The organism is Sinomicrobium soli (assembly GCF_003285545.1).
Lineage (GTDB): Bacteria > Bacteroidota > Bacteroidia > Flavobacteriales > Flavobacteriaceae > Sinomicrobium.
This window is the reverse complement of the sequence record NZ_QLNV01000018.1, coordinates 1-57671: the sequence shown is the minus strand read 5'-3', so window position 1 is coordinate 57671 and position 57671 is coordinate 1. Positions and strand designations below refer to the sequence as shown.

Annotated in this window: 50 protein-coding genes (1 of these 50 running past the window's edge); 24 read left to right on the top strand and 26 right to left on the bottom strand. The window is 42.5% G+C overall.

The features are described from left to right. The 8 genes from DN748_RS16925 to DN748_RS16890 all read right to left on the bottom strand — a co-directional run. Positions 1 to 1401 carry the 5' portion of a SusC/RagA family TonB-linked outer membrane protein gene (locus DN748_RS16925; protein WP_112373021.1) on the bottom strand. 1719 nt of this gene lie to the left of the window's left edge, so the window shows 1401 of its 3120 coding nt (coding positions 1-1401); it begins with the start codon at positions 1399 to 1401; its stop codon lies off the left edge, out of view. Positions 1402 to 1456: 55 nt separating this feature from the next. Next, the gene (locus DN748_RS16920; protein ID WP_112373020.1) at positions 1457 to 3400 is read right to left on the bottom strand and encodes a beta-L-arabinofuranosidase domain-containing protein; all 1944 of its coding nucleotides are present in this window, start codon (positions 3398 to 3400) and stop codon (positions 1457 to 1459) included. A 59-nt stretch (positions 3401 to 3459) separates the two neighbouring features. Beyond that, positions 3460 to 4905, bottom strand: a complete 1446-nt coding sequence (locus DN748_RS16915) for a cellulase family glycosylhydrolase (protein ID WP_161554594.1) — start codon at positions 4903 to 4905, stop codon at positions 3460 to 3462. A 99-nt stretch (positions 4906 to 5004) separates the two neighbouring features. Beyond that, positions 5005 to 6765: a right-handed parallel beta-helix repeat-containing protein gene (locus DN748_RS16910; protein WP_112373018.1), complete on the bottom strand. Its 1761-nt coding sequence runs from the start codon at positions 6763 to 6765 to the stop codon at positions 5005 to 5007. 50 nt (positions 6766 to 6815) lie between these two features. Further along, positions 6816 to 8630 (bottom strand): arylsulfatase, encoded by a 1815-nt coding sequence (locus DN748_RS16905; RefSeq protein ID WP_161554593.1) that lies wholly within the window; start codon positions 8628 to 8630, stop codon positions 6816 to 6818. Positions 8631 to 8706: 76 nt separating this feature from the next. After that, on the bottom strand, positions 8707 to 9711 hold the full coding sequence (locus tag DN748_RS16900) for a GRP family sugar transporter (protein ID WP_112373016.1): 1005 nt from the start codon (positions 9709 to 9711) through the stop codon (positions 8707 to 8709). Positions 9712 to 9723: 12 nt separating this feature from the next. Further along, on the bottom strand, positions 9724 to 10656 hold the full coding sequence (gene rbsK / locus DN748_RS16895; RefSeq protein WP_112373015.1) for a ribokinase: 933 nt from the start codon (positions 10654 to 10656) through the stop codon (positions 9724 to 9726). Positions 10657 to 10758: 102 nt separating this feature from the next. Continuing rightward, positions 10759 to 11814, bottom strand: coding sequence for a nucleoside hydrolase (locus tag DN748_RS16890; protein WP_112373014.1), 1056 nt, complete (start codon positions 11812 to 11814; stop codon positions 10759 to 10761). 493 nt (positions 11815 to 12307) lie between these two features. Between DN748_RS16890 and DN748_RS16885 the strand changes: the two genes are divergently transcribed. Then, the gene (locus DN748_RS16885; RefSeq protein ID WP_112373013.1) at positions 12308 to 13315 is read left to right on the top strand and encodes a LacI family DNA-binding transcriptional regulator; all 1008 of its coding nucleotides are present in this window, start codon (positions 12308 to 12310) and stop codon (positions 13313 to 13315) included. A gap of 114 nt (positions 13316 to 13429) precedes the next feature. Here DN748_RS16885 and DN748_RS16880 read toward each other — a convergent pair whose 3' ends face one another. The 5 genes from DN748_RS16880 to DN748_RS16860 all read right to left on the bottom strand — a co-directional run bounded on the left by DN748_RS16880 (position 13430) and on the right by DN748_RS16860 (position 21473). Further along, on the bottom strand, positions 13430 to 15157 hold the full coding sequence (locus DN748_RS16880; protein WP_112373012.1) for an FAD-dependent oxidoreductase: 1728 nt from the start codon (positions 15155 to 15157) through the stop codon (positions 13430 to 13432). Positions 15158 to 15184: 27 nt separating this feature from the next. Continuing rightward, positions 15185 to 16702 carry a sulfatase family protein gene (locus tag DN748_RS16875; RefSeq protein ID WP_112373011.1) on the bottom strand — a complete coding sequence of 506 codons (1518 nt, stop codon included), beginning with the start codon at positions 16700 to 16702 and terminating at the stop codon, positions 15185 to 15187. Continuing rightward, complete coding sequence (locus DN748_RS16870; RefSeq protein ID WP_112373010.1) at positions 16699 to 18168, bottom strand: sulfatase; 1470 nt, start codon at positions 18166 to 18168, stop codon at positions 16699 to 16701. The genes DN748_RS16875 and DN748_RS16870 overlap by 4 nt, the downstream gene beginning before the upstream one ends. A 109-nt stretch (positions 18169 to 18277) precedes the next feature. After that, a complete protein-coding gene (locus DN748_RS16865; protein ID WP_112373009.1) occupies positions 18278 to 19777 on the bottom strand; it encodes a sulfatase family protein in 1500 nt (499 codons plus the stop codon). A gap of 67 nt (positions 19778 to 19844) precedes the next feature. Continuing rightward, complete coding sequence (locus DN748_RS16860; protein WP_112373008.1) at positions 19845 to 21473, bottom strand: sulfatase family protein; 1629 nt, start codon at positions 21471 to 21473, stop codon at positions 19845 to 19847. A gap of 144 nt (positions 21474 to 21617) precedes the next feature. On the opposite strand from DN748_RS16860, the gene DN748_RS16855 reads away from it, so the two are divergent. Then, positions 21618 to 22478, top strand: a complete 861-nt coding sequence (locus DN748_RS16855) for an alpha/beta hydrolase (protein ID WP_317047438.1) — start codon at positions 21618 to 21620, stop codon at positions 22476 to 22478. A 364-nt stretch (positions 22479 to 22842) separates the two neighbouring features. On the opposite strand, the gene DN748_RS16850 is transcribed toward DN748_RS16855, so the two are convergent. The 6 genes from DN748_RS16850 to DN748_RS16825 form a co-directional block, all read right to left on the bottom strand. Continuing rightward, entirely contained in the window at positions 22843 to 24840 is a 1998-nt protein-coding gene (locus tag DN748_RS16850) for a DUF5689 domain-containing protein (RefSeq protein ID WP_112373007.1), read from the bottom strand. 10 nt (positions 24841 to 24850) lie between these two features. Then, positions 24851 to 26020 carry an endonuclease/exonuclease/phosphatase family protein gene (locus tag DN748_RS16845; protein WP_112373006.1) on the bottom strand — a complete coding sequence of 390 codons (1170 nt, stop codon included), beginning with the start codon at positions 26018 to 26020 and terminating at the stop codon, positions 24851 to 24853. A gap of 9 nt (positions 26021 to 26029) precedes the next feature. Then, positions 26030 to 27775: a RagB/SusD family nutrient uptake outer membrane protein gene (locus DN748_RS16840; protein WP_201741510.1), complete on the bottom strand. Its 1746-nt coding sequence runs from the start codon at positions 27773 to 27775 to the stop codon at positions 26030 to 26032. 27 nt (positions 27776 to 27802) lie between these two features. Further along, a complete protein-coding gene (locus tag DN748_RS16835) occupies positions 27803 to 31348 on the bottom strand; it encodes a SusC/RagA family TonB-linked outer membrane protein (protein WP_112373004.1) in 3546 nt (1181 codons plus the stop codon). A 141-nt stretch (positions 31349 to 31489) separates the two neighbouring features. Further along, the gene (locus DN748_RS16830) at positions 31490 to 32416 is read right to left on the bottom strand and encodes a FecR family protein (protein WP_161554592.1); all 927 of its coding nucleotides are present in this window, start codon (positions 32414 to 32416) and stop codon (positions 31490 to 31492) included. Between the two features lie 137 nt (positions 32417 to 32553). Then, on the bottom strand, positions 32554 to 33117 hold the full coding sequence (locus DN748_RS16825) for an RNA polymerase sigma-70 factor (protein ID WP_112373002.1): 564 nt from the start codon (positions 33115 to 33117) through the stop codon (positions 32554 to 32556). A 324-nt stretch (positions 33118 to 33441) separates the two neighbouring features. Here DN748_RS16825 and DN748_RS16820 point away from each other — a divergent pair, with 324 nt between their 5' ends. From DN748_RS16820 to DN748_RS16805, 4 genes are all read left to right on the top strand, one after another. Then, entirely contained in the window at positions 33442 to 34284 is an 843-nt protein-coding gene (locus DN748_RS16820; protein WP_112373001.1) for a methylated-DNA--[protein]-cysteine S-methyltransferase, read from the top strand. 111 nt (positions 34285 to 34395) lie between these two features. After that, complete coding sequence (locus DN748_RS16815) at positions 34396 to 35109, top strand: 2OG-Fe(II) oxygenase (RefSeq protein WP_112373000.1); 714 nt, start codon at positions 34396 to 34398, stop codon at positions 35107 to 35109. 3 nt (positions 35110 to 35112) lie between these two features. Continuing rightward, positions 35113 to 35358: an Ada metal-binding domain-containing protein gene (locus DN748_RS16810; RefSeq protein WP_112372999.1), complete on the top strand. Its 246-nt coding sequence runs from the start codon at positions 35113 to 35115 to the stop codon at positions 35356 to 35358. Continuing rightward, positions 35345 to 35968 (top strand): alpha-ketoglutarate-dependent dioxygenase AlkB family protein, encoded by a 624-nt coding sequence (locus tag DN748_RS16805; RefSeq protein WP_112372998.1) that lies wholly within the window; start codon positions 35345 to 35347, stop codon positions 35966 to 35968. The genes DN748_RS16810 and DN748_RS16805 overlap by 14 nt, the downstream gene beginning before the upstream one ends. A 227-nt stretch (positions 35969 to 36195) precedes the next feature. Here the strand turns inward: DN748_RS16805 and DN748_RS16795 are convergent, their stop codons facing one another. The 4 genes from DN748_RS16795 to DN748_RS16780 all read right to left on the bottom strand — a co-directional run bounded on the left by DN748_RS16795 (position 36196) and on the right by DN748_RS16780 (position 38878). Continuing rightward, positions 36196 to 36333 (bottom strand): helix-turn-helix domain-containing protein, encoded by a 138-nt coding sequence (locus tag DN748_RS16795; RefSeq protein ID WP_236636910.1) that lies wholly within the window; start codon positions 36331 to 36333, stop codon positions 36196 to 36198. 13 nt (positions 36334 to 36346) lie between these two features. After that, the gene (locus tag DN748_RS16790; RefSeq protein WP_112372996.1) at positions 36347 to 36691 is read right to left on the bottom strand and encodes an SDR family NAD(P)-dependent oxidoreductase; all 345 of its coding nucleotides are present in this window, start codon (positions 36689 to 36691) and stop codon (positions 36347 to 36349) included. A 119-nt stretch (positions 36692 to 36810) separates the two neighbouring features. Then, positions 36811 to 37716, bottom strand: a complete 906-nt coding sequence (locus DN748_RS16785; protein WP_112372995.1) for a helix-turn-helix domain-containing protein — start codon at positions 37714 to 37716, stop codon at positions 36811 to 36813. A gap of 124 nt (positions 37717 to 37840) precedes the next feature. After that, the gene (locus tag DN748_RS16780; RefSeq protein ID WP_112372994.1) at positions 37841 to 38878 is read right to left on the bottom strand and encodes an NAD(P)-dependent alcohol dehydrogenase; all 1038 of its coding nucleotides are present in this window, start codon (positions 38876 to 38878) and stop codon (positions 37841 to 37843) included. A 365-nt stretch (positions 38879 to 39243) separates the two neighbouring features. Here DN748_RS16780 and DN748_RS16775 point away from each other — a divergent pair, with 365 nt between their 5' ends. Next, positions 39244 to 40002 carry an SDR family oxidoreductase gene (locus DN748_RS16775; protein WP_112372993.1) on the top strand — a complete coding sequence of 253 codons (759 nt, stop codon included), beginning with the start codon at positions 39244 to 39246 and terminating at the stop codon, positions 40000 to 40002. A 72-nt stretch (positions 40003 to 40074) separates the two neighbouring features. Then, entirely contained in the window at positions 40075 to 40995 is a 921-nt protein-coding gene (locus tag DN748_RS16770; RefSeq protein WP_112372992.1) for a helix-turn-helix domain-containing protein, read from the top strand. A 646-nt stretch (positions 40996 to 41641) separates the two neighbouring features. On the opposite strand, the gene DN748_RS16765 is transcribed toward DN748_RS16770, so the two are convergent. Continuing rightward, the gene (locus DN748_RS16765; protein ID WP_112372991.1) at positions 41642 to 42064 is read right to left on the bottom strand and encodes a winged helix-turn-helix transcriptional regulator; all 423 of its coding nucleotides are present in this window, start codon (positions 42062 to 42064) and stop codon (positions 41642 to 41644) included. Between the two features lie 92 nt (positions 42065 to 42156). Here DN748_RS16765 and DN748_RS16760 point away from each other — a divergent pair, with 92 nt between their 5' ends. The 4 genes from DN748_RS16760 (at position 42157) to DN748_RS16745 (ending at position 45702) form a co-directional block, all read left to right on the top strand. Then, the gene (locus DN748_RS16760; protein ID WP_112372990.1) at positions 42157 to 43158 is read left to right on the top strand and encodes a zinc-binding alcohol dehydrogenase family protein; all 1002 of its coding nucleotides are present in this window, start codon (positions 42157 to 42159) and stop codon (positions 43156 to 43158) included. A gap of 387 nt (positions 43159 to 43545) precedes the next feature. Next, positions 43546 to 44127 carry a Crp/Fnr family transcriptional regulator gene (locus DN748_RS16755; RefSeq protein WP_112372989.1) on the top strand — a complete coding sequence of 194 codons (582 nt, stop codon included), beginning with the start codon at positions 43546 to 43548 and terminating at the stop codon, positions 44125 to 44127. A 63-nt stretch (positions 44128 to 44190) separates the two neighbouring features. Continuing rightward, on the top strand, positions 44191 to 44979 hold the full coding sequence (locus DN748_RS16750) for an SDR family NAD(P)-dependent oxidoreductase (RefSeq protein WP_112372988.1): 789 nt from the start codon (positions 44191 to 44193) through the stop codon (positions 44977 to 44979). Between the two features lie 132 nt (positions 44980 to 45111). Beyond that, complete coding sequence (locus tag DN748_RS16745; protein WP_112372987.1) at positions 45112 to 45702, top strand: HD domain-containing protein; 591 nt, start codon at positions 45112 to 45114, stop codon at positions 45700 to 45702. 41 nt (positions 45703 to 45743) lie between these two features. On the opposite strand, the gene DN748_RS16740 is transcribed toward DN748_RS16745, so the two are convergent. Beyond that, on the bottom strand, positions 45744 to 46358 hold the full coding sequence (locus DN748_RS16740) for a LysE family translocator (protein ID WP_112372986.1): 615 nt from the start codon (positions 46356 to 46358) through the stop codon (positions 45744 to 45746). Beyond that, complete coding sequence (locus DN748_RS16735; RefSeq protein ID WP_112372985.1) at positions 46355 to 46843, bottom strand: MarR family winged helix-turn-helix transcriptional regulator; 489 nt, start codon at positions 46841 to 46843, stop codon at positions 46355 to 46357. The genes DN748_RS16740 and DN748_RS16735 overlap by 4 nt, the downstream gene beginning before the upstream one ends. A 204-nt stretch (positions 46844 to 47047) precedes the next feature. On the opposite strand from DN748_RS16735, the gene DN748_RS16730 reads away from it, so the two are divergent. The 12 genes from DN748_RS16730 (at position 47048) to DN748_RS16675 (ending at position 57139) form a co-directional block, all read left to right on the top strand. Continuing rightward, entirely contained in the window at positions 47048 to 47464 is a 417-nt protein-coding gene (locus DN748_RS16730; protein WP_112372984.1) for an OsmC family peroxiredoxin, read from the top strand. 129 nt (positions 47465 to 47593) lie between these two features. Next, complete coding sequence (locus DN748_RS16725; RefSeq protein ID WP_112372983.1) at positions 47594 to 48442, top strand: helix-turn-helix domain-containing protein; 849 nt, start codon at positions 47594 to 47596, stop codon at positions 48440 to 48442. 116 nt (positions 48443 to 48558) lie between these two features. Beyond that, positions 48559 to 48963 carry a hypothetical protein gene (locus DN748_RS16720; RefSeq protein WP_112372982.1) on the top strand — a complete coding sequence of 135 codons (405 nt, stop codon included), beginning with the start codon at positions 48559 to 48561 and terminating at the stop codon, positions 48961 to 48963. A 76-nt stretch (positions 48964 to 49039) separates the two neighbouring features. Beyond that, a complete protein-coding gene (locus DN748_RS16715; RefSeq protein ID WP_236636909.1) occupies positions 49040 to 50977 on the top strand; it encodes a protein-disulfide reductase DsbD family protein in 1938 nt (645 codons plus the stop codon). 118 nt (positions 50978 to 51095) lie between these two features. Further along, positions 51096 to 51551 carry a thioredoxin family protein gene (locus DN748_RS16710; RefSeq protein ID WP_112372980.1) on the top strand — a complete coding sequence of 152 codons (456 nt, stop codon included), beginning with the start codon at positions 51096 to 51098 and terminating at the stop codon, positions 51549 to 51551. A 54-nt stretch (positions 51552 to 51605) separates the two neighbouring features. Beyond that, positions 51606 to 52220 carry a peptide-methionine (S)-S-oxide reductase MsrA gene (gene msrA / locus DN748_RS16705; protein WP_112372979.1) on the top strand — a complete coding sequence of 205 codons (615 nt, stop codon included), beginning with the start codon at positions 51606 to 51608 and terminating at the stop codon, positions 52218 to 52220. Between the two features lie 7 nt (positions 52221 to 52227). Next, positions 52228 to 52740 (top strand): peptide-methionine (R)-S-oxide reductase MsrB, encoded by a 513-nt coding sequence (gene msrB, locus DN748_RS16700; protein WP_112372978.1) that lies wholly within the window; start codon positions 52228 to 52230, stop codon positions 52738 to 52740. A 149-nt stretch (positions 52741 to 52889) separates the two neighbouring features. After that, the gene (locus tag DN748_RS16695) at positions 52890 to 53819 is read left to right on the top strand and encodes a hypothetical protein (RefSeq protein WP_146746636.1); all 930 of its coding nucleotides are present in this window, start codon (positions 52890 to 52892) and stop codon (positions 53817 to 53819) included. A gap of 119 nt (positions 53820 to 53938) precedes the next feature. Beyond that, positions 53939 to 54424, top strand: coding sequence for a hypothetical protein (locus DN748_RS16690; protein ID WP_112372976.1), 486 nt, complete (start codon positions 53939 to 53941; stop codon positions 54422 to 54424). Between the two features lie 136 nt (positions 54425 to 54560). After that, positions 54561 to 55460, top strand: a complete 900-nt coding sequence (locus tag DN748_RS16685; protein WP_112372975.1) for a helix-turn-helix domain-containing protein — start codon at positions 54561 to 54563, stop codon at positions 55458 to 55460. A gap of 79 nt (positions 55461 to 55539) precedes the next feature. Continuing rightward, positions 55540 to 56376 (top strand): SDR family NAD(P)-dependent oxidoreductase, encoded by an 837-nt coding sequence (locus DN748_RS16680; protein ID WP_112372974.1) that lies wholly within the window; start codon positions 55540 to 55542, stop codon positions 56374 to 56376. A gap of 196 nt (positions 56377 to 56572) precedes the next feature. Continuing rightward, on the top strand, positions 56573 to 57139 hold the full coding sequence (locus tag DN748_RS16675) for an SDR family NAD(P)-dependent oxidoreductase (protein WP_236636908.1): 567 nt from the start codon (positions 56573 to 56575) through the stop codon (positions 57137 to 57139). Positions 57140 to 57671 lie beyond the last annotated feature (532 nt).

The following is a 57671-nucleotide window of genomic DNA, read 5'->3' as shown; positions in this document are numbered from 1 at the left end:
GTCATAAATCGCATGAATATTCATCAGCAGATTTTCGTCGCTGGTCTCATTTGTTTGCTCTCTCAGCAACGACAAGGGATTCTGAAACTGCGGATTCTCATCATCGATCTCAGACAATTCCCCGTCTTTCGCAGCAGGATTTGCTTTATAGGCGTTAAAGATAGCCCCGGGCGTGGTTATGTAGCCACTCCCTTCGTTCGACCTGTTGCTCAGTGATCTTGCATAATTTATATTAGTGTTCAGGGTGAGTTTATCGCTCAGGGTATTATTGAGGTTTACCCTGATGTTCCCCCTGTTGAAATCGGTGTATTTCATGACCCCTTCTACCTTGGTGTAATTGGTGGATATAAAATACCTGGACGCCTTGGTCCCGCCTGATATTCCCAGCTGATAACGATGGGAAGCTCCTGTTCTGAGTATCTGTGAGATCCAGTCTGTTGTAGGAAGATCTGTCCAATGCGGGCGGCCGTCGAGGCCGTCATATTTAGGCTGGTTTCCGTTTGCGACCCTTTCTTCATCCTTCAGCCTTCCGAAATCCGGCCCGTTCAGTAATTCAGGAAAATCCGGAACACTGGACATAGTCAGCTCAGATGTAAAGGTTATCCTTGTTTTCCCTACTTTACCTCCTTTAGTAGTGATCATGACCACCCCATTGGCACCCCGGGCCCCGTATATGGCTGTTGCGGAAGCATCTTTAAGCACCTCTATGGATTCAATTTCATCGGGGTTGAGGAATGACAACGGGTTTCCTCCCTGTCCCGTATGACTGTCCCCGTCTGCTTCTCCCGATTCCGCCAGCGGGTATCCGTCGAGTACGATAAGCGGTTCGTTATTCCCCGAGATCGAATTAGATCCCCTGATCCGGATAGAAGCTCCGCCTCCGGGTTCAGCCGAAGTACTGGTGATATGTACTCCTGCGGCCCTGCCCTGCAATGCCTGGTCCATAGTCAGTGCAGGAGCTTTCTCGATATCACTGGCCGTTACCGAAGAGACCGAGCCTGTAAGATCGGATTTCCGCTGGGTACCGTATCCCACTACTACCACTTCGTCCAGGGCCTGTGCATCTTCTTTCATGGTAATATTAATCTCTTCCCTGCCTTCCACGGTTATTTTCTGTGTCTCATATCCCATATAGGAAACGATCAGGACCGCACCTTCCTTTACCCCGGAAAGCGTAAATTTCCCGTCAAAATCGGTAAGGGCACCGTTATTGGTCCCTTCCACCCTGATACTTGTGCCTATCAACGGTATTCCTCCTGTATCTACTACCGTACCACTGACAACTATTTCCTGCTCATCTCCGGTTCCTGTAAAAACCGAAGCCTGCATGCCGTACGTGCCCGTTCCCAGAATAAAGAACAGACACCATATTACCTTTTGATAGGTGATAAACTTCCTCATAATTTTGGTCTTATTATTGATTGATTCTGTTTTTGTGATATGTGTTACTTACTGTTTATGGTGCGATGGGGAAGGCCACCCGCCGCATTACGGTATTGCCCATGGGAACCAGGGATGCATTGACCTTATTTCCGTGCATATCTTCAAACCGGGTCCTGATCTTTAAAACCGGTTGATCGAACGGGAATTCCACATCCCTCGGGTGCTCCTTTCCGGCGAATCCGAAAGAGGCGTTTCGCGGCAACCGGTAATTCCAGCCTTCCCGGTCGGTGCTCGTTACTTTCCATTGATAGAAACCACTGTCGCCATGCTCCTTTAACTTCTGCCTGGTATAGGGAAAAGCAAGGGCATACAGCAACGGGCCCCGTTGTATGAAATATTGCTGATTCCCGGTTTCATCCACATCTGCGACCTGCTCTATGTCAAAATCGAACCGTACCCTGACCTTATCTCCCGTTTTCCAGACTTTCGTCAATGTAACGGTCTGCCCGGTAGTGTCTATCCTTGCATCCCCGGCACCACTGATATCTGCCGCGGCACCGAACGGTTTCCTGAATGTGAAGGTGAATGCCGTGGGGCGTTCTACGGTAAAGACAAAATCGATCTCGTCTTCAAAGGGGTAGGCGGTCTGTTCTTCTATATTCACCTTCGTCCCCTTCACGGTGGCAGCATATGACGAAGGGCCGAACATTACGGCGGCAACTCCTGTTCCATCGGCTTTATCCATCCACATTCCCTGAATATAATAAGGCATAACCCTGCCCGAATTAAGTGCACAGCAGGAAGCTGCATAGTGATTGCTGTCGAAAGTATACCTGCCCAGCTTTTTTTTGGGCTCAATAGCTATACGGTTGTCTTTGGTCAGGTAGCTTATAGCCGACAGGTCGGCAAAACGTGCTCCCTGGGCAGCGTTGAAAACCGCTCGTTCGGTCCGGTCGGCCAGTTTCATATCTCCCGAAAAACCGATCATGCTGTTAAACGGGCTGATAAGTTCCGTAATTCCACAGTATTCATAGGCTTCACCGGCAGTACCTTTTCGTTCCTCCACATCCTCATCGGCTCGCATCGCACCGCTTGGCGTGGTGGCATAATTGAGCTTATACATGGCATTGCGGGTATATTGCTCATATTCCGGAGAAGGGTATAATGCCTGCAACCAGAAAGGAGCCATAAACCCCTCGGCAATATGAGCCCCGTGATCGGAAAAATAAGGTTTTTCGGCCTTGAGGCGTTTTGGTGCGAGGTCTTCGATATTCGTCTCCGCCCGGTCGAGATCGGCATACAGCTTTTTTGCAAATTCAGCATATGCCTTGTCTCCCGTGGTGCGGTACAGCCATTCCAGTATTTCGAAATATCCTACACCGTGGCCTGTACCTCCGTCTGTTCCCGTGGCAAAAGGGTTTTTGTTACGGTATTTTTCCATGGTAAGGCGTACTGCTTTTTTTAAATGATCGAGTACACGCTCTTCACCCGTAAATTCATAATAGGCCGCAAGTGCGACCATAATCCGGCTCTGTGTCCACAACTCCCCGTTGGGCCCGGTAAAATTGTAACGGGTATGCGGGGTGTTACCTTGCTGGTAAATACCGATATACCCGGATGCATCGGTATTGTTTATGATCTCATTCACCCAGGTGCGTGCACTGTCTGTATACTGCTCGTTTCCTGTAAGGTAGGCCATCCTGATTATGGCATCTTTCCAGTATCCTTCGTGTTCGCCGCTCCACCATTCCTTCCTGTCGTCATATGTACGGTCGTTACGCCTGTTCTTATGGACAAACAGGTTATAGGTTACGGTATTGCTGATCCGGCCGAAACTACTGATAAGCCCTTCTTCCAGGTCCCTGCCTACCTGGTTTTTTATCCAGCCCATCGGTTTTATGGCCCCGGCCTTTGCCAGCTGGTAGGTGTATGCATCTTTTTCCTGTGCCACGATATCCGGGAACACCCCTATCAATAATCCGAATAAGGTGACTATGTGTATTCTCTTTTTCATCATTTGGTATTCTTTTGCTTTACCCTGCGGGGTTACAGCATTTTTGTGATCTGTATTTTCTTTTAATACTGTAAAACTCCCGGATATATATCCAGCACGTAATCTACATGGTCCCGGGGCAGGTTTTTTATGACGATCTTTTGCAGGTCATCGTCCCAGGTGATCCCGGGACTACCGGTTTCTTCTTCTGATGCTGCCTGAAAAAGCCGGTCTTTTTGTAACGGGTCATAGACAAATTTCCATGTGCCGTTATTCACAGACAGTGTAAAACCGTCGGGATAGTGGCGGTTGGCTCCGACAAAGACTTCCGTGTTTCCCTTTTCTTTTTCATAGGAAAATTTCACTTTAAGGTGCCGCCCGGCAAATCCGTAATTAAAATGTTTCAGCCTCCCCGCGACTTTTGAGGGAAACGGCCTTGCTATGATGTCTGTTATATATTTCCGTTCTGCGGTTCCCACGGCCACACTGTCCTGAAATATGGCCCATGTAAATTTTCCGACAGGGTTGCTCCCTTTCCACCGCGATCCCAGGAACCAGGCTTTTATCGTAGCCATTCCCAGAGAATCCGTGATCCGGGCTGTCTCCCTGTAGGCATCGCCATACTTTTGCTGTTCGCTGATATCCCGATCGGTAAGATCGTAGGTTGCAGAGCCCCATTCTCCGAGGAACAGGGGAGCACCGGACAGCTCTGCTTCTTTTTGATACCGGTGAAGGGTTGGCCGTATGGCCGGAAGGTTTAACTGGTACATATGCGGTGCAAACATGATCTTCGGCCGCCGGATGTTTTCCTTTGTTTCCCAGAACGGTATTTTCTGTTTTGCGCGGTCAGGATTTTTTTCCATAAGGATCGGCTGGTAAAGCGCCCATTTTGTGGTATCGACTGCCCGGAGACTATCGATCATCCGCCGGTACAACGGGACCAGGTATTTCTCCTGGACCTCATCATAGGAACCTTCAACATCCCCTTTATGAGGTTCGTTGAGCAGGTCGTAGCTATATACATAGGGTTCTTCCTTGTATCGCTTCCACAAATGTTTCCATCCCCGTATCACCACATCCTGTGTATTGTCTTTATTCTGCCAGAGCCGGCTCCATATTCCCTTTTCATCAGATTTTCTTACCCTGTAAACCGTCATCTTAAACCCGGTATACATCCCGAAGGTTTTGCCGAGGGAAACCATCCTGTCGAGTTCTTTGAGATATGTACTGTCGAGGGTATACCCGGGCCATGCGCCCAGCCGGGCCATGTCGAGCCTGATGACCTGGAAGTTGGCGCCCATGCGGGCTGCTCTCTGATAGTCTTTTTTCGTATACCTTATCGTTCCCAGAAGGTCTTCGGTATTCATCACAAATCCCCTCGGAATAAACTGCCGTCCTTCACCCGGTTCAAAATAAGAGTACCGGTAAGTATGCGACTGTTGTTGCCCGTAACCGCTTGCGGCCGGAAAGAATACAGCAAGGAGAATTCCGGAAATAAGGCTCAGGTTTATTTTTAATGATCTGTACATAAGCATACGGTACTATAATTGATCTGATTTCGTATATTCATAAAAGGCGCCGGACATCCGGAACAGTATCCGGATACCGGGCTTTAAAAGGTATTGTGACTATGGTGCAACCTCTATATGATCTATATCCAGGGTTCCCGACCCGCTTGACATATCGGGCCAGACCAGTTTTACCTTATCTACGGTCCCCGTCCATGCGGTATTCGTTCCCAGGTCAAGAACATAATTGGAATATTCGCCGGCATTGCCTATAATATTCAGTTCTTCGCTAAGGGGTTCCGAATAGGCATCTTCTAACTGGTTTGCCCAATACACCTTTAATTTGCGCGCCGGTGTGTTGTTCCTGATGGTCAGGTATATTTTCGGGTTTGATGAGGCATCGATATTCAAACCGGTATCCAACCCCTTATGATGAGTATCGTCCAGCGCAAATGCGGGAGGGCCATCGTCCTGGGCTGCATCGAGCTCCAGTTGTACATAAGTCCCGAAACGGGTCATGCCTGCCAGGTCGTTATGAGAGCCTTCGGCCGGTATTCCCGAGGTACTTCCGTCAAATTTCCATTCATACGGACCTGCATCGGTCACTTCGGTATTATTACTGAAGGTGATGTTGGGAGTTACATTGGGGCGGACGAGATAGAAACTTACTCCCGGCACCCGGGTATAGGTATTTCCGCTTATCTCGGTAGGTCCGTTGGAATCTACCAGGGGGTCTGATATCCATATCTCACAATCTTCGGGATGGTGTGCGGACTGGTTATTGTGGTGAAAGGTATTATTCAGCACGTAGTTCCGTTTGTTGTATTTTACGGGCCCGTTCTGATTCAGGGTATAAAAGAACATCATTGCCGGGCCGTCACAATGGTGCAGGTAACAGTTGGAAACCGTACATTCTACCACATGCCCTTCAAAATCGATAGCTTCACCATCCGGCCCATTGGGAGCTTTTCGGTGTACATAACCAATTTCGGTGTTTTTAACTTCAAAATCGCGGGTCCTTCTCAAAAGTACCGCACACGATCCGTTCTCGGCTTCTCCGGTATAAATGTCCAGCATGGTACAGTTGTCTATATACCCGCCTTTGGTCCAGCGGGGAAGTATGGCTGTCTTGACAGTGGAGGTGATGTCACAATCGGCTATTTTCAGGTCCCATATCGGATAGGTCTCAAAATCGATCTGTGTCAGGTTGGAAAAGTATTCACAGTTCAAAAAGACTTCGCTGCCTACCGAGGTACAATCTTCGACCAGGATATCCTTAATATTATATTCGAATGCCGTGGTTACATCTTTCTGGTAATCGCCTGTGATCCGCACACAGGTTCCTCCCCCGTTAAAATCACAATCCCGTATCCGTACATATTCCCTCCCGTTCCTGAAAGGATATATGAGCGTAATTCCGGTAGTATTATCATCAATCTGTAATCCTTCAATAACATACCCTGAAGAGTTGGCAATAAAAATTGCCGCATTCGTATTGTCACTGATCACGGGTTTTGGTCCGGACCCGTATGCCGTAATGGTCACCGGGTTTTCCGGAGTTCCCTGTTTACCCGATAGCTGTATACGCTCTCCCGACCATTGATCGCCGCGCTTTAAAAGTATGGAATCTCCGGCTCCGGTGATCATACCGGCCGCCTTGGACAAGGTCTTAAAAGGAGTGGCCGCACTGAGCCCGTCGTTGGCATCCGATCCGCTGGTACTTACATAATAAGCTGTTGCAGGGCCTCCTGACAAACCTGAAACAAGTTGTTCTTCATGAGTTATCTGTTCGTCGGTTTCAAAAACCTTTTCATCCGTACACCCCCATTGAAAAAGGATCAGCATAAACAGAAGATGGATCTTATTTTTTTTTGGTTTCATAATGTATTGGGTTTTGGTTATTGGTTTCTAATAATAATTGGCCATTATGCTTATTTTCTTGTCACATACACATAATATGCTCCTGACAAACTGTTGTTATTCTCATCGTCGAACCACGTGTGCAGTGCTACCGGACCTTTTTCCAGGTCGACGGTAAACGTGCAGCCCTGATCGTCCTGTCCTACTTTTTTCCTGCGCATAAATTCACCTGCTTCTCCTTTCAGAAATATTTTTGCGTATGCTATGGGGAAGGATTTACCCGAATCAATACTCTGTCGAAGTGCAGCTCCTGTTTCCTCAGGCCATCTTCGCAATTCGAAGGTATATCTCCCCGCCTCGGCCACATCGAGAAGCCAGTAGCTGTTCTTGTTATCTCCCCGGGCCACCTGCAACTGCCTGTCCAGAAAAACGTCCATCCATTCGCAGGAAGTAAGCAGGGAAGGGTTTTCCTCGGGCGCACCGATGATAACCCGCTGTGGTTTATTCACCACGTCTTTTGCTCCTTCCCAGAACTTATCGAGATATGTTTCCATCTGCCTTACTATTTCCGGGTGCTGTTTAATAACATTATTCTGCTGAAGCGGGTCTTCGGCAAGATTGTATAGTTCACGCCGGTTTAACAGCCGCCATTTTTTCCAGAGAATGGCCGCATCTGATTTTTCGATGATTGATCTTGCATAGGGCGACGGGTAATCCCCGAAAGGCATCCGGCTGAAATTGATCCAGAGTACCCTTTCCGGGTCAACATCTTCTTTCCCTCTCAACACCGGGGCCAGGCTAATCCCGTCGAAAGCCGCGTCCTTTTCCCTGGTGATCTTACAGAGATCCAGAAGCGTGGGAAGGATATCCTGGGCCTGGGTTAGTCCTTCTACATCACGAGGCGTCCCCAGCCTGCCTTCCGGCCACTTGATAAAGAACGGTACGCGGTGGCCTCCTTCGTACAACTGAACTTTCTTGCCCCGCATTCCCGCATTGTAATATTCCGGGCCGAAGGTACTGCCGTTGTCTGTTAAAAAGATCAGGATGGTATTTTTGTCGAGTTTGTTTTTTCTGAGGAATTTCTGAAGCCCTCCTACATTCTCGTCTACATTCCGGATCATGGCCAGATAACGGATAAGCTTGGTTTTGATATCCTCCTCCAGTGAAGCAAATTCCGAGTTTTCGATAACCTCTTCCATTTCCCTGACATCTTCCGGCTTGGCATAGAAGGGCTGGTGGGGGGTATTGGTGGGCAGGTAAACAAAAAACGGCTTTTTGTCTTCTGCTGACTTTTTCATGAAGTTCATGGCACGGTCAAAGAAAACATCGGTGCAATACCCTTTATATGCTTCTCTTTTTCCATTGTGTATGTAAACATCATCGAAATAATCGTTCCCCCAATAATCAGGTACCGAACTGATATGTGAGGAAGGAAACCACAAGGCTTCTTCAAACCCCCTGTCTTCGGGACGATAGGGATAATTATCCCCCAGGTGCCATTTACCGAATATTCCAGTGTTGTAATTGCTCTCCCTGAAGTAATCGGCCATGGTTTTAAGGTCTTTTCTCAGGAGTGTTCTTCCGCTGCTGACATTGGATGCCCCGTTTTTTACCGCATCGATCCCGGTCATCAGCTGGCTCCTGGTAGGTGTACACATGGGGGCAGCATGGAAATCGGTAAACCTCACACTTTCTCCGTGCAGCTTGTCGAGCTGCGGGGTCTTCAGCACGGGATTACCGTGTACGGAGAGTTCTCCATACCCCTGATCATCTGTCATGATCACGATGACATTCGGCCTTTGACCGGCCTGGGCAAAACAGGTTACCTTTGTAGCGACGAGGAGTAATCCTGTTATCAGCAAAGTATTTATGTGATATCTTATCATATGTCTTTTATTTGCATGCATCATATTTACACAATAGTTACCCGGCATCATACAGAGATGTGCAGGTAATGAATGATCAGGAACCTCCCGAATAAATGATCAGCCCCAGCCCGATAATAAAGCAGCAGAACATTGCAGTGATCAGTCCGTTTACCGGCTTCGGGCTGTTCCGGAATTCCTTCCAGATCACTACACCCCAGAATGCGGCGACCAGGGTGGCTCCCTGTCCCAGTCCGTAAGAAATGGCCGGCCCGGCCTTACCGGCGGCAATAAGGTTAAGCACATTACCGAGTGCCCATATACACCCTCCGAGAATCCCGATATTGTGCCATCTTATCTTTCCCTTAAAGTACTGCCTGTAAGATATCGGCTTTCCTTCCAATGGCCTTTTCAGCAAAATACTATTAAAGACCACATTGCTGAGCAATATGCCCACGGAAAAAACAACCACTGCGGTATAAGGGGTCATCATACCTGTCATGGGCTCCCTGAAGTTTTCCAGGTCCATGCCGGATGCCACAAAGCGATAGAACAGTGACATCAGGACACCTGCAATGACCGATACGACAATCCATTTTGAGCCGGAAGCCTCCCGGTTTGGTGAAGACCGGCGATAGGCCACGGCATTGATGATAATGGCCAGCATGACGAAAAACACCCCTGCGAACAAAAGAACGGGATCTCCCTTTTCGACCAGGAAATAATTGAGTACCACACCCAGCACCAGGGCTATCCCGATACCTATGGGAAAGGCTACGGCCATTCCTGCCCCGGCTATGGCGGCAGTGAGCAGTATGTTGGCCAGGTTAAACACTACCCCTCCCGTAATGGCACTGAGTATCTTGGAGGTGTCTGCCTGTTTCAGGTCTTCGATAAAGGGCCTTCCTTCGGTGCCGAAACTCCCCAGTGTCAGGGCTGCTGCCAGCGAAAAGAGAAAAATGCCGATCACATAGTCCCAGTAAAACAGTTCGAACCTCCAGGTTTTCTGAACCAGTTTTTGCGTATTGGCCCAGGAGCCCCAGCACAGCATGGTGATAAAGCAAAAAATAACGGCCGTAAGATAGTTTTCAACAATGAACATGGTATACAGTGATTATGAATTTTCTATCAAAGTGTTTTTAGCGATGAAAGCTTCCACCTGGTGCCTGTCCGGAATAGAGGGCTGGGCTCCCATCCTGGTAACGGATATGGCTGCTGCTGCCATAGAATACCTCAGGGCCTCCTCCCATTCCATTTTCCGGCTCAGCGCGGCAGCCAGTGCGCCGCAAAACGTATCTCCTGCTGCCGTGGAATCTACCGGGTTTACCTTATAGGCCGGCAGGTGCACTGTTTCCCCGGCCCCTGTTCCGTACAGCAGTCCGTTTTCTCCCAGGGTGAGAATGACCTGTTCTACTCCCTTTCCCTGCAAATGCCGGATCACCCGTTCGGGAGACTTGCCGACTTTCATGCCACTGATCGTCTCGGCCTCGGTTTCATTGACTATTAAAATATCTACCAGTTCCAGCAATTCCCTGGGTATGGCCATGGCAGGGGCGGCATTCAGCACTACTTTTTTATTGTTGTCCCTTGCCTTCCGGCTTATTTCCAGATTGGTCAGGACAGGGGTCTCCATCTGCATCAGCAAAATATCTGCCTGTGCTATGGTCTCGTCCAGCGTAGTCAGGTTTTCCGGCAACAGGTCTTCATTGGCACCGGCAATGGTTACGATATTATTCTCCCCGTTGCGGTCTACGGTAATCAGGGCCACGCCTGTAGGTTTATCTTCAGAAAGCAGCATGTAAGACACATCGAGCCCTTCGGACTGATAGTTTTTCTTTATGGCCATTCCGTTCTCATCTTCCCCGATACAGGAAATAAACAACACGTCTGCCCCGGCCCTTTTTGCCGCTATGGCCTGGTTACCTCCTTTTCCGCCCATCATCTGTAAAAACGAATTCCCCATCACTGTTTCCCCGGGCCGGGGAAAATCATCCACGGTAACAATAAGGTCGCGGTTTGAGCTTCCTATAACTAATACTTTCTTCATTTATATTTGTTTGATTGGTATACGACAAAATTCTTCCGGACAGCCTAAAACCGGGGTCTCAACAAGCTATCCTGAAAAGTCGCTTTGCCGTGCATAACAGGTTTATTTAAGTTCATTTTTTTCCGGTTTGTGCATCATCAGGGTCTCGATCTCTCTGGTGAGGGCCTCCAACTCCATTTCCCTGACCAGGCGGATATGCGGACCTTCCGGGTCGTCTTGCCAGCTGCTTATGCCCTCTTCGGTTGCGGTAAATTTTCCCCGTCTTGCTGAGAAATACGGCTCAAAGCCTCTCGCAGCAGCCAGTACAGCCGTCTGATCCCAGCTGGGCCTGCCCTTTTTATCTATACGCCGCACTGACATGCCTTCCCTGTAAGGAATGGTTACCGGGGTCTGTTCTCCTGACTTGATCAGCCTCTTCCCCGTAACCACATCTTTTCCTATTTCAAACCCGCTGAAAACTACAGGGGTCGGCCAGTGACTGATCGCATAGTGCGATGCCTCCTGGTCTTTCCTTACATTAGCTTCTTTCCCAGTCTCAAAATTCCCGGCCATAGCCACCCATTTTTTTACTTTTTTCGTCACCAGCTCTTTTCCGTCCAGGCCCGAAATTGAATCAGGGGGTGACTGCAGCAAATTCTTCATGTTCGTCAGATAGCCAACGGTAACAATAGTAACCGACGTATCGGGCTGGCTGCTGAGCAGGGAACGATATACCTGTACAGCCCCGGGCACATCATTGTTGCTCTTTATGGTGTGAGGGAACCTGGCTACCAGGGTATCCGGCCAGCGCAGGTTCCTGGAATCCTGGCTTGTACCGGATATCTTCGGGGCACCTATGGGCAGGCCGGGCCTGCCGAAATAGGTATTGAGAACTTCAATGGTGGGTGCTACCAGCGGACTTTGGTTGGAAGCCACGGTTCCGAGAATCCGCACTTCTCCCCTGTCGGCCAGCGCATGCAGTACGGCCATGGCTCCTACATCGTCATAATCCCCGCTGATATCCGTATCCATGATAAGGGTAACAGGCGCTTTCCCGGTACCGGAGTCCGGCTCCTGCCCCTTTTCGGCCTTTTTTGCATCCGACTGACAGGAACAGCTCCCCAAGCCTACCATACCGGCCGATAAGAAAGACAACAGGATTGAAACATTTTTTTTCATTTTCTCTATCCATTTAGATTTAAACAGGCAGGTGATCTTCCGTCACTGCATTGAAAACAGGTGTATTTTGATTTATCAGAACAAAAAGAACAACTTTATTAGCACAAATATTAATTTTTGTGCTAAAAATATAAAGAACATGTTTTTAACAAAAGCAACATCTTTTTAAAACAAAAAAGAACAAATACACATTAATACAAGCTACATTTAAGTATTAATTCAATTTTTTCAACTTATTTTAATCATTTAATCAAAATATACCTTTATTTTTCGCTAATATATATCAAAGATTTTTCATGAACAAACGTTTGTTCATATTTTACTATAATAACACCTAAAAGTTAATAATCAAACAGGAATATAATTTATTGGTTTTATGTCAATTATAGTAAATAACCCATTTCCATCCCTTTATAAAGAAAAAAATAGAACAAATTTTGCGCAAAAATAGGTCATGATTTAGTATCTTTGATGTTGTAAATAAATTTCCGTTATGAAAAGAACAAGTATCACGGATATTGCCAAGGCAACAAATCTTTCCATATCCACGGTGTCGCGGGTTATCAACGGAAAGGCCGAGGAATACCGCATCGGGAAGAAATCTCAGAAACTGGTACTGGAAACTGCCAAAAGACTTAATTACAAACCCAATCACGCAGCTGCTCATCTGCGCTCCGGAAAGAGCCGTACTATTGCATTGCTGATCCCTACGCTGGACAATCCTTTTTTTGCAAGCCTTGCCAGCAAGATCAATAATGACCTCAGGGAAGAGGGGTATACCACTATTCTAAGCGAAAGCGGTGAAAACCTGGAACGTGAAAAAGAGATTTTGAGAAACCTGTTGTCCAGAAATATAGAAGGATTGATCATGGTGCCCTGCGGACAGGAGTTTAGCCATATCCTGGAATTGAAAAACAAGGAATTGCCCATTGTGTGTATGGACCGGTATATTGATGAACTGGACCTGCCATATGTTTCGACCGACAATTATTTCGGGGCTTTTGAAGCCACAAAATTGCTGATTAACTCGGGGCACAGGAATATCCTGGGGATTCAGGGCGAATTACAATCTATCCCTAACCAGCAGAGGGCACTGGGTTTTACAGCTGCCCTTAAAGAGGCAAACATAGACCAGGTGAACCTGAAAGGTGACAGCTTCAGTGTTCAGAACGGTTACCTGGAAACAAAACTGGCATTGCAGAATGCCGATATTCCTACAGCTATCTTTGCTTTTAGCAATACCATAGCCCTCGGCTGCCTGAAAGCGCTGAAAGAGGACCGTTTGAGCATACCGGGGGATGTGTCTTTAATATGTTTTGACGATCATCCCTTTCTTGAATTTCTGTCTGCACCGATAACCAGTGTGGCCCAACCGGTGAGTGATATTGCCAGGCTCTCTACGCGGTTCCTGTTTTCACTGATCGGCAAGGATCCGCTGGAATCACAGAAAATGCTGTTTAAACCCCAGATCATAATACGCAATTCCATAAAGAAGATATAGCATTGCCGGGATCTCGCAATGAATGCCGGACATCTTCGGGCGTTTCAAGTTTTCTGTATGGTCAAAATACAGGCTGTTGAAAGTGACTTTACCTGTAATATTCGGGGAAACTACCTATCTTTTTCCGGGGGCCAGCCTTTGTCCGTCCTTAAGCAATTGTTCTTTTAACGCGTCATACGGTACATCCTGAACTGCCTTGTCCATATCAACTGCCAGTACTGCCGCAGTTGCAGCCGATTGTCCCAGGACCATGAATACGGGTTCCATCCGGATCGATCCGAACGCAATATGTGACGCACTTAAACAGACAGGGACCAGCAGGTTTTCACATTCTTCTTTTCCCGGCACTAAGGAACGATAGCTTATGGGGTAGGGCTTGAAACCATGAGCTTCGACATTACCTTCATTCTGCACATACCCGTTGGCATCTACATACCGTTGTACATGATGAGAATCCATGCCATAGGCTGCCAGTCCGACGGGATCTTCTGCAACTTTTAATCCTTCACAGTGGTGCTGGGTCATCACATAGTCACTGACCATCCGCCTTGCTTCCCTGATATAAAGCTGTTGCTGCCATCCGTCGGCACTTTCAAACTCGTCTTTTGCCGTACCCCACCGGGAGACTTCCTTGCGAACTGCTTCCGGAATCCGGGGATGGTTGGCAAGCGTCCACATCAATCCCATCGTATAGTGTTTATGGTCTTCCACTATTTTTTTCCGTTCTTCATAAGAGGCCTCCGGGTAGTGATAGTTCATCCCGATATAGTCGGTAGAGAAACCAAACCTGTTGTTCGTATCGGTTTTCCGGTTCGGCATCCGTGAATTTATCCAGGGGATGATTCCGTTCCCATAGCTGTACATATCTTTCAAGGCCCCCTTCCGGGCTTCGAAATTCCTGAACAACAATTCGTAATCTTTCTCGTCGTAACCGGGGGGTTTCTGAAAAGGAATACGGTTTTCCGGATGATCGGTAAGGCACATCCTAAAGCAGTAGGCCTGTATTTTATCATCTCCCTCACCGTTGAGTCCCGGCTTTTGATTAATATTGGGCAATAAACCACTGGCAGGGTCTCCCTTGATCACATAGGGGTCTACCCCCGGGATCAGGTTGTGTTTGGAGGCATTATGGGAAATCAGGCCGGTAAGGGACTTGTTGATTTTGTCCAGCTGCACCCCGTTCAGCGACTCTCCGTACATAGCATTGCTCTCACGCCCTATGGTATAGCTTATCCCCGCAGCGGCCATCAGGTCGCCCTCATAGGTCGCATCGATAAAGACAGTGCCCGTAAATACTTTTCCGCTTTCCATGGTTACGGAGCGTATTTTCCCGTCAACTTTCTCTACCCCGGTCTCCCTGTTCAGTTTTTCGTTATACACCAACCCGATGTTCTCCTTCGCTAACATTTCCCTGTAAATGGCAAGCGCTGCCGAAGGCTCGAAAGTCCACATGCTGTTCTCTTCTTTTCCCGTCCTGGTCTGCCCGCCGTCGGAATACTCCGATTTTTTCTGCCATTTCCAGTGTTCCGGATTGTCGTAATATTTTCTTACGTTTTCGTAAAATTCCCTTGAAATTCCGCCTATAGCCTGTTTATTACCTATATCCGTCTGCCCCAATCCGCCGGTGGTGAGCCCGCCTATCCTGTTGGTCGGTTCGATAAGAACAACTGATTTTCCCATTCTGCTGCATTGAATGGCAGCAGCGACTCCTGCCGAGGTACCCCCGTAGACGATGACTTCTGCCGTTACCCGGTTAAGTGCCTGCTGTTGGGATTTACAGCTTGTCGTGGTAATAATGGTAAATAATAACAGGGCGACATGTTTAAAATGATATGTATTCATGCTTTGGTTTTTAGTAGTATAAAAAATTTAGTGTGTTGTTGAATTTCCCTCTAATATTTTGTGCAATTCGTTTTTCATTTTCCTTACCCTGCCGGGATATTCTGCTGTAAGATTATGACTTTCGGAGGGGTCATTCTGAAGGTTATAAAGCTCGTAACGGGTACTCCCTCCTTTTTCCGGGAATTGTATGAGCTTCCATTGCCCCTCCCTGAGCCCATAGGCATCGCTACTGGATTGTACCACTATGGAGGTCCTTTTGTGTTCGCTTTTTCCTTGAAAGGCCTCCAGGAGATTAAACCCGTCCGTCGTTGTTCCGTTCTCAAGTTCATACCCCGCTACAGGCGCCAGTGTAGCCATGACATCATTAAGGCCGAATAACTGGTCGCTCTTTATTCCAGGGGGGAAATGTCCCGGCCAGGCAGCGATAAGGGGGGTCCGTACGCCTCCTTCATAGGCGGTCCACTTGCCTCCCCGCAAAGGGAAGTTGGGCCTGTGCTGAGTGCTATCTACTACGGTACCTCCGGGCACCTTATCACCGGGATTCCCGGTCACGAACTGGGAGCCGTTATCGCTGGCAAACAGTACAATTGTATTTTCCCTGAGCCCTGATCTTTCCAGTTCGTCCAAAAGCCGCCCTACATAATGGTCCAGCTCATGTACATAATCGGCATAAGCCCCGGCTCCGGTTGTACCGATAAAATCCGGATGCACGGCAAGCGGGATATGGGGTACATAGGGACTGAAATAGAGAAAAAAGGGTTTGCCGTCTCGCTTTTTCGAATACTGCCTCAGGTAGTCTATACTTTTTCCGGTAATAAAAGGCAGGTAATCTTCCAACGGGATCTTTTCCAGATCTTCCGTACCGGAAGCGGCATCGATCGTATATTTGTTGTGAACAACCGATCCCATAATCCTGTTACCGTCGAGAATCCAGCATTCGCTGGGACTACTGAATCCCAGCCAGTGGTCGAAACCCCGGTCTGCAGGTCCATCGCTTACTTCCTGGCTGACATCAATATTTGCTCCATTATCCCTGGTATAAAATGCTCCGTATCCCGCAGGTTTTTTACCATCGGTCGTTGGAAATAAAGTTCCGAGATGCCATTTTCCGAAACCTGCTGTTTCATATCCTGCCTTTTTGAGCATCTGTGGTAAGGTAAGCTGGCCGGGAGCTATCATGGACCGCTCATAATTTTTCATCGCCCCGGATTTGTTCCAGCTTCTCCACGGGTAGGTGCCTGTCATAAGGGCATAACGTGAGGGGGAGCACACGGCAACCGGGCAATACGCTTCCGTAAACATGATTCCCTGGGATGCCAGCCTGTCTATATTGGGCGTAGGTACTTTGGAATGCTCGTTATAGGCACGGAGGTCTCCATATCCCATATCATCTGCAAGGATAACCAGTATATTGGGCCTTTCGGGGCCTTTTTCGGAAGTGTGCCCGCAGAAAAGTACCAGGGGAAGTACCACAATCCCGATACCGTATTTTATCCGGGAAGAAAGCATTGACCGGAACCCCGGACTCTTTTTTAATAGTTTCATTTGTTAGTCTTTATACCCTTGTTATCTTTTAAAATGCTATTCTCCTCAACACGCTGTTGCAGCGTTTTACTTAAACGGCGAATGGTATCCCGATAGGTTTCGTTTTTGGCCAGATTGTCAAATTCCCCCGGGTCACTGATCTTATCATATAGTTCTACGCCCTTTTTCCCCTTATCCCATTCCGTATAGCGCCATCCGGGAGTGCGGAGGCTCCGCCCTCTCAACTGCCACCCTGCTCCCGGGGTCCCTTTTTCCACCCGGCGTTGAACAGCCGTACCGGCCATTCCGCCAAAATCTGCTTCGGGATCGTCCAGTAACACCTTAAAACTCCTGCCCTGCAAATAGGAGGGAGCTTTTAATCCGGCTACATCGGCAATCGTAGGATAGATATCCGTAAACTCTATTATCCTTGTCGTCCGCTTGGATGCGCCCTCCATTCCGGGTACGGAAATGATCACGGGGGCATTAGTGGCTTCTTCAAAAAGGTTACGCTTCTGCCACATGCCGTGTTGCCCGAGACTGTAACCATGATCGCTCATAAAGATCACTATGGTGTTCTCTTTTAATCCCAATTCTTCCAGTGCACGCATTACCTTACCGACCTGTTCGTCCATAAAAGAGATACTGGCGTAATAGGCCCGGATAATTTCACGCTGCTGTTGTCGGGTCATTCCCATATCTTCTTTATATACCCGGCGGGCGAGCCCTGGAATATCATCCCTGTCGCCGGGAGGATTATACGGGAGGTTTATTTCATCGGGTGGGTATAGGTCAAAAAACCTGAGAGGGGCAATATAAGGGCAATGCGGACGAAAGAAACCGGCAGCGATAAAAAACGGCTTATCCTTGTGTTCTTTAAGGAGTTGTATCGTTTCGGCTGCAACAAGTTCGTCGGTATGAAGTGCGGCAGTATCAGGAACTGCCAGATATGCGGCAGCCGACCCCAAACCCATCTCCGGAGTGAAATTGACCACCTTGTTTTCCAGTGCAACATCCACCCCTTTCGGATTTACCACCGTATTCCAGGAACGGGGGTCGTCCAGGCCGCTGGTCCCGATATCTCCCGGCACCCCCATATGAAAAATTTTACCTACCCGTCCGGAAAAGTATCCGTGCTGTTTGAACAGCTGTGGCATGGTTACCGCGTCGGGAACTTCATCGCGGAAATATTCCTTATTGCCCGGGGTTTTGGTCACGTCCGGGCTCAATCCCGTAAGAATGGCCACCCGGCTCGGGCCGCACAAAGGTACCGTACAGTAGGCATTTTGCAATAGCAGCCCGTCTTGGGCCAGAGCGTCTATATTCGGGGATTTTACCTGGTTATTTCCGAAAGTATTCAGATCTATGCTCAGGTCGTCTGCCATGATGAGCAGTACATTATAGTTTTTCCCGGACTCCTTCTTTTCCTGGGCATATGACACCAGTGTAATTCCCAGAAGAATGCATTTTAACAGGTTGGTTTTCATATATATAAATATTCATCAAAGCTGTGGTGAACGGGATTGATTTTTTGGTTAATAATTCCTTTTAAGGAGCCCTGCTTACATCAGTTGCTCACCTGTGAAGCATGCTTAGCTAAAACGCTCCCTTCTTGTTCTGGTGATCGGCATTTTCTCCTGATCCCGGCATCTCCCCGCGTTTCCCTGCATTCTCATATATCTTTTCGCCTGTGTCCCGGGTATACCAGTCTTTGGTGAGCTGTTCCGACACGTTATCGCCGGTCTCTTCCATCCATTCCGTCAACACACGTCTGAGTTGACTAAGCACCAGTTTATTATGAACATCGGATTTCTTCTCCTTATAGGGTTTATGGTCGAGGAGATTGTCTGTTTGAAGAGGATCATCCTTTAGCAGGAATAATTCTTCATCGGGTCTTGGAAACAGAAAAATATCTGATTGGGCCGAAGTCAGACGCCCGGCTTCTTTGGCCCCTGCCAAAGCGTGGAAAGAAGGACTTTTTACAATATCCAGAGGTCCCTGATTGGGAAGTTTCGGACGGAAATTACGAATGTACAGATGATCTTTTGTCCTGACCATTCGTTCGTGAGCTTCATAATCGTGCCAGTTATGTTCGGCAAAGGCATAAGTCCTGAAGTCTCTGTCTGGATGTTTCAACAATTCCTTAAAACTCCTTCCCTGGAAAGATTCGGGCGACTTAACTCCGCAAATATCCAGGATGGTAGGAGCGATATCGATACTGCTCACCAGGCTGTTGCTCACTATTCCTCTGTTTATATACTCCGGCCAATGGATGATCAAGGGGGTTTTTATCCCCGAATCGTACATCCTGGTCTTGTCTCGCGGAAAAGGGCGGCCGTTATCAGACATAATTATGATCACCGTATTTTCATAAACTTCCTGGCGCTTTAACTCCTTTACCACTTCTCCTATATAAAAATCAAACCGACGGATCTCATCGTAATACCTCGCAAGATCGGCTCTTGTGGTATCATCGTCTACCAGGGTAAGCGGCACTTCTATATCTTCGGGATCATGAGTGCCGGTAAATTCATTTTCACCCCAGTCTCTGTGGGCGTCTATAGAGGCGAACCAAAAGAAGAAAGGTTTATCCCTCTCTCTTTCTTTAAGTGATGGAATCCATTTGGCCTCCCCTCCGTCTCCATTTTCTCTGCCATTGGCATATATCTTATCAAAACCTCGCCTCAATAGTTTTCCCATGTGCCACTTTCCGGCCTGCCCGGTGTAATAGCCTTTTGTTTTAAGCCTGGAAGCCACAGATTCGAAATCAACCACGGGCTGTGTATGCAGTTCTGCCGCACCTGTATTATGAGGGTATCTGCTCGTCAAGATGCTTATACGGCTGGGACTACAGGAACTGGTCGTTAAAATGGCATCATTAAACCTGATTCCTCCCCCGGCCAATGCATCGATGTTCGGGGTTTTTACCACCTGATTGCCATAGGCCCCGAGATCGTCAGCGCTCACATCATCGGCTATAAAAATGATGATATTGGGAGTATGGGGAAGCGCTTCCTGCCCTGTGATATAACAGCTGTAAAGACTCCATATCAAGAAACAGAAAAGCGATTTGTTTTTTAAAGTTTTAATTGTCATAATACCTTTTTTAAGCATTCCGCGAGCACCGGTCAACAGGCAGGGACATATATTATGCCTGCGGTTTTTATTTTTTCTTTTGCCGGGACTGATGTTGCAGGTATGTCTTTAAGTAACGGTTCTGCAGTTTGTCGGAATCTCCGTATTGCCGGCGGAGTTCTTTTAACTTCTCATGGAGTTCTTCCCTTACTGTGGCATATCGGGGATCGTTATAAATATTGTGCATCTCTTCCGGGTCCTCTTCCAGGTCATACATTTCCCATTCATCGATATCGTAATAAAAATGCATGAGTTTATACCGTTTGGTAGCTACCCCGTAATGACGTTTTACCATGTGTACCGACGGGTATTCGTAATAGGTGTAATAAATAGCATCACGCCACTCACCGGTTTTACCGCCGGCCAGTTTCCGGAAAGATTCACCCTGCATGTCTCCGGGTGCTTCCACATCGGCATAATCCAGCAATGTAGGTGCAAAATCCAGGTTTTGTACCAGTTCGTCAATTACCGTTCCCGGGGCAATCTCCTTCGGATACCTCATCAACAACGGGGTACGCAGTGATTGTTCATACATAAAACGCTTGTCGAACCAGCCGTGTTCGCCAAGATAGAATCCCTGATCGGAAGTATATATGACAATAGTATTATCGGCGAGGTCATTTTCTTCGAGGTAATCGAGCAGCTCCCCTACTCCGTCGTCTACAGATTTTATCGTCCGCAGGTAATCCTTGATATAACGATTGTATTTCCACAGTGCTATTTCCCTATCCCGGGCTTTGTCATCACCGAAACGCTCCTTATCCGTAAAATACTTTTCTATGAAAGCCTTGTTTTTAGGCCCGTATGCCGCTTCCCATTGCGATCGCTGCTGTGTATTGAACCGCTTTAACTCCCGGTCAAAACCGGTCTTTTTACCCTCCGGACTGGTCAGGAACTTGAAATCGTGCCCCCATTGGGCGTGACGGGCAACTTCCATCTCCTGCGTCCGGGCAGCAGTACCGCGCCCTTTATACCCGGTTTCCGGATCAAAGAAGTTATCGGGGGGCGTAAAGTTTACCTCATCGTACAGGTGAAGGTATTCGGGGGCCGGTTTCCAGTTACGGTGAGGTGCTTTCTGATTGTAGATCAGGAGGAAGGGTTTTTCCTTATCCCGTTTTTCCTTCAGCCATTCCAGGGCGTATTCGGTAGTAATATCGGTCACATAACCTTCAAAACGCTTTTTTTCGCCGTTAACGATAAAATCGGGATTGTAATAATGGCCCTGGCCGGGTAAGACCATCGAAAAATCAAAGCCCTGGGGAAGTCCGTGAAGGTGGATCTTGCCGATCATTGCAGTAGCATAGCCCGCCTTTTGCAATGCCTTGGGGAAATTGTCCTGATCCCAGTCAAAGGGCTGTACGTTATCTACTTTACCGTTGATAAAACTGTGTTTCCCGGTAAGGATAACCGCCCTGCTGGGGGCACAGATGGAATTGGTTACTGTTGCCCTGGTAAAAATGGCACCTTCATCGGCAAGCCTGTCGATATTCGGGGTCTCATTCAAACCATGTCCGTAGGCACTGACCGCCTGATAAGCATGGTCGTCACTGACCATCAGGATAATATTCGGCCTTTTATGCTTCTCCTGTCCGTTCAGGACAGAAAAACACATACACACCATAAGGCATGACAGACATAGAACGGAATTTAACTTCATTACTGATAAATTTTTCATGGGCAATTTAATAATGTTTATACTAAGGGCTGTACTGTACTGTACTGCCCGATATGAATTCTATAATTTCCCGGCCCGGTACAGTGCAGGACAGATAAAATAAGGAATGGAAATATATTTGTGAAAATGTATAAATTTATCTGTATGTCTACAAAAAAAACAAGAATAATCTGCCTGAATATCTCCATTCTTTTCCTGGTCCTTTTTTATCAAAAAAGTACTGCTCAGGAAAATATAATTTATAAAAAAACGGATACGACCACCTTAACAATGGATATTTATTATCCGGAACCACTGATTAAGGGAAAAAAGTATCCGGTTATGGTTTTCTTTTTCGGCGGGGGATGGGTTACGGGTAGCAGAGTAGCATTTAAACACCACGCAAAATACTTTTCAAAAAGGGGCGTCATTGGTGTATTGGCAGATTACCGGACCAGATCACGCTACAAGACATCTCCTTTTGAATCTTTGAAAGATGCCAAGTCTGCTATCCGCTTTTTACGTTCCAATGCAGAAAAATTTCACATTGATCCGGACAAAATTATAGCTTCAGGTGGGTCTGCCGGGGGGCACCTGGCTGCGGCAACGGCTACTATCGACAAATACAACGATCCGGGAGACGACTTGAACATCAGTCCAAAAGCCAATGCCCTGGTTCTTTTTAATCCAGTAATAGATAACGGACCGGGGGGATATGGCTTTGAGCGCATAGGTGATCAATATCACGATTTTTCTCCGCTCCACAATCTCCATAAGGGAGCTCCTCCCACTATCATATTTCTGGGGACCAAGGATCACCTGATACCGGTAGAGACAGCACAGTACTATAAAAAGGTCATGGAAAAAGTAGGAAGCCGTTGCGATCTGTATCTCTATGAAGGACAGCCACACGGTTTTTTCAATTACAAATACAGGAAATACTACAACAAGACCATAGCCCGAACAGAACAGTTTCTTGTGTCACTGGGACTTATAAAAAAACAGTAAATTACCCAAAACTACATTCCTCATCAACAGGTATTTACCTCACATCTTACGCTCTCAGGTAGAGATTCCGTATACAGAACATGGAAATCAAATATTTTCTTGACTGTCCGGAATTGGTGCTCTCCTGTCTTTTCAAAGTCATTTCAGGAATAGCACCGAATCGCTCTCTATGGCCTTTAATACGGATAATCACAAACAGTTTTTATAGGATTGCTCCCGGGTGATACCTATCAGATTTGCCGGGTCAAAGTAGAAAACAGGCAAACAGACCGGATATAAAAAAGACCGCCTAAAACTTTTTAGACGGCCTCTGTTCCTGTTTACACAGTTTATGAAATCCTGCTGCGATGGGCAGTACCCGGGATTACTTATGGTATTTTATTGAAAAGTACCCCAATCTGCTTGTTCCGCCCGGAATAGCTGTACTGCCACCGTTTACCGATGTACTGTTGATATTCATCAACCTGATTTTGATGTTTGGTTTATTTAATAACACGTCAGGTAATTTATACGTATACATCTTATACCCGGCAACAACATGTTCCGATTGATTTGGCGCAATCTGTCCTGTAAGCTGGTAAGACGCTATCTGGTTCCAGTTTTCACCGTCGAGTGAATATTCGACGATAAAATCCCTGGGGCCGTTACCGGTACTGCTGTTAGCTTCGAACTGCAGGGAAAGTGACGAAGTAATTCCCGTGGTAGAAACATTATCCATTACCCAGTACCGTCCTGATCCCCAGGAGTTCACATTATAGGAGGACCTGCTGATAATGGTATTGCTACCTGGTTTGTCTCCCCTGTACTTATCAATCAGGAATACGCCATTGGCAGGAGCGCTACTGAAGTGGAAACCGGCACTGTTGTCCTTTTGCAGCGTAGCTGTTGATGGTCCTGTTGTGGGGGGCAGGTTATCAACACCGTCTGCAAACTCTCCAGACACCCAGGCTTTCTCCCATTCTACCAGTATTTCCGAAAACCCGTTTGCCGGGTCAGTATCGATAGCAATATCCGGTTCTTCAAGGTGACGGATGGAAAATTCTCCCAGATTACCGTATGCACTATTCGTTATCTTCACTACGACACCCGTAATTGTTCCCGATCCCCCTGGTACTGAATTTCGTCGATATTCTACCTCTCTGTTGGTGATAAGGTACATGTCGTTCCCCTCTATGTCCCGTATCGGGGCGGGGTAGTGTTTCGTCGCATAATCAGCGTAAGACTGCGTTACATAATATTCATGGAAATTGGTATATCCGCCATGTGGCACAGCAAATTCCACATCTTGTAGTGTTACAACGGCCAGGAGATGATCCTCCGTCAAATCACCTATGTGCACAGGCTGCGGCGCAAAGCCCGCATCGGCTTCCTGTGCCAGTATACTGGCCGTACTTATACCCCTTATAATTCTATATTCGGTACCGCAATCTTCAAATGTGCCTATTTCGCTGCCATCCAGGAGCAATTGTACCTTATCGTATTTATCGAAGATAAGGTTGTCGGCAGATTCAAATGCTATCGCCCTGCTATTTTCATCCTGAATAATATAGGTGTTATTCCGGAAATTACCGGAACTGCCTGTGGAAACGATATTTCCCTCCACAGCTATATTTTCATCTATTCCACCCAAAGGTAGCCCCTTGACATAATCAAAATCTTTCATTTCCGGCGGGCCGTCGTTTCCTGCAGCCATTTGTGTCACTGTTATTTTATCCCATACTTCCGTATCTTCACTTTCCGTATCTTCGTATGACAGGATAATATTCGCAACCCTCTCCTCGTCTGTCGTATTCAGTGCTGTCTGGAATTTAAATGTTCCAGCTTCCACACTAATACCAACTACCCAATCGCTACTTTCTTCTTTTTCGTATACGATTTCTACAGTTATGGCTTCTGCCGGGATATTGCTGTTCAGCTTAATTTCATGATTTCTGGGCCTTGATCCTGCTTCTATTTCATTTTCTTCCAATGTAATAAAAGGATCACTCGACAATTGTGTGAGTTTTACTTTATGATATACTCCGTCTTTAACCGTTACGACGAAGAATTCTGTTGCCCTGGCCTGGACAGCCTCATTCTCATCACATGACAAAAGTATTTGTCCATCGCCTGTTCCTGCCGTGTTTTCTACCGTCAGCCAATCGGCCTCAATGGTTCCCACTTTCCACGTTGTATTGGAGGAAACATCGACAGATACCGAACTTCCGTCTGCCTTGACAACAGGGTTCAGATTACTGACTTCCAGTGTTTCGGGAGCTTCTATGTCTTCTTTGTCACACCCTGTAACTACAGCGAGAAAAAGAAGCAGGGGTACTGCCCACAGGACAGAGGACAATACCTGTTTGTAGTATTTTTTCTTCATGATGATCGTTTTATTTTTTTATTTCGATATATGTAGGGTAATGATCGGAAAACGTATCGGTATATATCGACTGAATAATATCGGAATAAACTACTTTGTTTTCCGTGTTATCACTTACGAAAATATAGTCTAACCTGGCACCTTCATTAGGTCCGTTCGACGCCACATTATCTACTGGCCACGAAGGCTTAAACGTATTGTTTAGCAAGGGATATGTATCGTGAAAATCGTAGGTATTCAGTGTATTGGTAACCGTGTGGTCTCTATCGGCATAACGGTATCCGGCCCCGTAACTGTCCCGGTCAAATTCATTGTGATCGTTGAAGTCCCCTCCGATTACCACCGGAGCACCTGTATACCCTGCAGCATCATCCATGATAATTTTAATTTCGTCTTTACGGGCAATGTTATGGATGTTCCGTTCATTGTCCAGTTCATACGGGCAAAGATGAACGGAAAACACTCTTATACCTGAGGTTTCACCGGTTACATAGCCGTGATGCAGGACTCCGGTTTGAACTACTTTCCGTATATCTTTAATTTCTTCCCTGGAAGTAATGCCTGTCGGAATGCCCGTCGTTTTTGTCAAAACAGCATGGTCATGCCCATAGGTTCTGGCGAATGCTGCAAAGGAGGCATCGGTAAAGTGCATCATCTCCTGAAGTAAAATAATATCAGGGTCATACTGCTTCACCCAGTTGGCAAATTCCTGTCTTGACCGGGCATCATTTTTAAAGCCTTCCTGTATGTTATAACTCATCACCTTTAGCACATCCTGCTCACCGAGGGTAACAGGGATATTATTATCCTGCTTCTCTTCGAGGTCAAGCGCTATTTTCTTGGAGTTGTATCCCGGGGCAACAACAGTTGCATACCCGGTTGTAGTATGGCTCGCATCTTCAATTTGTATTTTCCCTTCTTCATTGGTAAACCCTTCGCCCACCCGGAGATGTTTTGGTGCCAGGCTTCGGTAAGACACTACATAGGCACTATCGATGGGGGTACCTTCCCCGTCGGTCACATGGAAAGTGAGTACTGTTTTTTCTTCATCGTCTCCCTGCGCAAAGGGGCCCGGGTCAAACGCTGCGTTGCCTTCGCACCCTACAATTGCCATCAATACAAAAAAGGTAAATGGCATTATATGCTGTATTTTCATTTTCTCGTTTCTTGTGTTCATCATCCTGTCTTCTTATTCAGCCCAGCCCGGATTTTGGGTCAGGTTTTGATTCAACAATAATTCATCGAGTGGTATCGGGTACAGATAATCCTTATCCTCATCCCACGTTTTCGTAATATCCGGCAAATTGACAATACGCCCTCCATTCAGACCGTGCTCCAATACCAGTTCTCCAAGACGCTGATACTGTCTGCCCGGCACGGGAGCAGGAGCACTACCCTCATAGAGCACCAGGTCAATGGTACCATTCTGGTCCAGGTCATACGCTCCTGCACCGGGAAAATACATCCCATAAAACGGCTCTGCAAGTCGTTGTCCTTCCTTCCATCGCATAAGGTCGCGGTAACGATGTCCTTCCCTGACAAGTTCGATCCGGCGTTCCCGCCGGATCTCCAGGATAACCCCCTTGTCTGCTCCGGTGCTTACATTCGGATATTCGGAAACGAGGTAGGTATCGGGATCGGCATTGGCCGCATTTACATCGAGGTTAGGCATGTCTACACGATCGCGCAACAGTTTAATGCTGCGATCAATATCTGTCTGGGTGAGTGCTCCCAGTTCGGCCTTCGCTTCGGCATAGTTCAGCAATACCTCCGCATAGCGGAATATCGGCATATCGTTGGTATTCCGGCCAGCATCATATTGAGCAGACAAGACGTATTTCACATATTGGTATCCGGTGACACAGGTAGCAAAGTCCGGTACACTTGCCTGGTCGCTTCCTATACGTTTGTATCCCGGAGTACGGATGGTTTGCTGCATACGGGGGTCCCTGTCCCGGGTCTCTTCGTAAAACTGCATGGTCTTATATCCGGGGAGGTCTGTAAAACGGCTGCCGTCTTTCATGAGGTAGCTGTCTACCACCGATTTTTGCATGCCCGGCCTGCCGAACGAAGCGGAGAGGGTATAAAAGTTGGCCGAATGCACCAACGGAATATTTTCCGTATACTGACGGGCCAGGATCATTTCGTCCACGATGGCATCTTCGGCAATAAACAACTCCTGATATGCCGTATTCGGGTCACTGGTATAAATACTATACACACCGGCATCCATAAGCTCTTCTGATGCTTTGACGCATTCCTGAAGCATTTCCTCCCAATTGTCCAGACCGTGATATTTACGGAATGTCCCTTCAAACAGGCACATGCGTGACTTCAATGCCAGGGCTGTCCACCTGGTAATCAATTGTGCACTTTTTTCCTGCCGGCCATGTTCTATGGCAAAATCTATATCCTCCAACATTTTTTCAAATACAAATTCCCGGGAATCACGAGGTTTCTGCAGCCCTTCATCGTCTACTCCGAGGGCACTTTCATACCAGGGCACATCTCCGAAACGAACAACCTTATCGAAATAAAAATACGCCCTGAAAAACCGGGCTATCCCATCGTATAACAGGCGGGCCTGTTCATCTGTACATTGGTGTGAGTGCTCCAGGTAAATATTGATACGGCGTAATGCACCCCAGGACCATCCGCCTCCGTCACCAGGGGTGATACGTGTTCCCCTGAATTCATCCGGCAGGGTGTTACGGGCCTCATCATCGGCCTGATGCGGATTGTAATAATGTATATCCAATGCGTCAGGCAGTTGATTATAAAAGGCATTTGTATAACTCTCTAACTCCTGTGCATTTCGAAAATAGTTTTCCGGTGTTAGTTCTGCCAGGGGATAATGCTCTAAATAATCATCATTGCAGGATGCTGTGAGGCCAATTATACTTAATGTAATATAACGGAATATTTTTTTCATCATCTTTAGTTTTTAATGCTGTTTGCCTGATTAGAAAGTCACCTGTAAGCCACAGGAATAGGTTCTTCCCATAGGATATGTCCGTCCTGTAGGATCAGACATGACTTCTTCCGGATCCATATAATCCGTTTTCAACTTTGTCCAGGTATGCAGGTTTTCACCTCCCACATACACCCTGAGCCGGGTAACCTTGATCCGGTCCATCCATCGTTGCGGCAATGTGTATCCGATGGTAAGATTACGCAGTTTTAAATACGCTAAATCCTGCAAATACATGTCATTAGGAACCGAAAGTTCAGCATTCTGTGCAGTATAGCCCCGTAAAAACGGGAAATAGGCATCCGGGTTTTCGGGCGACCAGACCTTGCCTGGAAAGTCGACGGGAATAAATGAATGGTACGGACGTGCGTAAACCGACCAAAACGCCTGGGCTTCCAGATTGGGATACCAGTTTTGTTTACCCACGCCCTGGAATAAAACCGTCATGTCGATACCGTTCCAGTTTGCTCCCAGGGTTAACCCATACGAGTAACGCGGCAGACTGTTTCCGATAACTTTCCGGTCGCCGGGATCATCCAGGGTATTGGCGCCGGTGTTGATTATTCCATCTCCGTTAAGGTCCAGGATCTTGATATCTCCGGCCTGTAACATACGCAGTTCTTCTGTGGGTGCCTGCACCCTTCGTACATTAATCTGATCCTGGTTCACGATAGAAGCCCAGGCCTGGGCTTCTTCTGTGGTTTTAAAGAAACCATCGTAAGAATACCCCCAGATTTCGCCCCAGCGTTTGCCCTCATAATGGGAGCTGAGATGTCGGTCGGGATTTTCAAATTTTGTAATATGGGCCACGTAATCAGACAGCACTCCTCTCACGTTATAAGAAAAGGGTTTTCCTGCCAATTCGAACTGGTCATTCCACCCGATGGCAAGGTCAAATCCTTTCGTACGGAGGTCGGCGGCATTAACCCGTGGCTCAGTCGCCCCGAAAACACCCGGCAGTTTCTGGCCCAGGCTAAGCATGTCACGTGTATCCCGGATATAGAAATCTGCTTCTACTGACAGGCGGTTTTTCAACATATTGATATCCAGACCAAGGTTACTGGTAGTGATGCTCTCCCATGTCAGCGTATTCGCTACCGGAGACGGAGCATTGGTTACCGGCAGCCGCTGGCTGTCAACTCCGTAATTGATCTGGCCGGTACCCATAGACGAAATATATGAATAGGTATCGACTTCCTGGTTTCCAAGCGACCCGTAGGATGCCCTGATCTTCAGATTGTTTATTACCGGTCGCAGTTTATCGAAAAACGGTTCTTCACTCAGGCGCCATCCTGCAGAAAAAGAAGGAAAGAAACCAAATCGGCTACGTTGGGGAAAACGCGATGTGCCGTCGTAACGACCACTCGCCTCGAAGAGGTATTTTCCGGCAAAATTATAATTGGCCCTGTAAAAGCCTCCGCGCACTGCCCATTCGTTGGCACCGCCCTTGAATTGTTTATTCCCTACGACCAGGTTTAAGTCGTTCAGTGTTTCGGAAAGTAAATTATCACCTATACCTCCGATCAGTTTGTAGGTCCGGTCTTCCTGGTTAAAACCTGCGGTAACACTGAGGTGATGGTCGCCAAAATTTGTTTCGTAGTTTCCAAAAACATTGATAAAGTTCCAATGGGTTTTGGTCATATGTTCATTCAAGCGATCCGAACTGAGTGCTGCAAGGTTATGGCGCTCCATAACACCGGGGAATTTTGAATAATACTGTGGTGTTGAACGGTATGAATACTCTGTACGGTATTCGCGATAGGAGTAATTGGCTGTTACGGTCAGGCCTTCTGCCAGCTTGAAGACTGCCTCTGTCGTATTTGTCAGTTCTGTTCCATTATTGTACCCCTTCATGGTACCGCTTTCCAAAGCATTGTGCAGCCCATACCCGATGGGGTAGCTGTTGACACCCGAATAACCCGTCAGTGTACCGTCAGGGTTCCGGGGTACATACGCAGGGTGGTACTGATAAACCGGATCGTTACTCACATTGTTTGACACTGTATTGAAATTGGTAGACAGCCCATGCCAATCGTATGAGGATTTAAAGAAATGGGTGTTGTTGCTGACGGTCAGCCAGTCTTTCAACTCACTTTGCACTTTTGAGCGCAAATTATTCCTCTTGTAATAGTCGGGGCTAATATTAAAAATCCCCTGTTCTTTTGAGTAGCTTCCGGTTAACGAATAACGTGTTTTTTCATTTCCTCCGGAAATAGTGAGGTTGTGTTCCTGCTTCGGGCGTTTGTCGTTATATAAATAATTAAACCAGTCGAAATTCCCGTAATAACGATACATATCCTGTCCGCTGGCATTTTGTTTGACCACTACCCATGGCCTCTCGGGGTGTTCCGTCTTATCGTTAACCCGTGCCCAAAGCTCAGCGTAATCTTCCTCGCTGTAGCGCGTAGTTCTGTATCCGAGGGCATTGTACATCGCTTCATCAGTGATTTTAGCGTTCCAGTATCCGGATGTAATAAAATCGGTATTTACCGCATGGGTAGTGTAACTCAGGTTTGTCGTATACGTGATATTTGTTTTTCCTTCCCTGGCACTTTTGGTCGTCACCAGTATAACCCCAAATGCACCACGTGCCCCATACACGGCCGCAGCAGAAGCATCTTTCAGTACCGTAACGGATTCTACGTCATTTACATTGATCCGGTCTAATGTTCCCAGAACACCGTCAATCAGAATCAACGGCCCTCCCCCGTTTATCGAGGTGGTTCCCCGTACATTAACGCTACCACTGCTGCCCGGTCTTCCGGAACCAAAAGTGACGTTGAGGTTAGGTATTGCACCTTGTAATGCCTGGGTAAGTTGCGTAACCGGGCGTTGTTCGAAATCTTCACCCGAGACCTGGCTTACTGCTCCTGTAAGATTAACTTTTTTCTGCGTTCCGTAGCCCACCACTACCACGTCGTCCAGGAGCGTGGCATCGGGTTCTAACTGAATGGTTATCTCCGACTGTCCGTTTACCGAAACTTCTTTAGCGGAGTATCCCAAAAAGGAAATTTTAAGAGTGGCATCGGCATTGACCTCGATCGCAAAGTTTCCATCGAAATCGGTTATTACGCCGTTTGTGGTTCCTTTTTCAAGAACTGTGGCACCGGGTAGCGGCGCTCCGGTTTCATCGATTACTTTTCCCGTAACCTCAATTACAACAGGAGGTTCGGGTTTTCTGACCTCTTCCGGAATCCTGGTCACAGAAATACTATTATTGATTCTTTTAAACTTGAGCCTGAATTCTTGGGAAAGAAACTGCAATACATCGTAGATGGTTACGTCTTCGTTGTGAATAGAGAGTTTTTCATCCCCGTCTTTTATCTTGTTGTCGTACAAAAAACGGAAGGAACTCTGGCTTTCAATATGCTCGAACACCTCTATGATCGAGCCCTGTTTTATATTAATGGATATTTTTGTGTCTTTCAGTCCCTGCCCGTATGAAGAGGCAAATAGCGGATTTATAAAGACTACCAGTAAAATATAAATTGATAATTTAGCCAGCACTTTAATTAATTTTAATAAATTGCTTTTCATAAAAAAAGTTTGATGGTTTTGCTTTTTCAGCTTAATTAATCAGATGCTATGGCAGTCTGTACTACTCGCCAAAGTACTTTGCAGACTGCCTTTTGTTTTTGCTCATTTATATCATAGGCTGTTGATTTTATGGTCCTGATTTTAATCGGTGCACTTTCCCGATAATACTATTACGTTGTTCTGTTCTCTTTGAAATACCAGGCCTTCCTTGACAAAGACCAGACCTTCCAGAATGGTCTGTAACCCTTCGTTATTGAATTTTCCGGTAAACCTGCATTTTTTGATCTCTTCATTTTCAAACTCAAATTTTACGTTGAACCACCTGCCCAGTTTTACAGCGACCTCTGCCAACGTACTGTTCTCAAATCTCAGGATACCCTCTTTCCACTCCAGGAAGGTTCGTATATCAATTGTTTTCTTTGAAATTGTACTGGATGACTTGTCAAAAATGCCCTGCTCGTTAGGAGTAAGAAAAGCCTCATTGTTTCCCGACTCGATTTTTACCTGGCCTGTGGCCACTGTTACAGCGATTTTCTCATTCCCGGGATCGGCATTGATATTAAAGGAAGTACCTAATACCGTGGTTTTAAGATTTTCGGAGCGTATTACAAATGGTTTTCCGGGATTCTCTGCCACATCAAAAAAAGCCTCCCCGTCAAGCTCTACTTCACGGATGCTATCATTAAAGGTTTCAGGAAACTTTATTACACTTCCCGAATTCAGTTTGATCTTGCTGCCGTCGGCCAAAACAAGATCGAGTTTTTGTCCCCAGTCGGTTGTTTTTACAATTTTTGCCGCTGGTTGAGGTTCATTATTAAATATATAATAGGCCAATACCCCCAAACCCAATAATAGTACAATGCTTGCTGCCACCTTCATCACTGAAAAGACGGGTCTTACCTTCTTCTCTTCCTTTGGAAGGGCCTTAAGTATACTTTTGCGGATTTTATTACTGTGCCTTGAATCCCATTCCTCTTCCAGAAAGAACCTGGAGAGCATTTTCTTGTCGAAATCTTCCAGGGCCCTTTCTTCTCCGGGCTCAATGGAACGATTTAAAAACTTTTTCAAAAAATCTTTAAAATGTGAAGCTTGCATACTGATTGACTTTCATTGGAAGGAGTCAAAAAGGCATGACAACTCACACAACAAACAAGATAATTAACAATTTGCCAATATATAGGTGTTTTATTAACATAAAGTTAATTTTAAAGAAGCATCTTTACGAAATGTACCAGGTCTTTTCTCACTTTTTTTAGTGCTATAGACAATTGATTTTCGACCGTTCTCTTCGATATTTTTAGTTCGGATGCAATTTCCTTGTTGGAAATACCATTCAAACGGCTCATTTCAAATATCTCCTTACATCTTTGGGGCAGATTTTCCAATGATCTGGTTATGGATTCCGTCAACTCATCGTAAGAACAGGAAGTGGTATCAGAGTTCTCATTATGATCAAATTGAATTTCCTTTATCACTTCCAATTGTTCCGTCCTGATCTTATCCTTGCTCAGAGACTTGTAACATGCATTTCTAAGGGATATAAAAAGATATGCCTTGATATTTATCACCTCCATCTTTTCTCTCTTCACCCAGTAACTGGCCCAGACATTTTGCATCAGATCCTTGGCCAGGTCATCATCACCCAATATGGCCCTGGCATACACAAACATCGGCTCCCACAACATATTGAACAACTCTATATACGCCTTGTGATCGGATTGTTTAATCTTTTCAGAAAGTATGGAATATTTTTTTATATCCTCCTTCATAAAACGAGAGATCTGTCTATGCAAAATAAGCAAAAAACTATCTGGTCAATATTACTTTATTGTAAAAGATGTGCCGTAAAGCAGACATCAAAAACACAATAAACTGAAATTCAATGATTAAACTCTTGAAATGGTCGGTTACGTGAAAAGCTCATTGCGTGATATGTACAGGGCAGCATAGGTCATTGGCTGAATAATATCGATAATACTATCCAGTCACAAGATTTCCTGCAAAAAATGCATTCAGAAATTTAAAATAGTACAATTCGGATTTTATAACAGTGGATTACGTCAGATATTTGCAGTATAAAAATTTATTTTGTTATGGAGACACAGGCAAATATCAATTATGGCCGCATTGCCAAAGCAATTGATTATATCAAGGGAAATTTCAAATTACAACCTAATGTTGATGAAGTGGCACAGAGGATAGATGTAAGTCCGTCGCACTTCAAACGACTGTTTACGGAATGGGCAGGAACAAGCCCAAAGAGGTTTTTACAATATATCAGTGTTGAACACGCAAAGAAAATTCTTAAAGAAGAACAGGCTACCCTCTTTGACACGGCGTTTGAAACAGGACTTTCCAGCACCAGCCGTTTGCACGATTTGTTTGTGAACATAGAGGGAATGACACCTGCTGAATATAAGAACGGAGGGAAAAACCTGCATATCAATTACAGTTTTGCCGAAAGTCCTTTTGGTTCCTTGATTGTCGCTTCTACCCATAAAGGGGTCTGTTATATGGCATTTGAAGATAACGAAGAAAAGGCATTGAGCAACCTTGCGGCAAAGTTTCCAAACGCTGAATTTCAAAGAAAATTAGATCTGTTTCAGCAAAATGCCTTATTTATCTTTCAGAACGACTGGAGCAAACTCAATGAAATCAAACTGCATCTTAAAGGCACGGATTTTCAATTGAAAGTTTGGGAAAGTCTGCTGAAAATACCATTGGGGAGATTATCAACCTATGGGAATATTGCCGAACAAATCGGCAACCCAAACGCATCAAGAGCTGTAGGGACAGCTATCGGCTGCAATCCTATCGCATTCCTAATTCCCTGCCACCGTGTCATTCAGGCTTCGGGCAAATTTGCCGGGTATCATTGGGGGACCACACGAAAAACCGCCATAATAGGCTGGGAGCAGGCAAAAATAAATCTGTAATTTATTATGATACGGATATAGATAGCGAACATTAATGATGCCCAACAAATTTGGCCAAGCTGACAAAACCCGCTTATCGTTATCCGTATTAAAAACCAGCAGGAATGCACTATGAAAGATATTATCCAAAAAATAGAAAATACAGATTGGCAAGGTGTTAGTGAAACAATGTACCTAAACGGCTATGCCCTTATGCCAAACCTGCTGTCGGACCAACAATGTGAAATACTGAAGGTGGATTACGACAACCCTGATCTGTACCGGAAAACAGTGGTCATGGAACGTTATCGCTTTGGCCTGGGCGAATACAAATATTTCAGCTATCCACTTCCCGACCTAATTCAGACCATAAGGACAACCATTTATCCGTATCTTGCACCCATAGCCAATGCCTGGTTTAAGGTTTTGAATCTTGATAGGCAATTTCCACTGGAACACGCAGAATTATTGGAGCAATGCCACCGGAACGGACAGCAGAAAGCAACCGTTTTGATTTTGAAATATGGCCAAGGTGGCTTCAATACGTTACATCGGGATCTGTATGGCGATGTGTATTTTCCAATGCAGGCCGTTTTGTTTCTGAACGAACCGGACAGGGACTTTACAGGGGGTGAATTTGTGCTGACACAGCAAATCCCGAGAGCACAATCCAAAGCCATAGTGCTAAAGCCCGGGAAAGGCGATCTATTGATTTTTACAACTAACTTTAAACCTGAAAAAGGCACAAAAGGTTATTATCGAGTGAACATGAAACACGGGGTCAGCGAGGTCAGAACAGGCGAACGCCATACTTTGGGCATCATTTTTCATGATGCTACCAGTTAGGATATGATAAAACATCCGGAAATTTCGGACTGTGAATTAAGAACCAGAATCCGAAGAAAGGAAATACGCTTAGGCGGTAATAGTAAACTGAAAATTTACGGTGTATTGGGCTGTACTTCGGGCAAAAGAATGAAAAGGGAAAACAGGGTTTTCTTTCCATCGGAACGGGAAGCAATAAAAAATGGTTTTCGTCCCTGCGGACATTGCCTGAAGGAAAAATATCTGAAATGGAAGAATGAAACTATTTGACGACAGCATAGACAGAACAAAAAACCGGTTGCCAAAAGACGGAACGGTAAACTATTATGGCAAGTTGTTTAATCAAAAAGAAGCCGACAATTATCTGGAAAAGTTGCTTACCACTATTGAATGGCGAAATGATGAAGCCATTATTTTCGGCAAGAAAATCATTACCAGACGAAAGGTAGCGTGGTACGGCGACAAATCTTTTGAATACACCTATTCCAATACCACCAAATGTGCTTTGCCCTGGACAAAAGAGCTATTGGAATTAAAAGCATTGATTGAAAAAGAAACAGGTGAGCACTTTAATTCCTGTTTGCTCAACCTGTACCATAATGGTGATGAGGGCATGGCATGGCACAGCGACGGGGAAAGCGATTTGAAAAAAGACGGTGCGATTGGCTCTTTGAGTTTTGGTGCAGAACGAAAATTTGCCTTCAAGCACAAACAAAGCAAAGAAAAAGTAGCGTTGCTTCTGGAACATGGAAGTCTGTTAGTGATGAAAGGTGCTACGCAAACCCATTGGCTACATAGATTACCCCCCACTAAAAAGATAACCGAACCGAGGATAAACCTGACATTCAGAACGATTGTAGAAAATGAAAAAGCCTACTGATCTTTAATCCCTTAGCTGTGTTTCATGATCCCATCTGTCCGTTTCGTTGTTTGGGCTCCCCATTAAAAATGTTCCTCCAGCAATGTCCACCCATTCAATTTTAATTTTTGTAGCTGTCATAGAATTTTGCATTATTGATTTTTGGAACCAACCATAACGAATTATATAAATGAAGCAGAGAATTTGTTGCTTAATGGTTGAAAGAAACAATTCCGGTTGAAGCTTGTTTAATTACTATTCAGGGTTTTCCTAAACTCGCTTGGGCTTACTCCTGTTTCTTTTTTGAATAATCTGGAGAAATAAGGCAGGTTCTCAAAACCAAGCCCGTAGGCAATTTCAGAAATGTTCAGCTCTTCGGTTCTTATTCTGTTTTTGGCTTCATTGACCAGATAAATATGAATGTGCTCTATGGCCGTTTTCTCTGGCTTCCTGCTCGGAAGTTTCTTCTACGGTGCCGAACAGACCATAGCCTGCATTATTGATAAGGACATCGATCTTTCCGAAATTTTTTTTTGCTTTTTCTATCGCTTTAAAATCTGCAGTTCTGTCCGTCACGTCTAATTGTAAAGGGAGAACTTTGTCTCCAAATTCTTTTTTCAAATCGCCCAAAGCATCAATGTTTCGAGCGGTTGCGACCACATTGTCGCCTCTTTTCAGGAATGCTTCCGCCCATAATTTGCCCAAACCCCGGGAAGCTCCTGTAATAAAAACTGTTTTTGCCATTTTTTTTGATTTTAAATACAGGACAAATTTAGGAGCTGAGAGTAGCCAGGCAGTTATACATAACTGAGTAATAGTGATACGTTTTTACGGAATCCTGTCTATCGGACCGAAAAAAAGAGTTAATTAAACCCCGTCCGGAATTCCAATGGACTTTGGTTGACTTTATTTTTGAATAGTTTACTGAACGACTGTATGTGTTCGAAGCCCAATTGATAAGCAATTTCAGTAATTGATAAATTAGTGGTAGAAAGCAATTCTTTGGCTTTTTCTATCAGCTTGTTGTGTATGTGCTGTTGTGTGGTTTGTCCGGTAATACTGCGCAGCATATCGCTTAGATAATTAGAAGAAACATTCAGTTGCTCTGCAATATACTGTACCGATGGCAGTCCTTTTTCTGAAAGCTGCTCATCATTAAAACAATCGCTTAACAAATTTTCCAGTCGAATTAATATTTCCTCATTTCCTGGCTTTCGGGTAATAAACTGACGATTGTAAAAACGGTTGCTATATTGCAGAAGTAACTCAATTTGGGCAATAATCACATCTTGGCTGAACTTATCGATGTTAGATTGATACTCGGCTTCAATATTCTTCATTATATTTTCAATGACCGCTTTTTCCTGTTCCGAAAGATGTAACGCTTCATTTAATTCATAAGAAAAGAAACCGTAATTTTTTATGGTTTTTGCCAACGGATAGCCGGATAAAAAATCGGGATGAAAATTGAGCGCAATACCCCCATCTATGGTTTTCGATTCGCCAGGTTCGTGGGATAGTACCTGGTTTGGCGAGAAAAAAGACATTGTTCCCGAATCATAGTCGTAATACCGTTGTCCGTATTTGAATTTTCCGGCACCTTTTTTTATGGCAATGCAATACATACCGATAACCATACTACCAAAATATTTTGGCGCGTTTTCAAATCTGTAAACGGTAATTAATGGGTGTTTTGGTTTTGGCAACCCTAAAATCCGGTTCAAATCGGAAATGGAACTTGCTTTTATGGGGATATTTTCTTTTTTCATTTACACAAAATTATCAAAATTTCCCCCACAGATTCTGATACGTTTAATCAAATCAATGAATACAGATTATAATTTCATAAAAAATCAGTAAACCCTGTTTACATTCATCTGTGGGAAAAATACTTTACAACGTAGCCATATCAATTACAAAACGATAGCGAACATCTCCTTTTTCCATTCTGACGAACGCTTCGTTGATGTTTTCAATGTCAATCAGCTCAATATCTGCAACAATGTGATGTTCTGCACAAAAGTCAAGCATCTCCTGTACTTCTTTTAAACCGCCCACACCAGACCCGGTGATTGACTTATTGCCTACCACAACAGAAAAAGAAGATATTTGCCAGGGTTCCGGTGGCAAACCAACGTTGATATAAGTACCGTTTGTTTTTAAAATCCCCAAATAAGGGTTGATATCGTGATTAGCCGATACGGTATCTAAAACGAAATCAAAAGAATGAAAAACCGATTTTATTTGTTCTTCGTCTTTTGATACCACAAAATGATGTGCTCCTAATTTCTTTGCGGCGGTTTTTTTATTGGGTGAGGTACTGATAACCGTTACTTCTGCTCCCAAAGCCACACCAAATTTCACCGCCAAATGTCCTAAACCTCCCAAACCTACGACCGCCAATTTATGCCCTTTTCCAACTTTCCATTTTCGCAATGGCGAATAGGTGGTAATACCTGCGCACAATAAAGGTGCAACGGCAGCTAAGTCTAATTTTTCAGAAATATGGAACGTAAAATCTTCATTTACTACAATCGTATTTGAATAACCTCCATAAGTAGGTTTTCCACTTTTGTCTATGCTACCATAAGTTTGCACACCTTCAGGGCAGAATTGTTCATATCCGCTTTTACATTCTTCGCATTCCCTGCAGGAATCCACGCCTGTGCCAACGCCAGCGATATCCCCGACCTTAAATTTCTTAACCTGATTGCCAATGCTTATCACCTTACCCACAATTTCGTGCCCGGGTATGAGCGGAAAAATGCCTGCTCCCCAATAGTTTGTAACGGAGTGTAAATCTGAATGGCAAACACCGCAATACAAAATCTCGATTTGTACATCGTGATTATCCACTTCCCGTCTTTCAAAATTCCACGGGGCTAATTTTTCATTGACAGCCTGCGCTGCATATCCTTTTGCTTGTATCATAATTTTTAAAAATTTATAAGGTAAATTTCGTTTAATTATCAGGGCTGCATTTAGCCAAATCCCGGATTATTTCAGTCAAAAAAACTAAACCACTAAGGACTTGAAGTCCATAGGTTTGCAGCAGACTTTTAGAACCCGAAAAGAAGATGCACTGAAGTGCATAGTTTTAAACTTTTTTTGAGACCAATAAAATCCGGGCCTGCTCCTTTTTTAGGCCCGAAATCGCTCAAACACCATTCACATGTTAAGGAGATATTTAGTTTGTCGAGACAACACCCTTAATTTGGCTACAAATGTCCTTGATTCTACTACAGCGGTAATATTTTCAACTCCTAATTTTACATTATTAATTAAAAATGAGCGTCATGCAAACAGAAAAAAACAAAATTGCCCTTGTAACAGGAGCAAATACCGGAGTTGGATTTCAGATAGCCAAAGCCTTAGCAGAAAGTAACTATACCGTGTACGTTGGGGCCAGAAATTTAGAAAAAGGGGGAAATGCTGCGGCACAACTTGGAAAAAATGCCGTTGCTATTGAATTGGATGTTACGAAGCAAGATACAATAAATGCCGCAGCAAAGGAAATTCAGGAAAAACATGGAAAACTGGATCTCCTGGTAAACAATGCAGGAATTTCCCATGCAGGGAAACCCGGCAGGACAGTAGAAGAAGTAGTGGCAGCGAATAGACCGAGTGTGGTCTCTTTGAAGGAAATGCGTACCGTCTGGGAAACCAATGTGTTTGGAGTTGTAGCGGTAACACAGGCATTTTTACCATTATTAAAAAGTGCCCGGGCTCCGCGTATTGTAAATGTTTCAAGCGGTTTAGGATCACTCACTTTAGGTATGGATCCTAACAATCCCTATAGGTCACATTATGATGTAGTTTACGGAGCTTCAAAAGCTGCAATGAATGCTATTACGGTAGCTTTTGCAATAGAGCTTGAAGAGAGTAATATCAAAATAAACGCCGTAAGCCCGGGGTATACGGCAACGGCACTCAATAATTTTCAAGGAACAGATACGGTAGAAGAAGGCTCAAAGGAACCTGTTCGTGTTGCATTAGATGAAAGTGGTGTAACCGGGCAGTTCACCGGACCCAATCAGGAACATTATCCCTGGTAAAATGGTAGTTAAATATCTCTAACCTATGAGGTTTTTATAACTTCATAGGTTTTTATTCTTTAAGTTTACAAAATGAAAAAGGAGAAAGATTTCATCCGATTCCGCACTATTTCAGAAATTCATGATGCCGCTGGTTTACCCAAACCGCAACATCCTTTGATCAGTATGACAACATGTGGTGGAAATACTAATATTGATTTGAGTAATGGTCCTGTGTATGATGTGCTGGATTTTTATAAAATCGTATTGATTACGGATCATCGAAAGGGAAAAATGAAATACGGACAAAGCCATTATGACTTTAACGAAGGGAGCCTGCTATTTTTAGCTCCCAATCAGGTGGTTGGATCTGTTGAACAGGATTACTCTGCTAATACACGAGTTTTATTGTTCCACCCTGATTTTCTTCTGGGATTTCCATTAGCTCAAAAGATAAAACAGTACCAATATTTTTCGTATTCGGTCAATGAAGCCCTGCACTTGTCCGATCAGGAAAGAGAAGTGATGCTGTCGTTGTTCAAAATTATGAAGGAAGAATTGAGCAGCAGGATCGACGAATTCAGTCAGGAAGTGGTCATTGCCCAATTGGAACTTTTGTTGCATTATGCCAATCGGTTTTACAAACGCCAATTCATCACCAGAAAAGGGGTAAATAACGATTTGTTACAAAAAACAGAAGCTATTTTAGATGCTTATTTCAGTAATCAACAAACGTTGCAACAAGGAAAGCCAACGGTACAGTTCCTGGCAGATCAACTCCATATTTCTGCTGGTTATTTAAGCGATATGCTCCGCTCATTAATCGGGCAAAGCGCTCAGCAATATATCCATTTCAAACTTATCGAAAGGGCTAAGGAACGTCTTTCTACTACCCAGCTTTCCGTTAGCGAGATTGCTTTTGAATTGGGGTTTGAACATCCCCAATCATTTAGCAAATTATTTAAATCGAAAACCAATCAAACTCCACTGGAATTTCGTACAAGTTTTAATTAATATATTTTATTCAAGAGTGCAAATTTAAATTTTGTCTCAACTTGGTTCGAATCCATTTTTAGCCTAACTCTCTAAAAAAATCGAACCGTCTATTAAAGAAATATTATTGATACTTTTTAAAATAAAAAGAGGCTGTCTAAAAAGACAGCCTCTTTTGTGAACGATATGGTACAAAACTCGAACCAATTAATAGAGGATTTAAAACTTCTGGTAGATATGTTGGCTGCTTAATCGGTAATGGGGTCATTCAAAACCATTGATAATGAACAATTTATTTGTAATCAAAAAATTCATGGCTACATTGCGGCCCGTTTGGCCCCTTTATGACCCCATTGCTGTTTGTGTTCGGAGAATATAAGAAGTTCCCTTACCAGTTGTTCCTTTTCTTTCAATGAACTCTTTATTTATCAATTTCTGTAAATCACGGATAGCCGTTCGTTTGGAAATAGTCGTTGATATTCTGCATTATTTATAGAACCATGTATGGATATCAAGGTTTAGTTAATGGTTGCATTAAATCTATAAAAGCCTGTGCAACCTAGACTGTATTATCACTTTTTGTTGATTTTGGAAAATTATTCATTATTTAAACCCGCTACCACAGACGAACATTTTTTAAGTATTATGCGGGGTCACACACTCCTAACTATTTCTCCCTTTTGAGCTGTTCCCTTAATTTTTGCTGCGACTTTAAAATATACTCAGCCTTGTTTTCTTCGATTTCATCAAAAACCTTATTTTGATTTTCTGTAGGCGAGAATCTTTTCCCCCATAAAACCATTTCAAAAATAATAGGTATAAGTGCAATACCTTTTTCGGTCAAAAAATAATTCTTCTTGGACTTTTTAATTGGAGAATCTCTTTTGATGATAAATCCTTCACTTTCCAGGAATTTCAATCTGTTCCCCAGGATATTTGTAGCTATTCCTTCATCTGAATCTAAGAATTCATTATATGATTTCTTATCTGAAAATATCATGTCCCTGATAATTAATAAACTCCATTTATCCCCTATAAAATCTAAGGAATAGCTGATAGGACATCCCGAACGGGATTGTAAATTTTTCATAAATTTTTATTTAACTTGTTTTTTGCAAGTTGTTTTATATACATTTACATTGCAAAACACAAGTTAATTATTTTGTTGAAAAAATTCATCATATGAAAGCACTTATTTATCAAAACGCAAATACTCTGGACGATTTTGCAATAAAATTGGCAGAGGTAACAGACCCCACAATGAATGATAACGATTTGCTTATTAGGGTAAAATCATTTTCTGTAAACCCTGGCGACACAAAGATCAGGCGTGCCGTGAGTGCTCCGGAAGACGGTCATATAATTTTGGGATGGGAATTCTCGGGAATTGTCATAAAAACGGGGAAGAAAACCAAAGGTTTCACAGTAGGAGATGAAGTATATGGTGTGGGAGATGTATCCAGAGACGGTAATTATGCGGAGTTAGTTTCTGTGGATTACAGAGTCGTGGCACATAAGCCGGCTTCTTTGCAATTCTACGAAGCGGCAGCGGTTCCTTTAACCTCCTTGACCGCATTAGGTGCCATCCTCGATGAAAACTTTCAACCTTACCCCAATGTAAGTTCCATTCTTATCATAGGAGGTTCCGGAGGAACGGGCTCAATAGCAATACAATATCTCAAAGCACAGACCAATTTAAAAATTATTGCAACCGCTTACGGAAAAGAGTCCGAAGAATGGGTAAAATCAATGGGAGCCGATTTTGTGGTTGATCATTTTGGTGATGTAAAACAACAATTACAAGATATCGGCTTTCATCAGGTTGACCAGATTTTTTCTACAAGCCATACCGCCGAACATATGCATTGGATTCTAAAAGTGTTAAGTCCATATGGGCATTTATCATTGATTGAAAGCCCCGAAGCTTTAAGCCAGATTACCCCCAATACATTCGCTTTCTCTATTCACTGGCAAATGATATTCACAAGGATATTAAAAGAATACCATCCCGAATTGCAATCTAAATTTCTAAATCAATTAAGCTCCTTAATAGACTCCGGTAAAATAAAGACGACGGCCAAAACCCGATTGATAGGTTTATCGGAGGAAACTATAAAACACGCACACACATTAATTGAAAGTGGAAAAAGTATAGGAAAAATCGTCATTGACGATATCGAGTAAAAATTTTTAAATGATAAAATATTAATAATCAGAATTAAAAAATAGAAGCTTAAAAAAATAAAAGCATTATGATCTCTTCCCTTTAGACCTGATTGTTTAAAACTAGTGGATTTCGGTCAGATAAATATTTAATTTTAAATAGACTATTTGCTTATGAAACGATCAAAATATACTGAGTCTCAGATCGTGTTTTGCCATCAAACAGGTAGAAACAGGCGTTAGGTTACAGGAAGTCTGCTATAAATGGGCATTAGCGAAGCCAGGGAGTCAAGAAGTCCACTAGCCTTTCATAATCATTTATATGATAAACCCAAATTTGGTTGTTAATTAACTGGGTTTCGATTTTTAAATATATTAGCACATATTCATCAGAAATATTTAATCTTAATGAACTCAAAACATTCACGAATAATTAGTTTGATATCCCGATATATTTCACTTGAGGAAACAGATATCGACCTTATAACCCAAGTTTTTGAACCCATATCTGTAAGAAAAAACACATTGCTTGAGGATACAGAAAAAATTGTACAAAACCTTTACTTCATCAATAATGGATTTGTACGAACTTATTATATGGATAATGGAGAAGACAAAACGACTCAAATTAATTGCCCTTCAGGGTTCATTACTTGTTTTGAAAGTTTCAATACCCGTACAAAAGCTTTTGAAAATGTAGAGACCGTAACCGATTGTGAATTACTTCAAATCACAAAATCCAATTTGGAAAACCTTAGAAAAAAAATTAAAAAATGGCGTGTTTTTGAAGAAAAGGTCTTTGAACAATTGCTTATTTTTAATGAACAACGCAACAGGGATATGATTATACTTACGGCAAAGGAGCGTTATTTAAAACTTATTGAAAATCAGATTGATATTGCAAAAAATATCCCTTTACAATATATTGCCTCTTTTATAGGTATAAAACCGGAAAGCCTTAGCAGAATAAGAAGAAATTTGGTTTCCTAACAATTGTCAAGTAGTCTCAAGTTTGTTTTTTGTCCCTTTGCACTATTAACATTGATATACAAAATGACAAAATTCCCTTATAAAACAGCATTAATTACTGGAGCTTCTTCTGGTATTGGTAAAATCTTTGCTTATGAATTAGCAAAAAAAGGTATAAACCTTGTTCTTACGGCACGTTCAGAAAATAAATTATCCCAAATATCTTCAGATTTGATTTCAAAATTTGAGATAAAGGTATCTTATATCATTGCCGATTTGTCAAATCCTACTTCAGCAAAAACAATAGTCGATCAACTAATCAACAAGAATATCATGGTTGATCTACTGGTGAATAATGCAGGAATTGGACAATGGGCCAATTTTTTGGATGAATCAATGGAAACCTATACTTCTACCATACATTTAAATATAACTTCTCTAGTATCTTTAACACATTTATTACTTCCCCAAATGCTACATCATAAAAATGGGGGTATTGTCAATATAGCTTCTGGAGCAGCTTTACAACCAGGGCCATATATGGCCGTATATGCTGCAAGCAAGGCTTTTGTGCTCTCTTTTTCTGAAGCTTTATATGGAGAATACGTGGATAAAGGAATTACCGTTACCGCAATTTGTCCCGGTAATACGCCAACCGAATTTCAGAAAACTGCAAATGCCAATACTGAGGGCATACCGGGTACAACGCCTGAGCAGGTTGTTAAAGATAGTGTTAAGGCATTGCTAAAAAGAGAAAGTAACAAGATCGTTGGTACTTCAAATTATCTCTTATCATTTGTTCCAAGAATACTTCCAAGAAAGACAGTTATCAATCTTGTTAAGAATATGATGAACAAAAGAGTAAATCCATGAAGTATAAATCGGCATTTTTTAAAATAAAACCGGTTTTCTATACTTGTAGTAAGGATCTATTACTATTTTGGCCTAAGAATACAGAGAGATTTTGGAATAATCAATAATATTTCAATTTACCAAGTAAAAAATATGATTTCAGAAAAATTGATACAGCAAATTGCATTCATCAAGGAAATTGATAAGCTAAAATACATTCAAAGAAAGACTAAACTATTTTATAGCGATCGCAATGAGAATGATGCAGAGCACAGTTGGCACTTGGCGATGATGGCAATTGTATTAGCAGAACACTCAAATAAGTCCATTGATATTCTTAAAGTTGTAAAAATGGTTTTGATACACGATATTGTGGAAATTGATGCAGGCGATACTTTCATCTATGACACCACTAAAAACCATACAAATACCGATGAAGAGCTTTTGGCGGCAAAACGGATTTTTGGATTATTGCCAGCGGAACAATCTAACGAATTAATTGAAATTTGGGAAGAATTTGAAGCAGGCGAAACCAACGAAGCTAAATTTGCAAGAGCCATGGACAGACTGGAACCGCTCTTGCAAAATGCATCTAATAATGGTGGCACTTGGGCGGAGTTCAATGTTCCTTATCAAAAAGTTTATGATAAGAAAAAAGTTATCAAAGAAGGTTCTGATACGATTTGGGATTTTGCAGAAAAACTTATTGATGAAAGCGTAGAGAAAGGAATTTTAAAGAAATAAACACTTAAGGAATATATAAGGGGTTCATTAGGTTTATAGGTTTAAAGATTTTTAATGGCATCGATTAAAAGCCATATAGCTACGATTGAGAGAGAAATACTAAAGATGTAATTTACTATTTTCTGAGATTTTTCGTGCTTAATAAATTTTGTAATAGCATTCCCTCCAGTTACCCATATAATGTGACAGAAAATTGCAAGTATGAGCAACATTAAAACCATAGAAAGAACTTGAATTGCTTGATTCTTATTTGGATTTAAAAACAGGGAAAACATTAAAAAAAGCATTAAAATACCTTTAGGGTTGAGTAATTGCAAAATCAGACCATCGTAGAAAGTATATACTTTAGTATTTGCTTTAGCTGAATTAAAATTCTTTATTACTAAAAATTTATAAGAAAGGTAAAAAATATAAACAATGCCCGCCATTTTAATTCCAAAAAGTAGTTTTGGATAACTCCGAAGGAATTCACCCAACCCTAAACCAATAATTAGGGAATAACTTACAATTACTGTATTTATACCAATAATTAACGGAATGGAGTTTTTAACTCCTTGTTTCATACCTGCTCCTGCCAAAACAATATTGGCCGGACCAGGGCTAATCATCAAGGGCAACATTACTCCTAGCCATGCTATAAAAGTATCTATATTCATAGCTTTTCATTCATATTTTTAATGGTTCTTGTTTTATAATCTGCCGCTTCCATCTGGGTTTCCATATCTTTTAAAACTTCAAAAATCAATGTTTTACCCTTGGTAAGTTCCTTCATAGTCATGTTACAAGCCTTCCAACATTTTTGTAATAGCGGAAGTACTTCTTCAGCCTTAGTTGTCAATTCTAATAAAGATCTACGTCCATCTTGCGGATCTGCAGAAGACTTTAAATATCCTTTGGCTTTCATTTTATTGGTAAGCTGCACTACTGCTGGATGAGATAATTTGGTTTCCAACGAAAGTTGACTAACTGTCATTGGGCTCTTTTCTCTTAAAAGAATAATAATCATGCGCCAACTAGGCTCAACATCTAAACCTTGTTGTTTATAAAATTGATTTGTACTATATAGGAGGGCATCGCTTAATCTTTTAAGCCTACTGCTCAGGGCAGCATATCCCATTCGCTCTAAAAAATCATTTTCCATAGTTATGTAAGTGCTTACGCAAATATAGGTAAGCGCTTACGCATATGCAAATAATTATTTGAGATGATTCCTTATTTAATTTTAAGCGATGAAAAAAATTGAACCAAATCTTTTAACAATTGACCTGATTTGCAAAGTTATTCATCTTTTTACATTGCAATTTTGTATGGTCAATAATGACAATAAAATTTAAAAAGTATAAAAATGAAAAGAACAGCAAAAGCACATTGGGATGGCAATGTAAAAGAAGGAAAAGGTAATTTAACCACACAAAGTGAAATTCTAAACAAAACCAATTATAGTTTTAAGACCCGTTTTACGGAAGAAGAGAAAGGGACAAACCCGGAAGAATTGCTTGCCGCAGCACACGCAGGATGTTTTACAATGGCGGTAGGCTTTGCCTTGTCGGAAAAAGGTTTTAATCCAGACGCATTAGATACTGAAGCTTCTGTAATAATGGAAAATTTTAAAATAATTTCGGTACACCTTTCCATTACGGGTTCTATACAGGATATCAGTGCTGAAGAATTTGAAGCCATTACAAAAGGAGCTGAACAGAATTGTTTAATATCTCAAGCATTAAGTATTCCTGTCAGTTCTGAAGCTCATCTTGTTCAATAAATAGTGAATACTATAAATGTGAGTAATAAACTATATTATTAAAACCCATTCAACATATTTTCTTACTTTAGTTTATGTTGAATGGGTTTTATCGATTAATGATCAAATCCTTAAAACATCACAGATATAATGGTAACTGATTATAGAAAAATAGAATTATTTGGAAAGACTTTTATTCAAAAGGTTAGCCTGAAACCCCCTTTTGAATTCACTTTTCCAGTTGCAGAACAGGCTTGCTTTTTATATATGCGAAAAGGTGAAATGCAATATCAGTCAGATAATGACCATTTAAAAATCCCTAATCATCATTCCTTATTGTTAAACTGCATTAATTCAGGTAAACAGATACAGAATACAGATTTGGAAAACGATGGTGAAGTCATCATTGTTACTTTTCATACTGATATTTTAAAAAAAGTCTATAACAAAGAAATTCCTTTAATATTTCAAAAAAGTAATCAAGTAACCAACCAATCCAGAGGAGCTATTAATAATGATTTTTTAATTCAAAAATACATTGAAAGCCTTTTGTTTTATTTTGAAAACCCTTCATTGGTAAATGATGAAATTTTAATTTTGAAACTAAAGGAAATCATTCTTTTATTATCACAGACCCAGGATTTTGAAACAATACAAGTTATATTATCCCAGCTTTTTTCGCACACGACCTATACGTTCAAGCAAATTATAGATGCCAATCTCTTTTCACAAACCAGCGTTGAAGAATTGGCGCAAAAAACAAATTTGAGCGTTTCCTCATTTAAAAGAGAATTTAAAAAATTATACAACGACTCTCCAGCAAGTTATATAAAAAACAAACGTTTGGAGAGAGCAGCGGAACTGCTTTTAGTTTCCGATGAACGTATCACAGACATAGCCTTTGATTGCGGGTTTAATGACCTGGCCAATTTTACAAAAAGTTTTCACAACAAGTATAATGTATCACCTTCATCTTATCGTTTGAATGCAAGTAAATAGTAAGCGGTTTGACCTAAATTGACAGGTAATTGGACTTATTCACAAAATACTTTCTTTTCTTGAATCGCAACTTTGTATAGTCAATAATGACCATAACAATTAATAGTTCAAGAACAATGAAACATTTAAAATTAGCATTTGGATTAGCCATATTTACCTTACTATTCTCGGTAAATACCTTTGCACAAAGTTCAGCAAAAATCATCGCAGTTGTAAACAAAGCCAGTTGGTGCAGTGTGTGTAAGTCGAATGAAGAAAGAGCAATGGCTGCATTTAAGGAAAATAACAAAGACGGCGCTTATCAGTTTGTAATCAATAACCTCTCTGATGCCGAAACTGCCAAAAAATCAGCGGCAGAAATCAATAAACTCGGTCTCACCAAATTAATGAAACCCTATAAGGCAACAGGTATCGTGTGTTTGTTTGATGCCAAAACCAAAGAGCCAATTAATCAAATACTCATGTCTTTATCCACCGAAGATATTGGCCGGGCTATGGCTCATTTTAAAATGGATAGATAAATCCAATTATTAATCTTCAAAAGCAACCCGGACATAGGTTTGTTGGGTTGCTTTTTAATTTCAAACAAATTAAATCATGTTATCAACAGGAAAAAGAATGATTCTTTTTTCAATGCTGTTTGTATGTCTCTCATTCGTAAAAGGTTTTGGGCAAATACAAGAAAATCCGGTACGTTGGGAAACAAGCATTGAGGAGGGAAAAAGAGATACTTTATTAGTTAGCCTAAAAGCGACTATAAAGGACGGATGGCATATCAACAGTCAATTCAATGCTATCAAAGAAGGACCACTTCCTACCGTATTCAAGTTTGAAAAATCACAGCAATATACCGTAGTGGATAAAGTGGTCGAACCCAAACCACTTAGTAAAGTAGAAAAAGCATACGATAACAAAAAGCTGTATTACTTTGAGCATGAAGTTGAATTCGTCCAAAAAATAATCCCAAAAACTACAGATAGTATTACGGTAAAAGGAGCGGTAACCTATATGTCCTGTAGCGATACTATGTGCCTGCCTCCGGAAACAGAGGATATAGCCATAACATACAAACCGCAGCATGCAATCAACGCAGTAAACCTATCTTCAACTTCGGAAGAGAATACTAATATAGGTTGGGTGTTTTTAGGTGGACTTTTAGGCGGATTTCTGGCTTTACTTACACCTTGTGTGTTTTCTATGATTCCGCTAACGGTAAGTTATTTTACCAAGAATGGTGGCATCAAAAAAGCCATTACTTATGCCGCATCCATTATCGTTATCTATGTTGCACTAGGATTAATTATTACGCTTACATTAGGTCCGGATGCTCTCAATGCCTTTGCAAGTAATGGAATTGTAAACCTCATATTCTTCTTGATATTCGTGGTATTTGCACTCTCATTTTTTGGTGCATTTGAAATAACACTACCCAACAGTTGGCTTAGTAAATCAGATAAAATGTCAGATAAAGGTGGATACATTGGAATATTCTTTATGGCATTTACATTGGCTCTGGTATCGTTTTCCTGTACAGGTCCCATAATTGGAAGTTTATTGGTACAAGCGGCAATTAGTGGAAGTATTGTTTCCCCTGCTGCCGGAATGTTCGGTTTTGCGCTTGCTTTGTCTATTCCGTTTATGCTGTTTGCAGCTTTTCCCAGTATGCTTAAAAAATTGCCAAAATCGGGTAGTTGGCTGGGTAAAGTAAAAGTGATATTGGGATTTTTGGAGTTGGCATTAGCCATGAAGTTTTTATCGACATTTGATTTGGTGTACCAATTAGGCTTTTTAAAGAGAGAGGTGTTTATAGCGGTTTGGATTGTGATATTCACCTTATTCGGCTTTTATATGCTCGGAAAATTGAATTTTGCTGAATATGAGAACAAGGTAAAAACGTCCATCAGTGGATTTATTTCCTCGATCGTGATTTTTAGTTTTGTAGTCTACCTGATTCCGGGATTATGGGGGGCACCAGTAAAATTAGCAAGCGGATTTTTACCACCATCCTTTTACAAAGAATGGAATCAAAATACACAGGTTTTAGATACCGGTATAAGCAATCATTCTAATACCGCAACCGCTGATACACATTCACAACCCTGTCCTCAAAACCTGAATTGTTTTCACGATTATAATGAAGGGGTTGCTTATGCTAAAAAAATAAATAAACCTATTCTGCTTGATTTCACCGGGTGGAGTTGTGTGAACTGTCGCAAGATGGAAGATAATGTATGGAGCGACCCGATGGTGTGGGATAAACTAAACAACAATTATGTACTGATTTCTCTCTATGTAGATGATACTACACCATTGCCGAAAGATGAACAATTTGTTTCAAGAACTACCGGAAAGAAGATCAAAACCATTGGAAATAAATGGAGTGATTTCCAGACCACGAAATTTAAAACCAATTCACAGCCCTATTATGTTGTAGTCGACACTAATGGAGATATGCTTCATCAGCCTATAGCATATGAGCCTAACGTTAAAAAGTACGCCGAATTTTTACAGGTAGGGATAAATAAGTTCAAGTAAATCGTGTATCAAAACGGAACAGAAACAAAACCTGAACCAAATCGCCAAACAATTGGGCTGATTCACAAAATGTATTCTGTTTTTGTATCACAATTTTACACTATCAAAATGGTATTTTATGAAACCTGTAAAAATAAATACTTACGCCCTATTCTTTAGTCTATTTTTCTTAGGCTTGATTTCATCAATAAGTGTGAAAGCACAACAGAATTCCTCAGAGAATACAGGAATTATTTTTAGTAATCTTGCCTTTAAAAAAGTTATAGAGACAGCTAAAACCGGTCACAAGAAAATATTTGTAGATGCTTACGCCACTTGGTGCGCACCCTGTAAACAACTTCAAAAAACAACATTCAAAGATGCAAAAGCAGCAGCGTATTTCAATAAAAATTTCATCAATGTAAGTATCGATGTCGAAAAAGGGGAAGGAGTTGAATTGACTAAAAAATGGCAAGTAGATGGCCTGCCAACACTTCTTATTCTTGACGAAAACGGAAGTGTATTGGCCAATCATACCGGCTATTTAGATGGCGGAGGGTTACTTGAATTCGCTAAAGAAACAACTGGTAAATGATTACTCCAATTCTTTTAAGAAGAAGTATCAGATTCAAATACCAATTTTAATAAAATGAAAGGGAAAATATTATTATACACCATTCTGTTTTTCTCGGTCTCGGGATTTGCTCAATCGCAAAAAACTGTAACCACCAAAACCGATACCGCGACCTTTGCATCAGGCTGTTTTTGGTGTATCGAAGTCAAGTTTTCACAACTCAATGGTGTTTTGAAAGTAACATCAGGTTATACCGGCGGCCATGTAGCCAATCCTACTTACGAACAAGTGTGTACAGGTAGAACAGGTCACGCCGAAGCGGCGAATATTGTTTACGACCCCCAAATCATATCTTATGATGAACTGCTGGAAGCTTTTTTTCTGTCGCATGATCCCACACAACTAAACCGACAAGGGAACGATGTAGGCACACAGTACCGTTCTGCCATATTTTACCATAACGAGATGCAACGCCGGAAAGCGGAATATTATATCGCAGAGCTTACAAAACAGAAAATTTATAGCAAGCCTATCGTCACCGAAGTAAAACCGTTCACCAGGTTTTATAAGGCAGAACAATATCATCAGGAATACTATAAAAAAAATCCGAATCAGGGCTATTGCCGATATGTAATCCAGTCGGAATTAGAAAAATTCAAAAAGATATTCAAGGATAAACTGAAAAAATAAATAAGCAATGAAGAGAATAATTTTTGCCTGCCTGCTGGCAATACTTTCCGTAGGCAGTTATGCACAGAATGAAAAATCAGCTATGGGGCATGAAAATAACCCTTATTACTCAACAACAGATACTACAAAGCTCAACGTATCGGATGCCGAATGGAAAAAAATACTACCTAAAGATCTTTATCTGGTAGCCAGGAAAAAACATACGGAACGGGCATTTACCGGTAAATATTGGAAGAGTGATACCAAAGGAACCTATTATTGTGCGGTTTGCGGAAACTTGCTCTTTAAATCTGATGCCAAATTTGCCAGTAGTTGCGGTTGGCCGAGTTTTTTTGAACCGCTAAGAAAGAACAGTGTTACTTACGAGCAAGATAATTCTCATGGAATGACCAGAACGGAAGTGCTTTGTGGGCGTTGCGGTTCTCATTTGGGGCATATTTTTAACGATGGGCCTCCTCCCACTTATAAAAGATATTGTATGAACTCCATTAGTCTGGACTTTGAACCGGACAAGAAATAACCACACATATATTGCAGACGTCTTAGGCTGTCCATTCTTAACAGTTCTCAATCATTTATGATAACATGATAAAAAATAATATTAAAATACAGATATGTATAGGGTTAGTCCTACTTTCCTATAACATCCACGCACAGAACATGGTTAGTATGTCTTCTTTACATCCGGAGACAGATACTGCAGGTACCGATAAGAGAGAATTGGCAATTCGTTATCCTGATTTAAGGCAATTCGGGGTATCGGCTACTCATTTTGGCTATAGTGATTTTGATGCAAAATTAAATGACGCCGATTTTGCCGGTGGAAAAATAAGAACCGAACGTATCAATACTTTTTTTAATACACCGGCTGTTAAATGGAACGGCAATTCCTTGTCTGCCAGCATTAATTATACCTATACATCTACAGAGCTAAAAGATATTTCCAATACACTTCCGGATCAAGAACTAACTCCCTTAACGAGAGACAAAAGTAACTTCGATTTGGCTCTGAATTATTCACGGTCGGCAAAAATATTTAATCATCCTATTATTTACTCATTGGTAGCGAGAGGAATAACTGACGGAGTGAATAGTTTTCGTCGCTTTAATTTGAATGGAAGTTTTAATTTACCTTTAAAGAAAACAGAATACACCTCTTTCTCCGTTGGGTTGTTAGTCTTAATTGATCCTTCCGCACCAATTCCCGTAGAACCAATCATTAACTACTACCATAAATTCAATTCTTCAGGGATCGAATTGATTGTTGATCTTCCAAATGGTGTGAACTTGAAAAAGGAAATTGCAAAAAATGCATGGTTTAAGATTGGTTCCAACCAGCGTTCCTACACAACTTTTTACGACCGTCATAATGCTTTCTTAGACGGAAAGGTAAGCTACAATACCATTGAACTGAAAAGCGGAGCAGCCTTTGAATACCTTTTCGCAAAAAATATCATATTAACCATCGATGGTGGATTCAACAGTTTTTTATCTGCCAAGCTGTTTAAAGATGGAGAAAACTACCGTAACGCATCCTTCGATAGCGATAATAAAGGTACCGGATATGTAAATGTAGGATTGTCTTTATTGACATTTTAAAAAGCGTGGCTTCCAAAAGTTTAGCGATTTATTTGAACCAAATCCTCAAATAATTGAACCAATCTGCAAAGTTATTCTATTATCTGTAGCGCAATTTTGCGGTATAAAAAACAAAAAATATGGGACTATCAACTTTAGGTATTTTTCATACCATTATCGGCATCGTTGCAATTATTGCCGCCATTATTTCTTATGTGCGGTTTGGTAAAATCAACCTGCAACATGTTACCGGTAAAATCTATTTTTATTTTACTGTAATTACCTCGCTAAGCTCCTTGGGTTTATTAAAACACGGTTTCAACCCGGGGCACATTTTTGCTTTATTCATTGTGGCTTTAGTTGTTATTGCCTATTTCCTGCATACAAAAAAACAAGGAAATAACAGGAGCAGATATTTTGAAAACTTTTTGCTTTCATTTAGTTTTTTCTTTTCGTGGGTTCCTACCATCAACGAAACTTTTAATCGTGTTCCTGTCGACCACCCGTTGGCAAACGGCCCCAAAGACCCGATAATTGCAAAAACACTTCTTGTATTTTTCATTCTGTTTATCGTTGGTTCGGTCTTACAGTTTAGGAAACAAAAGAAAATTAATAAGGGAGTATAAAACCATCCACTTATTTGGAAAAAAGGTAGATAGGGTATTGTATTTCATCAGTATAGAAAGGATATGCATTGAATAATTTGACTAATGTCATCCTATGAAATTATTACATATCTATTGAATTCACTAATTTTGCAATATGCCGGAGACCAAAAACATTGAAGCGTTTTATACGCATAAATTCGATAAAACACCAACACTTCCCCCTGTTGGTGCTGGGGATTTTAATGTCTTTCAGCTATCTGATATCAATGGTAGCCGGTCACAGGCCCCTTATGTGCGGTATAATTTTTACAAAATTATGCTGATTCGCGGGAAGCATCGTTGTCATTATGCTGATAAGAGCATCGCAATTGATGGAAGCACACTGCTTTTTTTTAACCCAGCTGTTCCCTATCAATTTGAGCGTCTGGATAAAAAAGCAACCGGATTCTTTTGCCTTTTTAAGGAATCTTTTTTCACAGAAAGCCATAGAAACGGTATACACGACCTACCTATCTTTCTTCCGGGCGGGAAGCCGGCGTATCGATTAAATGAAAAGCAAGACCGGGAAGTGGCGACTTTATTTGAAAAGATGGTGGTGGAAAACCGTTCAGATTACCGGTTTAAGTATGATTTGTTACGCAATCAGGTATCTGAGCTAATTCATTATGCGATGAAAATGCAACCGGAAGAACAACAGTATCAGCATCCCGACGCCAATGCTCGCATTACTGCTATATTTACCGAACTACTGGAAAGTCAATTCCCGATAGCCTCGCCGGAACAAGGTATCCGTATGCGTTCCGCCGGCGATTTTGCCGAAAGACTTTCCGTTCACATCAATCACCTTAACCGAGCGGTACGCTTAACCACCGGAAAAACAACTACTGATCATATAGCGGAACGTTTGGTAGCCGAAGCAATGGCCTTATTGAAACATACGGATTGGAATGTATCAGAAATAAGCTATTGCCTGGGCTTTACACAACCCGCCCATTTTACCTACTTTTTTAAGAAACACACCCATACCACGCCTACCTCGGTTCGCCTTGTTTGAATTTCGATAGCATCCGTTTGATTTAAGTAAACAATTAACCTGGATCCCGTAATACCTTTGTTCGAACAAAATAAAGGATATGGAAAACAAAAAAGTATGGTTTATCACAGGAGCATCAAAAGGGCTGGGCTTAGCGGTTGCCAAACAACTCCTGCAAAAGGGAGAACAAGTAGTTGCCACCAGTAGAAATGTAAAGGCATTAACAGCGGTATTTGGCAACGATTACGCTGCAAATTTTTTGCCTCTTGAAGTTGACCTGACCAGTTCAGCTTCAATTAAAGCTTCGATGAAGGCTACCGTTGATAAATTTGGAAAAATTGACGTTGTAGTCAATAATGCCGGATATGGGACAGGAGGTGCGCTGGAAGAATTGAAAGAAGCGGAAATTCAGCAAAGCTTTGACGTTAATTTCTTTGCCGTAATCAAAGTCATCCAAGCAGTACTCCCGTATATGCGAAAGGAAAAATCCGGTCATATCATTAACATCTCATCCATAGCAGGCTTTGCTCCGGGCTTGGGATGGTCAGTTTATGGGGCCGCCAAAGCGGCTATTAACGGATTGTCCGAAGGTTTGGCAAACGAACTGAATCCTTTGGGCATCCAAGTTTCTATTGTCTCACCAGGTTGGTTCAGGACTAGTTTTGCCAAAGAAGAATCGATAGCTTTGAGTGAACAACAACTTCCCGATTATGAACACATCAGAACCGCTCACAAAAAATTCAAATCTACAGATGGAAAGCAAATTGGCGATCCCAATAAGGTAGCAGCTGTTTTTATGGACCTTGTCAGCAACCCTAATCCACCGGTACAACTATTTATGGGAAGCGATGCCTACGGCAGGGCGACTTCCAAGGTGAATGATCTGGCTCAAAATATGAAAATTTTCCAATCTCTATCCGTTTCGACGGATTTTTGAACGTAGTTTATAGTTAACAATTAAATATATGAATATATCAAATAATAAGATTTTAATCACAGGAGGTTGCAAGTGGCATCGGTTTGGGATTGACAGAACGCTTTATTAAGGAAAACAACACTGTCATTATCTGTGACCGGCGACAGAATGCGCTCGATGAGATGATGCAAAAATTCCCCGGCGTAATCACCCTTCAATGGAGATTGAAGAGGAAAGAATCACCTTATTTGAATGGATATCCCAAGAACACCCTGACCTGAATGTCCTGATCAATAATGCAGGTATCCAAAACTGGATGAAAGTGACCGAAGATCATTTCTTTGAAAGGTCAAAACAAGAAGTGGGCATCAATATACTTGCACCTCTTCATCTGACAAGTCTTTTTCTACAGCTTCCATTATTGACAGCCCTTATCAACGTGACTTCAGGACTGGCATTTACTCCATTATCCAAGGTCCCCGTATACAGTGCGACTAAAGCATTTTTCCGATCGTTTACGTTATCACTTAGACGTCAATTGCGAAATACAGGGGTTGAGGTAATTGAGATTATCCCGCCTAAATTGAATACAGATCTAGGAGGAAAAGGCCTGCACGATGATGCCCCGCCGTTAAACGAATTTCTTGAATCCATCTTTGAACAATTAAAAAATGGTCAGACCGAATTGGCTTATGGTCTTAGTGCTAAACACCTCAAAGAAAACAACATCACCATAAAAGAGCATTTTAAAAAACTGAACATGGAACAAAAAAAATTACAATAAGTTTATGATTGGAACTGATCAATATTTTGATAATGTTAAAATATATGTAAAAACGTCTGGAGCTAATAATAGTTTGAAAATTATAATTTCTACCATTTAAAATAAATAGCGATTTTCAATGAATTTAAAGAAAGTTTATAATAATTGAAAATGAACATCAATACCCCTTGGAGTGGCTGGGTTTATTAATCATGATCACCCCTCAATCCAGCAAAAACAAATGTAAGGGCAATTACTGATGAGCAACTATACAATAGTATTAATCGTATTCCAGAAGAAAACCTACCTCTTCAAAAACTTATTAAAACTCAAACATTTTCCATCACTAAAGAGGATGAAATCGCTTTACTAATCAAGCAGTATCACTCTTAGCTAATTGTCCTACTTGATCAGACATTGGAAAATCAAAAGGAGTTATATCTCAAAATATCGCTTTAAAGAAGGTATATAAGATTTGGATATCTCGGATCAATTAGTGCCACTAAAAATGGCGTGTTAGTGCCAGGCGTTTCGGTTTAAACAGTGCCATTAC

Bases quoted from the DNA above. Each gene is read 5' to 3' on its own strand.
- DN748_RS16920 (WP_112373020.1), bottom strand. From the start codon at position 3,400: ATGATGAAAAAGAGAATACACATAGTCACCTTATTCGGATTATTGATA.
- DN748_RS16915 (WP_161554594.1), bottom strand. From the start codon at position 4,905: ATGTACAGATCATTAAAAATAAACCTGAGCCTTATTTCCGGAATTCTC.
- DN748_RS16910 (WP_112373018.1), bottom strand. From the start codon at position 6,765: ATGAAACCAAAAAAAAATAAGATCCATCTTCTGTTTATGCTGATCCTT.
- DN748_RS16905 (WP_161554593.1), bottom strand. From the start codon at position 8,630: ATGATAAGATATCACATAAATACTTTGCTGATAACAGGATTACTCCTC.
- DN748_RS16900 (WP_112373016.1), bottom strand. From the start codon at position 9,711: ATGTTCATTGTTGAAAACTATCTTACGGCCGTTATTTTTTGCTTTATC.
- rbsK (WP_112373015.1), bottom strand. From the start codon at position 10,656: ATGAAGAAAGTATTAGTTATAGGAAGCTCAAACCGCGACCTTATTGTT.
- DN748_RS16890 (WP_112373014.1), bottom strand. From the start codon at position 11,814: ATGAAAAAAAATGTTTCAATCCTGTTGTCTTTCTTATCGGCCGGTATG.
- DN748_RS16885 (WP_112373013.1), top strand. From the start codon at position 12,308: ATGAAAAGAACAAGTATCACGGATATTGCCAAGGCAACAAATCTTTCC.
- DN748_RS16880 (WP_112373012.1), bottom strand. From the start codon at position 15,157: ATGAATACATATCATTTTAAACATGTCGCCCTGTTATTATTTACCATT.
- DN748_RS16875 (WP_112373011.1), bottom strand. From the start codon at position 16,702: ATGAAACTATTAAAAAAGAGTCCGGGGTTCCGGTCAATGCTTTCTTCC.
- DN748_RS16870 (WP_112373010.1), bottom strand. From the start codon at position 18,168: ATGAAAACCAACCTGTTAAAATGCATTCTTCTGGGAATTACACTGGTG.
- DN748_RS16865 (WP_112373009.1), bottom strand. From the start codon at position 19,777: ATGACAATTAAAACTTTAAAAAACAAATCGCTTTTCTGTTTCTTGATA.
- DN748_RS16860 (WP_112373008.1), bottom strand. From the start codon at position 21,473: ATGAAGTTAAATTCCGTTCTATGTCTGTCATGCCTTATGGTGTGTATG.
- DN748_RS16855 (WP_317047438.1), top strand. From the start codon at position 21,618: ATGTATAAATTTATCTGTATGTCTACAAAAAAAACAAGAATAATCTGC.
- DN748_RS16850 (WP_112373007.1), bottom strand. From the start codon at position 24,840: ATGAAGAAAAAATACTACAAACAGGTATTGTCCTCTGTCCTGTGGGCA.
- DN748_RS16845 (WP_112373006.1), bottom strand. From the start codon at position 26,020: ATGATGAACACAAGAAACGAGAAAATGAAAATACAGCATATAATGCCA.
- DN748_RS16840 (WP_201741510.1), bottom strand. From the start codon at position 27,775: ATGATGAAAAAAATATTCCGTTATATTACATTAAGTATAATTGGCCTC.
- DN748_RS16835 (WP_112373004.1), bottom strand. From the start codon at position 31,348: ATGAAAAGCAATTTATTAAAATTAATTAAAGTGCTGGCTAAATTATCA.
- DN748_RS16825 (WP_112373002.1), bottom strand. From the start codon at position 33,117: ATGAAGGAGGATATAAAAAAATATTCCATACTTTCTGAAAAGATTAAA.
- DN748_RS16820 (WP_112373001.1), top strand. From the start codon at position 33,442: ATGGAGACACAGGCAAATATCAATTATGGCCGCATTGCCAAAGCAATT.
- DN748_RS16815 (WP_112373000.1), top strand. From the start codon at position 34,396: ATGAAAGATATTATCCAAAAAATAGAAAATACAGATTGGCAAGGTGTT.
- DN748_RS16810 (WP_112372999.1), top strand. From the start codon at position 35,113: ATGATAAAACATCCGGAAATTTCGGACTGTGAATTAAGAACCAGAATC.
- DN748_RS16805 (WP_112372998.1), top strand. From the start codon at position 35,345: ATGAAACTATTTGACGACAGCATAGACAGAACAAAAAACCGGTTGCCA.
- DN748_RS16790 (WP_112372996.1), bottom strand. From the start codon at position 36,691: ATGGCAAAAACAGTTTTTATTACAGGAGCTTCCCGGGGTTTGGGCAAA.
- DN748_RS16785 (WP_112372995.1), bottom strand. From the start codon at position 37,716: ATGAAAAAAGAAAATATCCCCATAAAAGCAAGTTCCATTTCCGATTTG.
- DN748_RS16780 (WP_112372994.1), bottom strand. From the start codon at position 38,878: ATGATACAAGCAAAAGGATATGCAGCGCAGGCTGTCAATGAAAAATTA.
- DN748_RS16775 (WP_112372993.1), top strand. From the start codon at position 39,244: ATGCAAACAGAAAAAAACAAAATTGCCCTTGTAACAGGAGCAAATACC.
- DN748_RS16770 (WP_112372992.1), top strand. From the start codon at position 40,075: ATGAAAAAGGAGAAAGATTTCATCCGATTCCGCACTATTTCAGAAATT.
- DN748_RS16765 (WP_112372991.1), bottom strand. From the start codon at position 42,064: ATGAAAAATTTACAATCCCGTTCGGGATGTCCTATCAGCTATTCCTTA.
- DN748_RS16760 (WP_112372990.1), top strand. From the start codon at position 42,157: ATGAAAGCACTTATTTATCAAAACGCAAATACTCTGGACGATTTTGCA.
- DN748_RS16755 (WP_112372989.1), top strand. From the start codon at position 43,546: ATGAACTCAAAACATTCACGAATAATTAGTTTGATATCCCGATATATT.
- DN748_RS16750 (WP_112372988.1), top strand. From the start codon at position 44,191: ATGACAAAATTCCCTTATAAAACAGCATTAATTACTGGAGCTTCTTCT.
- DN748_RS16745 (WP_112372987.1), top strand. From the start codon at position 45,112: ATGATTTCAGAAAAATTGATACAGCAAATTGCATTCATCAAGGAAATT.
- DN748_RS16740 (WP_112372986.1), bottom strand. From the start codon at position 46,358: ATGAATATAGATACTTTTATAGCATGGCTAGGAGTAATGTTGCCCTTG.
- DN748_RS16735 (WP_112372985.1), bottom strand. From the start codon at position 46,843: ATGGAAAATGATTTTTTAGAGCGAATGGGATATGCTGCCCTGAGCAGT.
- DN748_RS16730 (WP_112372984.1), top strand. From the start codon at position 47,048: ATGAAAAGAACAGCAAAAGCACATTGGGATGGCAATGTAAAAGAAGGA.
- DN748_RS16725 (WP_112372983.1), top strand. From the start codon at position 47,594: ATGGTAACTGATTATAGAAAAATAGAATTATTTGGAAAGACTTTTATT.
- DN748_RS16720 (WP_112372982.1), top strand. From the start codon at position 48,559: ATGAAACATTTAAAATTAGCATTTGGATTAGCCATATTTACCTTACTA.
- DN748_RS16715 (WP_236636909.1), top strand. From the start codon at position 49,040: ATGTTATCAACAGGAAAAAGAATGATTCTTTTTTCAATGCTGTTTGTA.
- DN748_RS16710 (WP_112372980.1), top strand. From the start codon at position 51,096: ATGAAACCTGTAAAAATAAATACTTACGCCCTATTCTTTAGTCTATTT.
- msrA (WP_112372979.1), top strand. From the start codon at position 51,606: ATGAAAGGGAAAATATTATTATACACCATTCTGTTTTTCTCGGTCTCG.
- msrB (WP_112372978.1), top strand. From the start codon at position 52,228: ATGAAGAGAATAATTTTTGCCTGCCTGCTGGCAATACTTTCCGTAGGC.
- DN748_RS16695 (WP_146746636.1), top strand. From the start codon at position 52,890: ATGTCTTCTTTACATCCGGAGACAGATACTGCAGGTACCGATAAGAGA.
- DN748_RS16690 (WP_112372976.1), top strand. From the start codon at position 53,939: ATGGGACTATCAACTTTAGGTATTTTTCATACCATTATCGGCATCGTT.
- DN748_RS16685 (WP_112372975.1), top strand. From the start codon at position 54,561: ATGCCGGAGACCAAAAACATTGAAGCGTTTTATACGCATAAATTCGAT.
- DN748_RS16680 (WP_112372974.1), top strand. From the start codon at position 55,540: ATGGAAAACAAAAAAGTATGGTTTATCACAGGAGCATCAAAAGGGCTG.
- DN748_RS16675 (WP_236636908.1), top strand. From the start codon at position 56,573: ATGGAGATTGAAGAGGAAAGAATCACCTTATTTGAATGGATATCCCAA.